The sequence below is a fragment of the Xanthomonas sp. NCPPB 2864 genome (assembly GCF_056675615.1).
Genome location: NZ_JBWWVS010000009.1, coordinates 55,528 through 109,544, shown reverse-complemented (window position 1 = coordinate 109,544; position 54,017 = coordinate 55,528). Strand labels below are relative to the sequence as shown.

The 54,017-nt window shown below is 65.3% G+C and carries 56 protein-coding genes, 3 tRNA genes and 5 pseudogenes (1 of these 64 running past the window's edge); 39 read left to right on the top strand and 25 right to left on the bottom strand.

Annotation, left to right across the window (positions count from 1 at the left end; genetic code table 11):
- Positions 1 to 842 carry the 5' portion of an RluA family pseudouridine synthase gene (locus AC1KVE_RS17395; RefSeq protein WP_046342788.1) on the bottom strand. Its footprint begins 145 nt before the window's first position, so 842 of the gene's 987 nt are visible here — the first part of the coding sequence; it begins with the start codon at positions 840 to 842; the stop codon falls past the left edge of the window.
- Between the two features lie 410 nt (positions 843 to 1,252).
- Between AC1KVE_RS17395 and AC1KVE_RS17390 the strand changes: the two genes are divergently transcribed.
- Complete coding sequence (locus AC1KVE_RS17390) at positions 1,253 to 4,981, top strand: Rne/Rng family ribonuclease (RefSeq protein ID WP_481092824.1); 3,729 nt, start codon at positions 1,253 to 1,255, stop codon at positions 4,979 to 4,981.
- A 583-nt stretch (positions 4,982 to 5,564) separates the two neighbouring features.
- Here the strand turns inward: AC1KVE_RS17390 and AC1KVE_RS17385 are convergent.
- The 3 genes from AC1KVE_RS17385 to AC1KVE_RS17375 form a co-directional block, all read right to left on the bottom strand.
- A complete protein-coding gene (locus AC1KVE_RS17385) occupies positions 5,565 to 6,212 on the bottom strand; it encodes a response regulator (protein ID WP_024938667.1) in 648 nt (215 codons plus the stop codon).
- Between the two features lie 209 nt (positions 6,213 to 6,421).
- On the bottom strand, positions 6,422 to 7,183 hold the full coding sequence (locus AC1KVE_RS17380) for a sulfurtransferase (RefSeq protein ID WP_349783255.1): 762 nt from the start codon (positions 7,181 to 7,183) through the stop codon (positions 6,422 to 6,424).
- A gap of 35 nt (positions 7,184 to 7,218) precedes the next feature.
- Entirely contained in the window at positions 7,219 to 7,584 is a 366-nt protein-coding gene (locus AC1KVE_RS17375) for a DUF6164 family protein (protein ID WP_102256604.1), read from the bottom strand.
- Between the two features lie 61 nt (positions 7,585 to 7,645).
- Here AC1KVE_RS17375 and AC1KVE_RS17370 point away from each other — a divergent pair, with 61 nt between their 5' ends.
- The gene (locus AC1KVE_RS17370; protein WP_211920108.1) at positions 7,646 to 8,077 is read left to right on the top strand and encodes an FKBP-type peptidyl-prolyl cis-trans isomerase; all 432 of its coding nucleotides are present in this window, start codon (positions 7,646 to 7,648) and stop codon (positions 8,075 to 8,077) included.
- 11 nt (positions 8,078 to 8,088) lie between these two features.
- Positions 8,089 to 9,348: a TIGR03862 family flavoprotein gene (locus tag AC1KVE_RS17365; RefSeq protein WP_481092818.1), complete on the top strand. Its 1,260-nt coding sequence runs from the start codon at positions 8,089 to 8,091 to the stop codon at positions 9,346 to 9,348.
- On the opposite strand, the gene AC1KVE_RS17360 is transcribed toward AC1KVE_RS17365, so the two are convergent.
- On the bottom strand, positions 9,332 to 10,624 hold the full coding sequence (locus AC1KVE_RS17360; RefSeq protein WP_481092819.1) for a nucleotide sugar dehydrogenase: 1,293 nt from the start codon (positions 10,622 to 10,624) through the stop codon (positions 9,332 to 9,334). The two genes, AC1KVE_RS17365 and AC1KVE_RS17360, sit on opposite strands and share 17 nt — an antisense overlap.
- A 142-nt stretch (positions 10,625 to 10,766) precedes the next feature.
- On the opposite strand from AC1KVE_RS17360, the gene AC1KVE_RS17355 reads away from it, so the two are divergent.
- Positions 10,767 to 10,850, top strand: a tRNA-Leu gene (locus AC1KVE_RS17355).
- A 527-nt stretch (positions 10,851 to 11,377) separates the two neighbouring features.
- On the opposite strand, the gene AC1KVE_RS17350 is transcribed toward AC1KVE_RS17355, so the two are convergent.
- The 3 genes from AC1KVE_RS17350 to AC1KVE_RS17340 form a co-directional block, all read right to left on the bottom strand.
- A tRNA-Gly gene (locus AC1KVE_RS17350) sits at positions 11,378 to 11,453 on the bottom strand.
- 81 nt (positions 11,454 to 11,534) lie between these two features.
- A tRNA-Cys gene (locus AC1KVE_RS17345) sits at positions 11,535 to 11,608 on the bottom strand.
- A gap of 473 nt (positions 11,609 to 12,081) precedes the next feature.
- Positions 12,082 to 12,582, bottom strand: coding sequence for a DUF305 domain-containing protein (locus AC1KVE_RS17340; RefSeq protein WP_003098996.1), 501 nt, complete (start codon positions 12,580 to 12,582; stop codon positions 12,082 to 12,084).
- A 450-nt stretch (positions 12,583 to 13,032) separates the two neighbouring features.
- Between AC1KVE_RS17340 and AC1KVE_RS17335 the strand changes: the two genes are divergently transcribed.
- The 11 genes from AC1KVE_RS17335 (at position 13,033) to AC1KVE_RS17285 (ending at position 23,343) form a co-directional block, all read left to right on the top strand.
- Positions 13,033 to 13,779, top strand: a complete 747-nt coding sequence (locus tag AC1KVE_RS17335; RefSeq protein WP_003098991.1) for a hypothetical protein — start codon at positions 13,033 to 13,035, stop codon at positions 13,777 to 13,779.
- 118 nt (positions 13,780 to 13,897) lie between these two features.
- Entirely contained in the window at positions 13,898 to 14,110 is a 213-nt protein-coding gene (locus tag AC1KVE_RS17330) for an AlpA family transcriptional regulator (RefSeq protein ID WP_003090093.1), read from the top strand.
- A 42-nt stretch (positions 14,111 to 14,152) separates the two neighbouring features.
- Positions 14,153 to 15,028 carry a ParA family protein gene (locus AC1KVE_RS17325; RefSeq protein WP_003098988.1) on the top strand — a complete coding sequence of 292 codons (876 nt, stop codon included), beginning with the start codon at positions 14,153 to 14,155 and terminating at the stop codon, positions 15,026 to 15,028.
- Positions 15,012 to 15,281, top strand: a complete 270-nt coding sequence (locus AC1KVE_RS17320; RefSeq protein WP_003050422.1) for a hypothetical protein — start codon at positions 15,012 to 15,014, stop codon at positions 15,279 to 15,281. Before AC1KVE_RS17325 ends, AC1KVE_RS17320 begins: the two co-directional genes overlap by 17 nt.
- Complete coding sequence (locus AC1KVE_RS17315) at positions 15,274 to 16,953, top strand: ParB family protein (protein WP_004350508.1); 1,680 nt, start codon at positions 15,274 to 15,276, stop codon at positions 16,951 to 16,953. Before AC1KVE_RS17320 ends, AC1KVE_RS17315 begins: the two co-directional genes overlap by 8 nt.
- A 14-nt stretch (positions 16,954 to 16,967) precedes the next feature.
- Positions 16,968 to 17,528: a DUF2857 domain-containing protein gene (locus AC1KVE_RS17310; RefSeq protein WP_003090097.1), complete on the top strand. Its 561-nt coding sequence runs from the start codon at positions 16,968 to 16,970 to the stop codon at positions 17,526 to 17,528.
- A 3-nt stretch (positions 17,529 to 17,531) separates the two neighbouring features.
- Positions 17,532 to 18,770 carry an STY4528 family pathogenicity island replication protein gene (locus tag AC1KVE_RS17305; RefSeq protein ID WP_003116837.1) on the top strand — a complete coding sequence of 413 codons (1,239 nt, stop codon included), beginning with the start codon at positions 17,532 to 17,534 and terminating at the stop codon, positions 18,768 to 18,770.
- A 429-nt stretch (positions 18,771 to 19,199) separates the two neighbouring features.
- Positions 19,200 to 19,991 carry a PFL_4669 family integrating conjugative element protein gene (locus AC1KVE_RS17300; protein WP_003116836.1) on the top strand — a complete coding sequence of 264 codons (792 nt, stop codon included), beginning with the start codon at positions 19,200 to 19,202 and terminating at the stop codon, positions 19,989 to 19,991.
- Positions 19,988 to 20,515 (top strand): DUF3158 family protein, encoded by a 528-nt coding sequence (locus AC1KVE_RS17295; RefSeq protein WP_003098978.1) that lies wholly within the window; start codon positions 19,988 to 19,990, stop codon positions 20,513 to 20,515. Before AC1KVE_RS17300 ends, AC1KVE_RS17295 begins: the two co-directional genes overlap by 4 nt.
- 73 nt (positions 20,516 to 20,588) lie before the next feature.
- Positions 20,589 to 21,029: a single-stranded DNA-binding protein gene (locus tag AC1KVE_RS17290; protein WP_003098976.1), complete on the top strand. Its 441-nt coding sequence runs from the start codon at positions 20,589 to 20,591 to the stop codon at positions 21,027 to 21,029.
- A 283-nt stretch (positions 21,030 to 21,312) separates the two neighbouring features.
- Positions 21,313 to 23,343 carry a DNA topoisomerase III gene (locus AC1KVE_RS17285; protein ID WP_003116834.1) on the top strand — a complete coding sequence of 677 codons (2,031 nt, stop codon included), beginning with the start codon at positions 21,313 to 21,315 and terminating at the stop codon, positions 23,341 to 23,343.
- A 723-nt stretch (positions 23,344 to 24,066) separates the two neighbouring features.
- Here AC1KVE_RS17285 and AC1KVE_RS17280 read toward each other — a convergent pair.
- Positions 24,067 to 24,702, bottom strand: a complete 636-nt coding sequence (locus AC1KVE_RS17280; RefSeq protein ID WP_003098972.1) for a cation efflux transmembrane domain-containing protein — start codon at positions 24,700 to 24,702, stop codon at positions 24,067 to 24,069.
- Positions 24,703 to 25,086: 384 nt separating this feature from the next.
- On the opposite strand from AC1KVE_RS17280, the gene AC1KVE_RS17275 reads away from it, so the two are divergent.
- On the top strand, positions 25,087 to 25,323 hold the full coding sequence (locus AC1KVE_RS17275) for a sterol desaturase family protein (protein ID WP_003098970.1): 237 nt from the start codon (positions 25,087 to 25,089) through the stop codon (positions 25,321 to 25,323).
- A 12-nt stretch (positions 25,324 to 25,335) separates the two neighbouring features.
- Positions 25,336 to 25,710, top strand: a complete 375-nt coding sequence (locus tag AC1KVE_RS17270; protein ID WP_011516992.1) for a DUF3703 domain-containing protein — start codon at positions 25,336 to 25,338, stop codon at positions 25,708 to 25,710.
- A 67-nt stretch (positions 25,711 to 25,777) separates the two neighbouring features.
- Here the strand turns inward: AC1KVE_RS17270 and cadR are convergent, their stop codons facing one another.
- Positions 25,778 to 26,176 (bottom strand): Cd(II)/Pb(II)-responsive transcriptional regulator, encoded by a 399-nt coding sequence (gene cadR, locus AC1KVE_RS17265; RefSeq protein WP_003098965.1) that lies wholly within the window; start codon positions 26,174 to 26,176, stop codon positions 25,778 to 25,780.
- 91 nt (positions 26,177 to 26,267) lie between these two features.
- On the opposite strand from cadR, the gene AC1KVE_RS17260 reads away from it, so the two are divergent.
- From AC1KVE_RS17260 to AC1KVE_RS17220, 9 genes are all read left to right on the top strand, one after another.
- Entirely contained in the window at positions 26,268 to 29,180 is a 2,913-nt protein-coding gene (locus AC1KVE_RS17260) for a heavy metal translocating P-type ATPase (RefSeq protein ID WP_003098961.1), read from the top strand.
- Between the two features lie 3 nt (positions 29,181 to 29,183).
- On the top strand, positions 29,184 to 29,684 hold the full coding sequence (gene lspA / locus AC1KVE_RS17255) for a signal peptidase II (RefSeq protein WP_003098955.1): 501 nt from the start codon (positions 29,184 to 29,186) through the stop codon (positions 29,682 to 29,684).
- 336 nt (positions 29,685 to 30,020) lie between these two features.
- Entirely contained in the window at positions 30,021 to 30,332 is a 312-nt protein-coding gene (locus AC1KVE_RS17250) for a hypothetical protein (RefSeq protein WP_003108988.1), read from the top strand.
- 337 nt (positions 30,333 to 30,669) lie between these two features.
- Positions 30,670 to 30,882 carry a hypothetical protein gene (locus tag AC1KVE_RS17245; RefSeq protein ID WP_003116833.1) on the top strand — a complete coding sequence of 71 codons (213 nt, stop codon included), beginning with the start codon at positions 30,670 to 30,672 and terminating at the stop codon, positions 30,880 to 30,882.
- 21 nt (positions 30,883 to 30,903) lie between these two features.
- Positions 30,904 to 31,296, top strand: a complete 393-nt coding sequence (locus AC1KVE_RS17240) for a hypothetical protein (protein WP_003116832.1) — start codon at positions 30,904 to 30,906, stop codon at positions 31,294 to 31,296.
- Positions 31,297 to 31,478: 182 nt separating this feature from the next.
- Entirely contained in the window at positions 31,479 to 32,165 is a 687-nt protein-coding gene (locus AC1KVE_RS17235; protein WP_003116830.1) for a hypothetical protein, read from the top strand.
- An 83-nt stretch (positions 32,166 to 32,248) separates the two neighbouring features.
- On the top strand, positions 32,249 to 32,986 hold the full coding sequence (locus AC1KVE_RS17230) for a DUF5983 family protein (RefSeq protein WP_033962840.1): 738 nt from the start codon (positions 32,249 to 32,251) through the stop codon (positions 32,984 to 32,986).
- Positions 32,987 to 33,083: 97 nt separating this feature from the next.
- The gene (locus AC1KVE_RS17225) at positions 33,084 to 33,362 is read left to right on the top strand and encodes a hypothetical protein (RefSeq protein ID WP_003116828.1); all 279 of its coding nucleotides are present in this window, start codon (positions 33,084 to 33,086) and stop codon (positions 33,360 to 33,362) included.
- Between the two features lie 288 nt (positions 33,363 to 33,650).
- Positions 33,651 to 34,475, top strand: a complete 825-nt coding sequence (locus AC1KVE_RS17220; RefSeq protein ID WP_003098941.1) for a hypothetical protein — start codon at positions 33,651 to 33,653, stop codon at positions 34,473 to 34,475.
- Between the two features lie 261 nt (positions 34,476 to 34,736).
- Here AC1KVE_RS17220 and merR (AC1KVE_RS17215) read toward each other — a convergent pair whose 3' ends face one another.
- Positions 34,737 to 35,144: an Hg(II)-responsive transcriptional regulator gene (gene merR / locus AC1KVE_RS17215; protein WP_003098939.1), complete on the bottom strand. Its 408-nt coding sequence runs from the start codon at positions 35,142 to 35,144 to the stop codon at positions 34,737 to 34,739.
- Between the two features lie 71 nt (positions 35,145 to 35,215).
- Between merR (AC1KVE_RS17215) and merT (AC1KVE_RS17210) the strand changes: the two genes are divergently transcribed.
- From merT (AC1KVE_RS17210) to AC1KVE_RS17185, 6 genes and pseudogenes are all read left to right on the top strand, one after another.
- Positions 35,216 to 35,566 carry a mercuric ion transporter MerT gene (gene merT / locus AC1KVE_RS17210; protein ID WP_003116827.1) on the top strand — a complete coding sequence of 117 codons (351 nt, stop codon included), beginning with the start codon at positions 35,216 to 35,218 and terminating at the stop codon, positions 35,564 to 35,566.
- 12 nt (positions 35,567 to 35,578) lie between these two features.
- Positions 35,579 to 35,866 carry a mercury resistance system periplasmic binding protein MerP gene (merP, locus tag AC1KVE_RS17205; protein ID WP_003116826.1) on the top strand — a complete coding sequence of 96 codons (288 nt, stop codon included), beginning with the start codon at positions 35,579 to 35,581 and terminating at the stop codon, positions 35,864 to 35,866.
- A 10-nt stretch (positions 35,867 to 35,876) separates the two neighbouring features.
- Positions 35,877 to 37,565 carry a mercury(II) reductase gene (merA, locus tag AC1KVE_RS17200; protein ID WP_003098932.1) on the top strand — a complete coding sequence of 563 codons (1,689 nt, stop codon included), beginning with the start codon at positions 35,877 to 35,879 and terminating at the stop codon, positions 37,563 to 37,565.
- An 18-nt stretch (positions 37,566 to 37,583) separates the two neighbouring features.
- A complete protein-coding gene (locus tag AC1KVE_RS17195; RefSeq protein ID WP_003098931.1) occupies positions 37,584 to 38,099 on the top strand; it encodes a Tn3 family transposase in 516 nt (171 codons plus the stop codon).
- A pseudogene (locus AC1KVE_RS17190) lies at positions 38,063 to 38,581 on the top strand (Tn3 family transposase); the annotation flags it as partial. The gene AC1KVE_RS17195 and the pseudogene AC1KVE_RS17190, both read left to right, overlap by 37 nt.
- Before the next feature lie 33 nt (positions 38,582 to 38,614).
- Positions 38,615 to 40,405: pseudogene (locus tag AC1KVE_RS17185) on the top strand (Tn3-like element IS1071 family transposase); the annotation flags it as partial.
- 144 nt (positions 40,406 to 40,549) lie between these two features.
- Here the strand turns inward: AC1KVE_RS17185 and AC1KVE_RS17180 are convergent.
- From AC1KVE_RS17180 to merR (AC1KVE_RS17115), 14 genes and pseudogenes are all read right to left on the bottom strand, one after another.
- Positions 40,550 to 40,930, bottom strand: coding sequence for a hypothetical protein (locus tag AC1KVE_RS17180; RefSeq protein WP_011655359.1), 381 nt, complete (start codon positions 40,928 to 40,930; stop codon positions 40,550 to 40,552).
- Between the two features lie 85 nt (positions 40,931 to 41,015).
- On the bottom strand, positions 41,016 to 41,597 hold the full coding sequence (locus AC1KVE_RS17175) for a cupin domain-containing protein (protein ID WP_481093079.1): 582 nt from the start codon (positions 41,595 to 41,597) through the stop codon (positions 41,016 to 41,018).
- A gap of 70 nt (positions 41,598 to 41,667) precedes the next feature.
- Positions 41,668 to 42,099, bottom strand: coding sequence for an OmpA family protein (locus tag AC1KVE_RS17170; protein WP_001665065.1), 432 nt, complete (start codon positions 42,097 to 42,099; stop codon positions 41,668 to 41,670).
- Positions 42,100 to 42,114: 15 nt separating this feature from the next.
- Positions 42,115 to 42,813 carry a TraX family protein gene (locus AC1KVE_RS17165; protein WP_011114053.1) on the bottom strand — a complete coding sequence of 233 codons (699 nt, stop codon included), beginning with the start codon at positions 42,811 to 42,813 and terminating at the stop codon, positions 42,115 to 42,117.
- Positions 42,813 to 43,079 (bottom strand): hypothetical protein, encoded by a 267-nt coding sequence (locus tag AC1KVE_RS17160; RefSeq protein WP_010890140.1) that lies wholly within the window; start codon positions 43,077 to 43,079, stop codon positions 42,813 to 42,815. The genes AC1KVE_RS17165 and AC1KVE_RS17160 overlap by 1 nt, the downstream gene beginning before the upstream one ends.
- 28 nt (positions 43,080 to 43,107) lie before the next feature.
- Entirely contained in the window at positions 43,108 to 43,743 is a 636-nt protein-coding gene (locus tag AC1KVE_RS17155) for a transglycosylase SLT domain-containing protein (RefSeq protein ID WP_011114052.1), read from the bottom strand.
- A gap of 13 nt (positions 43,744 to 43,756) precedes the next feature.
- Entirely contained in the window at positions 43,757 to 44,344 is a 588-nt protein-coding gene (locus AC1KVE_RS17150) for a TrbM/KikA/MpfK family conjugal transfer protein (RefSeq protein ID WP_010890138.1), read from the bottom strand.
- A 17-nt stretch (positions 44,345 to 44,361) separates the two neighbouring features.
- A complete protein-coding gene (trbL, locus tag AC1KVE_RS17145) occupies positions 44,362 to 46,080 on the bottom strand; it encodes a P-type conjugative transfer protein TrbL (RefSeq protein WP_011114051.1) in 1,719 nt (572 codons plus the stop codon).
- 10 nt (positions 46,081 to 46,090) lie between these two features.
- The gene (gene trbK, locus AC1KVE_RS17140; RefSeq protein ID WP_000644148.1) at positions 46,091 to 46,318 is read right to left on the bottom strand and encodes an entry exclusion lipoprotein TrbK; all 228 of its coding nucleotides are present in this window, start codon (positions 46,316 to 46,318) and stop codon (positions 46,091 to 46,093) included.
- 9 nt (positions 46,319 to 46,327) lie between these two features.
- Complete coding sequence (trbJ, locus tag AC1KVE_RS17135) at positions 46,328 to 47,092, bottom strand: P-type conjugative transfer protein TrbJ (protein WP_010890135.1); 765 nt, start codon at positions 47,090 to 47,092, stop codon at positions 46,328 to 46,330.
- 20 nt (positions 47,093 to 47,112) lie between these two features.
- Positions 47,113 to 48,486, bottom strand: a complete 1,374-nt coding sequence (locus AC1KVE_RS17130; RefSeq protein ID WP_481093078.1) for a TrbI/VirB10 family protein — start codon at positions 48,484 to 48,486, stop codon at positions 47,113 to 47,115.
- A 52-nt stretch (positions 48,487 to 48,538) separates the two neighbouring features.
- Entirely contained in the window at positions 48,539 to 49,027 is a 489-nt protein-coding gene (locus AC1KVE_RS17125) for a conjugal transfer protein TrbH (protein ID WP_006122479.1), read from the bottom strand.
- A gap of 2 nt (positions 49,028 to 49,029) precedes the next feature.
- Positions 49,030 to 49,143: pseudogene (locus tag AC1KVE_RS17120) on the bottom strand (P-type conjugative transfer protein TrbG); the annotation flags it as partial.
- A 55-nt stretch (positions 49,144 to 49,198) separates the two neighbouring features.
- On the bottom strand, positions 49,199 to 49,606 hold the full coding sequence (gene merR / locus AC1KVE_RS17115; RefSeq protein ID WP_003098939.1) for an Hg(II)-responsive transcriptional regulator: 408 nt from the start codon (positions 49,604 to 49,606) through the stop codon (positions 49,199 to 49,201).
- 71 nt (positions 49,607 to 49,677) lie between these two features.
- On the opposite strand from merR (AC1KVE_RS17115), the gene merT (AC1KVE_RS17110) reads away from it, so the two are divergent.
- The 7 genes and pseudogenes from merT (AC1KVE_RS17110) (at position 49,678) to AC1KVE_RS17080 (ending at position 53,965) form a co-directional block, all read left to right on the top strand.
- Positions 49,678 to 50,028 (top strand): mercuric ion transporter MerT, encoded by a 351-nt coding sequence (gene merT / locus AC1KVE_RS17110; protein ID WP_003116827.1) that lies wholly within the window; start codon positions 49,678 to 49,680, stop codon positions 50,026 to 50,028.
- 12 nt (positions 50,029 to 50,040) lie between these two features.
- Positions 50,041 to 50,328: a mercury resistance system periplasmic binding protein MerP gene (gene merP, locus AC1KVE_RS17105; protein WP_003116826.1), complete on the top strand. Its 288-nt coding sequence runs from the start codon at positions 50,041 to 50,043 to the stop codon at positions 50,326 to 50,328.
- 10 nt (positions 50,329 to 50,338) lie between these two features.
- Positions 50,339 to 52,027, top strand: coding sequence for a mercury(II) reductase (merA, locus tag AC1KVE_RS17100; RefSeq protein ID WP_003098932.1), 1,689 nt, complete (start codon positions 50,339 to 50,341; stop codon positions 52,025 to 52,027).
- 18 nt (positions 52,028 to 52,045) lie between these two features.
- A complete protein-coding gene (locus AC1KVE_RS17095) occupies positions 52,046 to 52,561 on the top strand; it encodes a Tn3 family transposase (RefSeq protein WP_003098931.1) in 516 nt (171 codons plus the stop codon).
- Positions 52,525 to 53,043 (top strand): annotated as a pseudogene (locus AC1KVE_RS17090) (Tn3 family transposase); the annotation flags it as partial. The gene AC1KVE_RS17095 and the pseudogene AC1KVE_RS17090, both read left to right, overlap by 37 nt.
- A 45-nt stretch (positions 53,044 to 53,088) precedes the next feature.
- Positions 53,089 to 53,373 (top strand): DUF3085 domain-containing protein, encoded by a 285-nt coding sequence (locus AC1KVE_RS17085; RefSeq protein ID WP_031629745.1) that lies wholly within the window; start codon positions 53,089 to 53,091, stop codon positions 53,371 to 53,373.
- Between the two features lie 141 nt (positions 53,374 to 53,514).
- Positions 53,515 to 53,965, top strand: a pseudogene (locus tag AC1KVE_RS17080) (XF1762 family protein).
- Positions 53,966 to 54,017: the final 52 nt, after the last annotated feature.

Genomic DNA, 54,017 nt, shown 5'->3' with positions numbered 1-54,017 from the left:
CGCTTGTTGACCTCCGCTTCGCCGTACTTGTCGTCGCCGGCCACCGGGTGCCCCAGGTGCTGGGCGTGCACGCGGATCTGGTGGGTGCGGCCGGTTTCGATACGGACTTCGCAATAGGAGTGCCCGCCGCGTCGCTCCAGCAGCTTGAAGTGGCTCAGCGAGGGCTTGCCGATCGCATTGACCTGCACATGCCGCTCGCCGCCCTGGCGCAGCCCGATGTGCAGCGGCGCATCGACCGTCATCACCCCGTCGGGCATGCGGCCGACCAGCAAGGTCAGATAGCGCTTGGTGATGCCGCGCCCTTCGACACGGTCGTCCTCGCGCATCAAAGCCTGCAGCTCGGTCAGCGCCGAACGCTTCTTCGCCACGATCAGCAGGCCGGAGGTATCGCGATCGAGCCGGTGCACCAGTTCCAGGGTCTGATTCGGCCGCAGGGCGCGCAGGGTTTCGATGGCGCCGAAGCTGATCCCGCTGCCGCCATGGCTGGCGACCCCGGAGGGCTTGTTGAGCGCCAGCAGCCGTGCGTCCTCGAACACGATGGCCGCTTCCAGCCGCGCCAGGAACGACGCCGGTGGCGCCGCCTTGTCGCCCTCCTCGGTCACGCGCACCGGCGGGATCCGCACTTCCTCGCCACCCTCGAGCTTGCGCTCGGCCTTGGCCCGCCCGCCATTCACGCGCACCTGGCCGCTGCGCACCAGCTTGTAGATCAGGCTGCGTGGCGCGCCCTTGAGCTGGCCGAGCAGGAAATTGTCCAGCCGCTGCCCAGCACGGTCTTCCGGAACTTTGAGAATGCGCACGCCCACACGGTCGGTGGGCGGCTTGGGGGTCTGGGGGTCGGTCATCCGGCTCTTTATTCTGTTACACTCGGCGAGCGAGATAAGGGTTTGATTTCGTTGGAAGTTGATTGGCCAGAAGCCTGCCTTCCGATGATTCCGGCACAGTGCGCGACCACCGCCCCCGGGGCGGCCATGTTAGCGGCTCACCGGCCTGCCCGGCCATCGCCGGCGGTTTTTGACCGTCGCGCTGAACATGTCCCGTGCGCTGCCCCGGTTCGTCCGGACGCGGCTGCCGGCCCTGAAACACCTATAAAACTTAAGACAAGCGCTCCCGCGGCCTGCCGTGGTGTTGCAGCGCTGGAAACCCTGGTCAGGCCTGTCCGCGCGTTGCGCGAAGGGCCGACAAGCTGTTCCAGAGGCGAAACGTCACGGCGTTCCGCGCGGTAGAGCGCGAGAGGAACGCAACAATGAAGCGAATGCTGATCAACGCAACGCAGGCCGAAGAGCTGCGCGTGGCGATTGTGGACGGCCAGACCCTGTACGACATCGACATCGAACAGCCGTCCAAGGAACAAAAGAAATCCAACATCTACAAGGGCCGTATCACCCGGCTCGAGCCCTCGCTGGAGGCGGCGTTCGTGGACTATGGCGCCGAGCGCCATGGCTTCCTGCCGCTGAAGGAAATCTCCCGCGACTATTTCCAGGCTGGTGTCGACCACAACAAGTCGACCATTCGCGAGTTGTTGCGCGAGGGCCAGGAAATCGTGGTGCAGGTCGACAAGGAAGAGCGTGGCAACAAGGGCGCCGCCCTGACCACGTTCATCTCGCTGGCCGGCCGCTACATGGTGCTGATGCCCAATTCGCCCAGCGCCGGTGGCGTCTCACGTCGGATCGAGGGCGAAGACCGCGCTGCGCTGAAGGAAGCGCTGGACAAGCTCGACATCCCCGACGACATGGGCGTGATCATCCGCACCGCCGGTGTCGGCCGTGACGCCGAAGAACTGCAGTGGGATCTGGACTACCTGCTGCAGACCTGGAAGGCGATCGCCGAGGCGGCGCTGAGCAAGCCGGCCGCGTTCCTGATCTACCAGGAATCGCGCCTGATCATCCGCGCCCTGCGCGACTACCTGCGCGCCGACATCGGCGAAATCCTGGTCGATACGCCGGAGCTGTATGCCGATGCCCAGGAGTTCATGCAGCAGGTGATGCCGCAGAGCCTGCGCAAGCTCAAGCACTACACCGACGACATTCCGCTGTTCAACCGCTTCCAGATCGAATCGCAGATCGAAGGCGCCTACGAGCGCAACGTGCGGCTGCCGTCGGGCGGCTCGATCGTGGTCGACCAGACCGAGGCACTGACCGCCGTCGACGTGAACTCCTCGCGCGCCACCAAGGGCAGCGACATCGAAGAAACCGCCTTCCAGACCAATCTGGAAGCGGCCGAGGAAGTGGCCCGCCAGTTGCGCCTGCGCGACCTGGGCGGTCTGGTGGTGATCGACTTCATCGACATGTCCTCGACCAAGCACCAGCGCGAAGTGGAAAACAAGCTGCAGAACGCGCTCAAGTACGACCGCGCACGCGTGCAGCTGGGCCGCATCTCGCGCTTCGGCCTGATGGAAATGAGCCGCCAGCGTCTGCGTCCGAGCCTGGGCGAATCCAGCCAGATCGTGTGCCCGCGCTGCGACGGCCATGGCCGCATGCGCAGCGTCGAGTCGCTGTCGCTGTCGATCATCCGCGTGGCCGAAGAGCACGCCATGAAGGAAAACACCGGACAGGTGCTGGTCCAGGCCCCGGTGGAGATCGCCAACTACCTGCTCAACGAAAAGCGCAGCGCGCTGCGCGAGATCGAGCAGCGCCACGAGTCGCCGATCATCATCGTCGCCGACGAACAGCTGCACACCCCGCACTACGAAGTCACGCGGTTGCGTGAGAACGAGCTGGGCGAAGACAGCGGCAAGCCGAGCTACCAGCGTGGCACCCCGCGCAAGCTGCCGGTGCATGCGCTGACCAAGGCACAGTTGAATATCCCGGCTGCGCCGGCAGTGACCTCGATCAAGCCGAGCCAGCCGGCTCCGCTACGTGAAGAGGCCCCTGCCCCGGTTGCCGCTGCACCTGCACCGGCTCCGGTCGCACCACTGCCGCTTCCCGCGCCGGTCACCGGTGTGGTCGGCTGGCTGAAGCGCATCTTCGGCGGCGTCGAGCCGGTCGCGCCTGCGCCCGAGTCGACCCAGCGTCCGCGTCAGAACGATGCCGGCCGCAGCAGCCGCAACGAGCGTGGCGATCGTGGCGGCCAGCGTCGCGACGGCCGCGATGCCCGCAATGGCGGCAACGGTGGCAATCAGCACCGCGGCAATGGCGGCAACGGCAATGGCGCCAACAAGGAGCGTCGTGACGAGCGTCGCCAGCCGGCCAACGGCCAGGCTGCGCAAAACGGCGGTCAGGCGCAGCAGGTGCAGGTGCCCAAGCCGCCGCGCAACGAGGCACAGCAACAGCCCAAGCAGCCGCAGCAGGCCCAGCAGCAGAAGCAGAAGCCGCAGAACCAGGCACCGCGCCCGCCGCGTGCAGCTGCGCAGCAGCAGGACGGCGCGCCGTCCGAGCGGCAGCAGCGCCCTGCGCGTCAGGAAGAAGGCACTGCCTCGGCGCAGACGCTGACCTCCACCGCTGCAACCGCAACGACTGCCACCGTGGTCGCGGCAATTGCCGACACCGCAGCACCGGCAACGCCGGCAGCGGCAGCTGCGGCCACCCCGGCGCACCCGGTCGAGGTCATCGTGACCGAGTCGCAGGCCGATCGCGGTACCGATGCAAATGCGGAGGGTCAGCCGCCGGAGGCAGCAGGCGATGATGCGGCAAATGGCGAGGGCGGCAGCCGTCGTCGTCGCGGTCGTCGCGGTGGCCGTCGTCGTCGTCGTGGCGCTGGCGCAAACGGTGAAGGCGGTACCGGCGTCGATGGTCTGGAGACGGACGATCTGGACGGCGATGCCGAAGGCGATCTCGATAGCGACAACGAGAGCGACGAAGCCGGTGCGCAGGTCCACACCTCGGCTGCCCCGCGCGCCGGTCAGCCGGAGTTCGACTTCGACGATGACGCGAGCACGCCCGCGGTATCGGTACGCGCCAAGCCGGAATCCAGCGTTCCGGCCGCAGTGAAGCCGCGTCCGGTCCCGAAGGAGCGTGCGGAAGCACCGCTGGCGGCCGACACGACGTCGACCACGGCGCCGGTTTCCAATGCCACGCCGTCGTTCGAGCAGCAGGCTGCAACGCCGTCAATCACCGCAGCCGAGCAGGCACGTGGCGATGCATCGGCGGCCTCCGCGGCACCGGCTGCAACCGCCTCGGCCAGCAACACGGCGTCGGCTGCATCGGCACCGGCTGCGCAGGCTTCTGCCGTTGCATCGACGAGCCCGCAAGCGCCTCAGGCTTCGGTTGTTGCGCAGGAATCGGCGACCTCGCCGGCTCAGGCGCCGGTTGTCGCTTCGGCTCCGTCCGCTGCCTCGACGCAGGTTGACACCTCGGCTCCGGTCGCGACGCCAGCTGCGGCTCCTGCAGCTCAGCCGGTCGAGCGTTCGCCCGAGCCGGCTGTGCAGTCAACGTCGGTGCCGTCAGCATCGTCGGCAGCCGCCGACGCTGCAGCGCCTGCGGTTGCTCGGCAGGAACAGGCAGCACCGGCTGCAACTGCGGCAGCAACGCAAGCGGAGCCGGCGAAAACCGACGCAGCGCCGGCAGCCGTCAGTGTGCCCAAGCCGGTCGCCGCTGCGCCTTCCAGCGCGCAGGCAGACGTCGTGACATCCAGGCCGTCGCATGCCGAGCCGTCAACGGCGGCAAGCCCGGCTGCCGATGTTGCTGCGACGTCCACCGCCACGGTGCCGCAGACCTCGCCGGCTGCCGATGCTGCGCCGGCACGCAAGCCGTACGCTCCGGTGCAGACCACGCTGCTTGACGCATTGGCTCCGGCCGACGCAACAGCAGCAGCGACCGCGACATCGACGCAGGCCGAAACGCCGGTGCCGTACAAGGCGCCTGAGCGGCCTGCAGCGGTCGCACCCGTGCTGTCTGCAGACGCCAACGAGCACACTGTCGACAAGCCGAAGCCGAAGCCGACGGTCGTCGTGTCCGAGGCAGCAGAGCCGGCAGATGCAGCGCGCAATGGCGATGACGCGCAGGAGCAGCAGGACGACACCAACAAGCCGCGTGGCGATCACTGATCGTTTCCCAGCCGGTTGAACCTGCCTGAGTGAATCGAGGCGGGTAGTGTCAAACAAGGCGGCCTTCGGGCCGCCTTGTTTTTGCGTGCGGCAGTGTCATGCCGATGCTAGATGACCAGGCTTTGCAGGGATCGCAACGAAACGGTTGCCGCGCTCGCAGTCGTACTTGTCCCAGGCGTTGTTCCCGCCGCATCAACGAACGACGGGGCGATTGCCGCCAAAATCAGGATTCAGGCAGAAGCCAGCGCCATCGTGGCCCTGCGCCGTAACTGCATCCACGCCAGCAGACCGAAATGTCCGCTGCTGCGCATCGGCAACCGCTCGCCATCGAATGCAGCGGCGTCCAGACCGATTCAATCGCTCTGCTCCAATGGCGCGGCGCACTGCGCTGTAGCGACACGTCGTCATCGGCAGCCGTCGCAAGCGAAGCGCCTCTCGGGCAATGCCGAAGAGCGCGCGCGCGTTCGCTTGCACGCCGGAGTGCAGCTCCCGCGCAAAACTAGCGTATGCCTGTTTTCATCGACGCGTTGTGCAGCAGCATCTGACGGCTGTGTCTGCGAGCGCGAAAATCCGAAGGCGCGGTTTACAAGGTCCGCGCCGGGTCGGTCAGGCCGTACTGATTGGCCAGACGCGCCAGGGCGATGTTGTCCTGGATGCCGACCTTCTCGAACAGGCGCGCCTTGTGCGTGTTGATGGTCTTGGCACTGAGGTTCAGGCGCTTGGCGATGTCTTCCTGGCGCAGGCCCTGGGTCAGCAACAGGGCAACCTCCAGTTCGCGCGGCGACAGCGCATCGAAGGGCGAGCCGCCCCCCTCCAGGTTGGACAGGGCCAGATTCTGCGCAATGGTATTGCCGAGATAGCGCCGGCCCAGTGCGACTTCGCGCACCGCACGCAGCAGCTCCTGCGCATCGCCGCCCTTGCCGACATACCCCGATGCGCCGGCTTCGAGCAGACGCTTGGGCAATGGGCCATCTTCCAGCACCGACACGATGATGACGCGGGTGCCGTAATCGCCCTTGACGATGCGCTCGGTGATTTCCAGGCCGCTGACACCGGGCAGGTGCAGATCGCACAGCACGATCTCGGGCTTGAGCTGACGAATTTGCGGCAAGGCCGCTTCCCCGCTCTCCGCTTCTCCCACCACATCGATGTCCACTTCCTTGGACAGGATCATCTTCATGCCGGTACGCACGAGTGCATGATCGTCGATCAGAAAAACTCTGATGGTCATCCTTGTTGTCCTCGCTGTGCGGCTGGCTGGTGCAGCCTATCTCCGTGAATAATTCAGGGCAAGCTCGATGCGACGTATTACGTTCGAGTCAGAACGCGAAGTACTCTGCCGCCGCGTGTCATGGTAGGCATTGCATGCACTATCGCGGCGTGATCGGATGATGCGAGCGCGCCCAATACGCGAACATCGGGCATTTCACTCGCGCTCGGTCAGATTTTTCCTGCTTCGGTGCTGCGCTCGGCATCCACCAATGGGCGCAATTGCGCATCGAGTGCAACGCGTTCGTCGAACACGAAGCAGCGGCCATCGTAGCCTTCGCCACCGACCTCTTCGAAATAGCCGAGGATGCCGCCCTCGAGCTGCAGCACGTTGTCCATGCCGTCGGCCTGCATCCACAACGCCGCCTTCTCGCAACGAATGCCGCCGGTGCAGAAGCTGACCACGGTGGCGTCGGCCAACGCAGCGCGATGTGCTTCCAGCGCGGCCGGCAGGTCGGTGAACTTGTCGATCGGCAGCGTCAGCGCGCCCTGGAACGTGCCGTACGCCACTTCCTGGGCATTGCGCGTGTCCAGCAGCACCAGCGGGCGGCCGCGATCGTCGCGCCCTGCACGCATCCATTCGCGCAGCGTGGCAGGCGTCACCGCCGGCGCACGGCCCTGCAGCGGCGAGGCATCGTCGCGACGAAAGCTGATGATCTCCGGCTTGACCTTCACCTTGAGCCGCGCAAACGGCTGCAGCGCGCTCAGGCTGTACTTGATGCGCATCTGCGCAAAGCGCACATCGGCCTGCAGCCACACATAGAACGCGTCGATCTGCTCGGCTTCGCCGGCCAGAAACAGGTTGATCCCTTCTTCGGCCACCAGTACCGATCCCTTCAAGGCCTGCTGCCCGGCGTGTGCCAGGACGCTGTCGGCGAGCGACTGCGGGTCCTGAATGGTAACGAATTGGTAGGCAGCGGTATTGGTGATCATGCGGCCATTTTAAGCCGATGCGGCCGCAGGTGCGATCAGCCGCGCAACAGCAGGAACGGCAGCAGGACCAGCGAGGCGACAACCAGCATGCCGACCAACGTGGCGATCACGAACAACGGCCGCTTGCGCAGCAGCGCGCCGAAGGTTTCGGCCGTGCCGGCAGCGAGCGCATCCTGGCGCTGCGCACGCGCCACGGCGCCGCGCTGGGCCTGATACGCATCCATCAGCGCCTTGGCGCGCGGGTAATCGGCATCGTCACTGAGCCAGATGCCGCCGGCGGAGATGCCCCAGTTGCTGGGCCGGGTTTCGTAGATCTGCACCAGATGCTCGCGCATCAGCGCCCGCACCTCGTCGGCTTCGTCATCGGGAACATTGCGCAGATTGAGCAGCAGCTTGGCCATGGGCGCGATGATACCGGGAGCCAGGTGCGATAATGGCGCACTCCCTTTGCTGGACCATCCCATGCGCCTTCTGTTGACGCTTTGTGCTGCCCTGCTGCTCGCGGGCTGTGCGCCTGCCCTGCCGCCGTCCGGCGGCACCATCGCCACGTTCGAGCGGATCGACCGCAACATCGGCACCGGTGCCGAAGCCACACCGGGCGCGTTGGTCACCGTGCACTACACCGGCTGGCTGTACGACGAAAAAGCCGCCGACAAGCATGGCAAGAAGTTCGACAGCTCGCTCGACCGCGCCGAGCCGTTCCAGTTCGTGCTGGGCGGCCATCAGGTGATCCGCGGCTGGGACGAGGGCGTGGCCGGCATGCGTGTGGGCGGCAAGCGCAGCTTGATGATTCCGCCCGAGTACGGCTATGGCGACAACGGCGCTGGCGGTGTGATCCCGCCCGGCGCATCGCTGGTGTTCGATGTGGAATTGCTTGGCGTGCAGCCGCACTGAAGGGCTGAGCAATGACGGATGCGAGCAAGCGGCGGCTGGCCATCATCGGCGGTGGGCCGGCCGGCCTGATGGCGGCAGAGGTGGCATGTGCGGCAGGCCTTGCGGTTGACCTGTACGAAGCCAAGGGTTCGGTCGGGCGCAAGTTCCTGATTGCCGGCAAGGGCGGCCTGAACCTCACCCACTCCGATCCGATGCCGTTGTTTGCGCAGCGCTATCGCGAGCGCAGCGAGGCCGTTGCATCGTGGTTGCAGCAGTTCGATGCGGACGCGCTGCGCGCCTGGGCGCGCGACCTGGGCGTGGAGACCTATGTCGGCAGTTCCGGGCGCGTGTTCCCGATGGATCGCAAGGCCGCGCCGCTGCTGCGTGGCTGGGTACGTCGACTCAAGGAACAAGGCGTTGTGTTTCATGTGCAGCACCGTTGGCTTGGCTGGAGCGATGACGGTGGCTTGCGTTTCCACTCGCCCACCGGTGATGTCGAACGCACCGCAGGTGCGGTGGTGCTGGCGCTTGGTGGCGGCAGCTGGCCGCAGCTCGGCTCCGATGGTCTCTGGCAAGGCGTGCTGCAGGATCGCGGCATTTCGGTGGCGCCGCTGGTGCCGGCCAACTGCGGCTTCGACATCGCCTGGAGCGCGCACTTTGTGCAGCGGCATGCCGGTGCGCCGCTCAAGCCCGTGGTCGCACACTGGCAGGATCGCAGCGGCACACCGCAGCAATTGCAGGGCGAGTGCGTTGCGACGTCCACCGGCATCGAGGGCAGCCTGATCTATGCGCTGGCTGCGGATCTGCGCGCGCAGATCGATGCCGATGGCGTCGCCGAGCTTGGCCTGGACCTACTCCCGGGACGCTCGCTGGAACGCGTCAACGCCGAACTGGAAAAACCGCGCAAGGGACGCAGTTTCAGCGAGCATCTGCGCCGGCAGGTCGGCATCGACGGCGTCAAGGCCGCCTTGCTCTACGAACATCTGGGCAAACAGGCGGGCGACGATCCGGCGCTGGTGGCGCGTACGCTCAAACGCCTGCCGTTACGCCTGTTGCGAGCGCGTCCGCTTGCCGAGGCGATCAGCTCGGCCGGTGGCGTGCAGCTGGAGGCGCTGGATACGCAGCTGATGGCGCGCGCGCAGCCTGGCGTGTTCTGCGCCGGCGAGATGCTCGACTGGGAAGCACCGACCGGCGGCTATCTGCTGACTGCCTGCTTCGCCAGCGGATTACGTGCCGCGCATGGCGCGGTGCAATGGCTGCAGCAGACCGACCGCGCTACAGACGATCGCTGACCGCCTCGCGCGGCCACACTGATTTGACGTCGTAAATCACCGCACCCGGTTTGCCCAGTGCGGCAATACGCTGGGTGTCGTAGTCGCGGTATTGCGCATGCGCGACTGCCAGCACGACGGCGTCGTACGCACCCTCGTCCGCAAGCTCGCACAACTGCACGCCGGCGTGTTGCAGCGCTTCTGCGGGGTCGGCCCACGGGTCGCAGGTGTCGACCTGCACGCCAGCGGCTTGCAGCAGCTGCACCAGCTCCAGCGCGCGGCTGTTGCGCAGGTCCGGGCAGTTCTCCTTGAAGGTGGCGCCCAGCACCAGCACCCTCGCCTGCGCAAGCACCACGCCACGCGTGGCCAGCATGCCGCAGACGCGCTCGGCCACGTGCCGGCCGACGCGGTTGTTGACCTGGCGCGCGGTGTGGATCAGGTCCGGGTGATAGCCCACGCTTTCGGATTTGTGCATCAGGTAATACGGATCCACCCCGATGCAGTGACCACCCACCAGGCCGGGACGGAACGGCAGGAAATTCCACTTGGTTCCGGCGGCTTCCAGCACCTCCAACGTATCGATGCCCAGCTTGTCGAAGATCAAGGCCAGCTCGTTGACCAGTGCGATATTGACGTCGCGCTGGATGTTTTCCACCACCTTGGCGGCCTCGGCCACGCGCATCGACGGTGCCCGCCAGGTGCCGGCAGTGATGATGCTGGCGTACAGCGCGTCGACCGCATCGGCGGCTTCTGCGGTAGAGCCGGAGGTGATCTTGCGGATATCGCGCAGACGCCGCTGGCGATCTCCCGGGTTGACGCGCTCGGGGCTGTAGCCACAGAAGAAGTCGTCATTGAAACGCAGCCCCGATGCGGCTTCGAGCAAGGGCACGCAGACTTCCTCGGTAGTGCCCGGGTAGACGGTGGATTCGTAGATCACCAGGTCGCCGGGTTTGAGCGCAGCGGCGATCAAGGTGGTGGCACTGCGCAGCGGTTCCAGGTCGGGCTGCTCGAAGCTGTCGATCGGTGTCGGCACGGTGACGATAAAGATGCTGCACGCAGCCAGGTCCGCAGCATTCGCGGTGTAGCGCAACCGGGTGGCGGCAGCCAGCTCGGTGTCGTCCAGCTCCAGTGTGGCATCGTGGCCGTCGCGCAGCTGCGCGACCCGCTGCGCATCGATGTCGAAGCCCAACGTATCGCGTTGCTCGCCGAACGCGACGGCCAACGGCAGGCCGACATAGCCCAATCCAATCACCGCGATGCGGGCCTGCTGCGGAGCGAGTAGCGTGGTGCTGGACATGCGGTTCCTTCGATCGTGCGCAGCCGGTTGCTACGCGTCTGCGCGGTGGGAGCATAGCGCAGGCAGCCATCCGGTCATCAGTGCGGCGAGCCGGCGACGCGGCGATTCACAATCGGCGCGCAATCAGGCACGCTATCGCAATGCCCGGGTGGCGAAACTGGTAGACGCAAGGGACTTAAAATCCCTCAGCTGCAAGGCTATGCGGGTTCGATTCCCGCCCCGGGCACGCTCTCGTGGCACTGCAAAGTGCGTAACGCCATCGACGCGTCGACAAACCTTGCCTGCAGCGCTGTCGCATTGAGCAGTCCAGCCTCTGCGTTGCGCTTACAAGTGCATGACGCGCCCTCAGCCCGCTCCCCTGTCTCGGACATCACCGCAACCGTCAGCTCCGCGCAGGCTGAGGTGGAACAGCGCGAGCAGATTGGTGATCACGGCTGCGGTAGACGTGATCAGCGATGCCAGACGAGATGGAGCGGCGCGCCATTGCATAGCATGCAGGCCGCAGTGCCCTTCCGTGCGCCTGGAGAACACCAACCGCAGCATCCACGCAGCGCCACGCACAACGATGCGATCTTGTTTACGACAGAAGTCCTGGCGCAAGCGGAGCACCAGGCGCAATGCACATCTGACATCAAGCACGCCGCGCTACGTCAGCGAGAAGAAGGCCAAGAGTTGCCCTCCTCAAGTACTAGCCCGACCGGCATCGGCCAATAAAAAAACCCCGTATATCGTTCGATATACGGGGTTTGAATTTGGAGCGGGAAACGAGACTCGAACTCGCGACCTCAACCTTGGCAAGGTTGCGCTCTACCAACTGAGCTATTCCCGCGTGGAGCAAAATTGTACAGCTTGTTACTTCGTTGCGCCAGTCCTGTCGTCGTTGCCGACGCATGAAACAACGCATGCAATGTGGAGGCCTGGGCCGGAATTGAACCGGCGTACGCGGATTTGCAGTCCGCTGCATAACCACTCTACCACCAGGCCGAAACATCAAACCCAAGGCATCCTGCCTTGAAACAACGAGACCTCCGGCAAGGGGCCTTGTCTACATCTGGAGCGGGAAACGAGTCATGCACTAGAGCGCTAAGTCTCTGTTTCCCAATCACTTTCTCCACTGTGGTGATCAGCGAAGAACTCAATTATAGCCTTGTTTTTCGCCCTCGGCAACAAAGTTCATCCAACCACTTCCACCAGCGTCCAAGGATGATCCATCCACCCGTCGTTACGCCTGATGCGTCCAGCTGCTGAGCGGGTTCGCTATCGAACTCCAACTTGCGACGATCATGACTTGCGCTCGCTCCGCAGGCAGCGCGGGGTGGTGTCGCGTGGACTACCTGGCACCTGGACGGCTGTAGGACACAACCGCCGGCATCGGAACACCGCAAGTACTCATCTTTACATCGCTGCGGCTAACTTCGCCGGAGCGCAACGCGGCGCCAGTGTAGTGGCAGCCAGCCTCAACGAAGGCGTGCAGCAATCCGGTTCATCTGCTCGATCTCCGCGCGCTGGCCATCGGAAATCGCTTGGCATAGGTTGACGAGTTCCGGATCTGAGAGCTGCGCCTCGCGGCACATGAGGATCGCTCCCGAATGGTGCGGGACCATAGACGCGATGAACTGTCGATCGCCGATTCCGGTTTGAGCACGGGTAGCGGCAAAAGAACCGAGTGTGAGAACGGCAAACAAGCCGTACAGCACGAGATTGAGCCGCCGGTTTGGAAACATGCCGGGCATTGTCGCTAGCATGAAGATGCCCATTGGCGCCCACATAGTGACCGCCATGTAGAGCATGTTGAGATTGTTTCTGAAGTCCCTGGCGCCGTCGATCATGCTGAACATTACGAAGTACATGACGACGAGGCCCAACACCATGTTCACCCAGAACTTGGCGTATGGTCGGCCGTGCTTACCCATCTGACCGGATGTGTGATGTTGATGTTCATGGGAATGTTCAGCCATCTCCGTCTCCTATGTGCTGGGGCAACCTGGCAGGGTCACTGGTACTGCGGCAGATACTTTGTCGATATATCAGCATGTGGAGCGATGCATCACTAACCGCTGATTTCCAGTCCCCAACTGGACGTAGGGGCGTCGAACGCTTCAACTCGCTGGTCTTGAACCGTCTGGATATCAGACCATACCAAATCGGTCTTGATGGGCTTTGCGCCACCTATGACGCTGGTACCGTGAGCGCCAATATCGAGCTTGCGTCCTCATCGCTCGATGGGCCGGCAACTGATCGATTCTTGCATATCAAGCAAGACAAGGCCACCTGCGGCGGACGCCAATGGCCTCCTCCGCCTTCGCTTAGGGCATCGCCTCAAGCGTCCGTCGCAGGCCATAACGACACAACAGCCCTTGGGCAAGAAAGGAGCCGGTGATGTAGCGCACCCGAAAGGAGACGAAGACATGCACAAGGACATTTCAACATCAAAGGTGTTCTATCGTCCCATCGAGGCGGCCATCCGATGGGCTGGGTTGCTGCGGTATCTCCCGATGATCCTGGCCACGATCGCGTCACCGCGTGTCCTGCCTCGGTCGCTGAACTGCCCTCGATGGAATGAGTGCCGGCTGCACTCGGAACGTATCTATGACGGCATCCTCAACGGAGAGCTGCCCTACGGCAAGAACGGGATCACGCTCAATGATCCGAACCTGCTCAATTCTCTGGATCTGACTGTTCGCCATGTCGATCTAAAACGCTGGATGCGCACCCACTATCCCGAGCACCGGCCAGGATTTCTGTTCAGCCGTGGCGAACGCATGGCGCATCCTTTCATCACCATGGAAACAGGACAGGCGATCCTCGTGGAGCGGCTGGCCCTTCAGGCCGCGCTTGAACAAGCCCGACGTGAGATGCGAGAACTGCAGGAGCAGCACGACACGCTACTCAAGCAATCCTCGGTGCTGTTGGCATCCAAGCAATGCGAGATCAGCGAACGGGCGGAAACGACCTATCTCAACATCATTGGAGGGATGTTGACGCTGATGCTGAGCCAGTCGCCTTCAGGCGTGCCCTATTCCAGCTTCAAAACGCAGGAGGCCCTTGTCTCTGCATTGGTCGCCCACTACGGCGGCACCATGGGCATCACTGAGCGCACCTTAAACGGAAAGTTCGCCAACGCTAAGAGGTACGTTCGTAGCGCAAGCGCATGAGGTTATCCAGCTTGTATGTGCAATCGCGGAGATTGCATTTGCAATGTCTTTCCGCAGCCAGGTCTATTGAATAGAGGTCACGCCAACAAACGCCACCGAGCGTTCAGGAGTGACCGCCATGTCGCAGACCCCTGTACTCCCGCCGAACGAGCGCCGCATCCTGCGGCTCGATGAAGTCGAAGCGAAGTCCGGCTTCAAACGCGCCCACATCTACAACCTGATGAAGAAGCGCCAGTTCCCTCAGGCGCTGCGCCTGGGCGTGCGCGCTGTCGGCTGGGATTCGATCGAAATCGACCAGTGGATCGCCGAGCGCCTCAACCACCGGACCTGACCCGCTCTCCCGCGGACTTCCCATTCCCAGCCGGAGAGCGCCATGCAGGTCGTGTCCATCATTTCAACGAAGGGCGGCGTCGGCAAGACCACGACGGCCGCCAACCTGGGCGGGCTCGCCGCGGACGCGGGCCTGCGCGTGCTGCTGCTCGATCTCGACGTGCAGCCCACCTTGTCCTCCTACTACGAACTGACCCAGCGCGCGCCGGGCGGCATCTATGAGCTGTTGGCCTTCAACGAGCGCGACCTTGGCCAGCTCGTGTCCCGCACGATCATCGCGGGCCTGGACCTGGTGCTGTCCGACGACCACCGGGGCGAGCTGAACACGTTGTTGCTGCATGCGCCGGATGGCCGCCTGCGGTTGCGGCATCTGCTGCCAGCACTTGCTCCCCTCTACGACCTGGTGCTGATCGACACCCAGGGCGCGCGTTCCGTGCTGCTGGAGATGGCGGTGCTCGCCTCCGATCTCGCGCTGTCGCCCGTCACGCCGGAGATCCTCGCGGCACGCGAGCTGCGGCGCGGCACCATGCAGTTGCTCGAAGACATTGCGCCGTACCGGCACCTGGGCATCGAACCGCCGCCGCTGCACTTGCTCATCAACCGCGTCCACCCGGTGTCCGCCAACGCACGGCTGATCCAGCAGGCCTTGCGCGACCTGTTCCAGGACAGCGCCGGCATCCGCGTGCTCGCCACCGACGTGCCGGCCATAGAAGCGTATCCACGTGCCGCAACGCGCGGCCTGCCGGTGCATCGGGTCGAGCACCGCCAGCCGCCCGGCAGAGTCGCCCCTGCCGCGCTCGACACGATGCGCGCGCTCGCCAGCGAGTTGTTCCCGCAATGGCAGGACCGACTGGCTCAAGTATCCGGCCGCCCGCAGCGACCTCTTGATCCTGGGAGGCCCCATGGCGAACGCACATGAGCTGGCCCGCGGCCACAAGCGGCTGCGCGCCCTGATCGAGTTCGCGGTCGGTGAGGGCTGGCACGTCAAGCGCACGCCGGGCGGGCACCTCAAGTTCACCAAGGCCGGCTGCGCGGCGATCTACACGAGTTCGACAGCGAGTGACCACCGGGCCGAATTGAACGCCCGTGCGCAGATCCGCCGCGCCGAGCGAGAGGCCCGCATGGCGCCGGCCGGCGGTCGTGGGGACTGCGAGGGGTGCGGCCATGGCTGACATGACCTCGCAGGACATGGCAGGCAAGCTGCTCGCGGCCGGCTTCGAGCGCAGCGGCCCAGCGGCTACGGCCTTGAGCGACCCGATCGCGGACACGCCCATGGTCGTGACGCTGGACCAGTTGCGGCCCTACGACCATGACCCGCGCATGAAGCGCAACCCGGCTTACGAGGAAATCAAGGCATCCATCCGCGAGCGCGGCCTGGACGCGGCGCCGGCCATCACGCGCAGGCCCGGCGAGGACCACTACATCATCCGCAACGGCGGCAACACGCGACTGGCGATCCTGCGCGAACTCTGGTCGGAGACCAAGGAAGAACGCTTCTTCCGCATATCGTGCCTGTTCCGACCATGGCCGGAGCGCGGTGAAATCGTCGCGCTGACCGGGCATCTTGCCGAGAACGAACTGCGCGGCGGCCTCACGTTCATCGAGCGCGCGCTCGGCGTCGAGAAAGCACGGGAGTTCTACGAGCAGGAGAGCGGCGCCGCCCTGAGCCAGTCGGAACTGGCCCGCCGCCTGGCGGCCGATGGCTTCCCCGTCCAGCGGTCGCACATCACCCGCATGGCCGACGCGGTGCGCTACCTGCTGCCCGCCATTCCCACTGTGCTCTATGGCGGCCTGGGGCGCCACCAGGTCGAGCGGCTGTCGGTCATGCGCACGGCCTGCAAACGCACCTGGGAGCACTACGCCAAGGACCGTTCGCTGCCGCTGGACTTCGACAGTTTCTTTCAGGAGGTGCTGGCGCAGTTCGACACGCAGGGCGACGAGTTCGCGCCGCAGCGCGTGCAAGACGAGCTGATCGGCCAGATGTCCGAGCTGCTGGGCATCGGCTACGACGTGCTGGCGCTGGACCTGACCGAATCGGAAAGCCGCCACCGGGCGCTGGTCAGTGACCCGACGCCACCTGCGGCGCAGCCGGCGTTGCCTTCGCCCACCGCCGGCACGCCGACTCCGCCGGGCGCAGCATCGTCCATCGCCACGCCTGCAGCGGCGGCCGGTCCTCCACCCGCCAGCCCTCCGGCGTCCGAGCCCACCTTGCGCCACGACGACACGGCGGTTGGCGAAGCGGCCACGGGAAGCCAGCCGGCCGCACCGGGCGATCTGCTTCGCGAGCACATCGTCTCGCCAGCACCGACGACAGAACGGCTCCAATCGATCCAGCGCATGGTCGCCGACCAGTTGGGCGATGCGCTGCCGCCCGACTTCTCGGCGAGCGTGCTGCAGTCCATCCCGGTGCAAGCCGGCGGACTCTATCCGATCTCCGACGTCTGGTACATCGACGCCGGCCTGGACACGCCCGATCGGCTGCGCATCCACATCGCGCAGTTCGCGCGCGAGATCGCCGGGGAGGCAGGCCTGGACGAGTGCATCGAGGATCGCGCCGATGGCATCGGGTTTGCGTGCCGCGCCCGCGGCCAAGCCCCGTCGCCGCTCGGCCGCGCGGTGCTGACGCTGCTCACTTCCCTGACGGGTCAGCCCGTCGCCGAAGCGGGCCTGGACGGCGCGCAGCTCGCCGCCGACCTGCCGACCCTGTTGCACGGCCAGAGCCAAGGCCATGGCAGCGGCGCAAGGCGCTTGAGCGACACGGCGTTGGTCAAGCTCTTTCGGCTGCTGCGCCTCGCCCGGCGTCTGCTGGACCTGGAAGCCGGCACCACGGCGCCCGGGACGTGAGCGAGGGAGGCCGCATGTCCACATCGCATCCGCTCAACCAGGCCGTGATTGCCCAGGCGCTGTATGACCTTCGCAACGGCCAACTGCGCCGCTGCAAGGCCATGGGCTTCGGCGAGGCCGAGCTGGATGCGCTCAAGCACCCCGCGCTGATCAGCGTGCTGGCCAACGCCAGCGTCTCGTGGTGCTCGGTCACGGTCAACCGCGAAGTGCTGCAGCGCCTGCTCAACCAGGCACAGGACGTGGAGAAGGAAATCGCCACGGTCGATCGCATGCTGCGGCTGGGGGCCAGCACGGAGATGGTCAGCCGCTTCTATGGCCTGACCCATCAGGAAGTCGCCCTGCGGCGGGAGATCCTCGGCCTGCCCAAGCGCAAGGGGCGCCACCCCGTCCTGGACGAGACCCAGGACACCGAACTGTGGCGGCAATGGAAAGCCGTGACCAGCAGCAGGAACGTCGATCTGGAGGACGAGACCTCGATTCTCGATGCGGCCATGGACCTGGCCGAGGGCATGTCGCTGCCGCTCTCGGTGGTCTGGGCCGCGATCAGGAACTGGGTCGATCAGGGATTGGGCTAGGCCATGGCCGTGGACGACACCGCCCCACGAGCCCAGCGCCCTGGCCCCATCGCACTCGCCGACCTGTTCGACGCTGCGCTGAAGGACCTCGCGCCCAAGTCCAGCTCTGGCGCTCCCGCGTCCCTGCCTGCTCCAACGCCCACGCCTCCTACGTCCGGCGACGCCTTCCTGTTCAGTGGCAATCGGCACGAGAGCGTGCCGCGGCGGCTGTTCCTCGACCGCCGCCTGACACCGCTGGAGCGCAACGCCTGGCAGGTGTTCCGATTGATGCTCAACGACGATGGCGTCACGGCATTTCCCACCTATGAGCAGTTGCGCCCCTGGCTGGCGTCGATGCCCTGCGCAGGCCAGGCCTCCCATGAGACCGTGGCGCGGGCGCTGACGCTGCTGCGCCTGACGCGCTGGCTGAGCCTCGTGCGACGACGGCGCGACCCCAAGACCGGTCGCATCCTCGGCAACCTCTACGTCCTGCACGACGAACCGCTGACGCCGTTCGAGGCGATGCAACTCGACGCCGACTACCTGGCCCTGGTCAGCCAGTCGCTGGGGCATTCGGCCAAGGCCGTCCAGGTGGTGGGACTCAACACCCTCCAGGAGATCGCGGACGACCCGATGCTGTCCGGACGCACCTTGCCGTCGCGGCTGCAAGTGCTCGCCGAGCGCCTGGCCGACCAGGGCATCACCGCCTCCGAAAGTTATCCACAGGAGGATGCGGTCCACGATTCCGAAGAAGGGCCCGCGAGCCTTCTTCGGAATGGCGATCGCCCATCTTCGGAATCCGAAGCAGGGCCGAAACCCGCGCCAGACGGCGCTCTTCGGAATTCGAAGCAGGACCGTACAGTACGTAGTAGTCGTATTGATGAAGTACGTACTACCGCGCAGGCGCGTGCGCTGGGCGACCTGCAATGGCCCAAGCGCTTCGCGGAACTGAAGGCGGAACAGCAGGCCGGAGCCAAGATGGCGTTGCAGCAGGTGGACGCTGCCCTGCGGCAGGCCGTGCTGGACGAATGGGCCGCACGGTGCGGCAAGCATGGCATCCGCAACCCCGCCGGTTATCTGTTCGGCATCATCCAGCGCGCCATGCGCGGCGAGTTCAATGCCTGGGCCAAGCAGACCGGCCCGGCACCGCCAACACCATCGGCGGCGCGAGCGCCACCAACCGAGCCGCCGCGCAACGTCGTGCCGCCCGAGGTGGCCCGGCAGCACATCGAGCGCCTGCGCGATCTGCTGCGCAAATCCTGAGCACAGGGCTTGTCAAAGCCGTGAAGTAGATCTCCATGGCGGTCGGCAGAAACGGTCCCCTGGGGACGGCTGTGCGGTGAAGCGCCGGGCGACGGCGCGACATGCTGCGCAAAACCTGAGTAGAGCGCATGCAAGACCATGAAGCAGACCTCCATGGCGCTCAACGGAACGGTCCCCTGGGGACGGCTGCGCGGCGAAGGATCGTGTCGAACGGCAGCGCGACGTGCGGTGCAGCACGCATACCGTCAACAACCGAGGACGGGAACGCCGATGTGAGTGCCCATCTGCGGAGCGGTCCCCAGGGGACCGTTGCGCGCTGCGCCGCCAGCGCGCACAGAACCGGGGGTCGGCTCATTTCGGTTTGTTGACTGACTGCCTTCCGCTGCATGCGGATGCTGGCGGCTCCCTGTCCACCAGCGAGCGATCACCATGGCAACCAGCAACGAACCATTGCAACTCAACCTCGGCTCCCTGCGCAGCGCGATGTCGCTGACGCTGCACACCCACCACGCCTCGCGCATCTGGCATGGCCGCGCCGCCGCCGAGGGGCGACCCGGCATCGTCGGCCTGAACGGCTACATCGCCGTGATGAACAAGATGAAGCGCGGCTCGGAGCAGGACGACCCGTACAGCGACTGGTGGATGTTGCGCATCGAGGAAAAGCTCGACCAGACCAGGACCACGTTGCAATCGCTGCGCGAGCAGGTTGACCAGGCACTGGCCGGCGTGCCTGCGGCGTTGAGCCTGGGTGAGAACCTCAACGTGCAGCCGGTGAAGCTCCCCTTGTTCGTGAACGCGCAGCTCGGCTTTGCCGCCGTCTATCTGCTGGCCGACTACGACGACATCGCCCGCAAGCTGATCCTCGCCCACCACACCGCGCTGATCGATCGCTCGACGTTGGAGCGCTGGCTCAACGAAGGTGCCCACGCGCTGCGCAGCCTGTTCAGCCTGGCCCAGCAATACCGCTACTCGGGCTGCACCCGCGACGACTTCGCGGCCAAGAACGCCGCAGCTCGGGCAGCATTGGAGAAGTTCGGCGAACTGCCGCAGGACGTGCTCGAAGGCATGCGCCGCTCGAAGTTTGCGCCGCCCGTCGTGCGCCGTGGTCTGCAACAGCGTGGTGATAGCGCTGCCGCAGCCGCATCTCCCACCGACGAAGGCGCTGCCGCCGATTCGGCCGAGGCCAAGTCCACAGCCGCCGGCGAGGACGAACCGGCATGAGCGACCCGAACCGCGAACCGCGCTACTTCCGTCGTCTGGAACAGCCAGCCTTCATGCGGCTGGAACACGCGGCCTCTCTAAAAGGCCTTTTAAAGCCTTTTAAAGGTAAAGGGGACTTCGAGGCCTGGGCCAGCCAGTGCTTCGCCATGCGCGACGAGTTGATTGCCCTGGCGCAGCGACAGGTGCTGCCACAGGCGTGCGGGCATCCCTTCCACCTGCTTCCCGTCGAGCTGGCCCAGCAGACCACTGGCGCAGGCACGACCTTTCTTCGCTGGCGCAAGCACGATCGATCGGCCATGGGCGTGGCGTTGTGGCAGGAGCTGATGGCGAGCCCCAGCACGCCGGTCAACCTGCTGCACGACCTGCACGAGATCGAACTGCAGCGCGTCATGCTGAACATGCAGATCAGCCTGCTGCACACCCTGGGCAGGCAAGCACAGGAATGCGCCAGCAAGGCCGCGCAGGCGGACAACACCTACCTGCGCCGGCTCGCGTCCGTTCCTGCCGCAGTGCGCGATCGGTGATTGCGCCTGCCATCCGAGCACGCGCCCGAGCCCAACGAGGCACGGGTATTTCAACCACCACGGAGATTCCAACATGAGCACACAATTCATCGGCGAGGGCAACATCGGATCGCCTCCCGAGTACCGCGAATTCCCCAATGGCAACGACGATCCTCGCCGGTTGCTCCGGCTGAACGTGTACTTCGACAACCCCGTCCCCACCAAGGGCGGCGAGTTCGAGGACCGCGGCGGCTTCTGGGCGCCGGTGGAACTCTGGCACCACGACGCCGACCGCTGGCAGCAGCTCTACCAGAAGGGCATGCGGGTGCTGGTCGTCGGCCGCATGGAGCGCGACCCCTGGACGGACAACGAAGATCAGCCGCGTGAGACTTGGCAGGTCAACGCGCGCAGTGTCGGCATCCTGCCGTACCGCATCGAGTCTGTGGCCCTCAGCCCGAAGCCACAGGAGGCAGAGCCGAAGCCCCAGGCCACCCAGGAATCGACGGCGCCGAAAGAGACCAAGCGCAGGAAGTGATCGGGCATGGAGGGCGGCTGCCGCAGTGCTTCGCCGCCCTCCATGCGCTGCGAATTATCCCCAGGGGATAGCTCCACCAACGTCCACCGAGTTCCACGCGCGCTCCCGGAAATCGCGGCTCTCGGCCCGCACACTTCCGGCCACGCACCTTCCCCGCACTCGCCATTTCATCGGCGTGAAAGCGGTCGCTGCCGCATGCGGCTTGTTTGCTGCTGCCAGGGGCTGCGCTCGGCATCCTCGATCCCAGCAACTCCATGAACAACAGGAATCGGGATGGACGGATATGCGGCTGTTCTTGTGCGAGAAGCCCTCCCAGGGCAAAGACATTGGCCGGATTCTCGGCGCCACGCAGCGCGGTGAAGGCTGCCTCAACGGTTCCGGCGTCACGGTCACCTGGTGCATCGGCCATCTCGTGGAGGCGGCGCCGCCCGAGGCCTACGACGAGCAGCTCAAACGATGGTCCGTTGAGCAGTTGCCCATCATTCCCCAGCACTGGCGGGTCGAGGTCAAACCGAAGACCGCCACGCAATTCAAGGTCGTCAAGGCGCTCTTGGCGAAGGCGACTCACCTGGTTATCGCCACCGATGCCGACCGCGAGGGCGAATTGATCGCCCGCGAGATCGTGGAGCTTTGCGGCTACCGCGGCCCCATCGAACGCCTGTGGCTGTCGGCGCTCAACGATGCGTCCATTCGGGCGGCACTGGGCAAGCTGCGGCCTTCGGCCGAGACGCTTTCGATGTACCACTCGGCGCTGGCGCGCTCCCGTGCGGATTGGCTCGTGGGCATGAACCTGAGCCGGCTGTTCACGGTGCTGGGGCGACAGGCGGGTTACGACGGCGTGCTGTCGGTCGGCCGCGTACAGACCCCGACGCTCAAGCTCGTTGTGGACCGCGACCGCGAGATCGCGCGCTTCGTGTCCGTACCATACTGGGCCATCGCCGTGTCCCTGTTCGCAGGCGGTTCGACTTTCGCCGCGCAATGGGTTCCACCCGATGCGTGCACCGACGACGCAGGCCGCTGCCTGCGGCAGCCGGTCGCACAGCAGACCATGCAGCAGATCCGCGCTGCGGGCAGTGCCCACGTCGTGTCGGTGGAGACTGAGCGTGTCCGCGAAGGCCCGCCGCTGCCGTTCGACCTGGGCACCTTGCAGGAAGTGTGTTCCAAGCAGCTTGGGCTGGACGTGCAGGAAACCTTGGAGATTGCCCAAGCCCTGTACGAGACGCACAAGGCCACGACGTACCCCCGCTCGGACTCCGGCTACCTGCCCGAGAGCATGTTTGCCGAAGTGCCCACCGTTCTCGACAGCCTGCTCAAGACCGATCCCTCGCTGCGCTCGATCATGGGCCAGCTCGACCGCTCGCAGCGCTCGCGCGCCTGGAACGATGGCAAGGTCACGGCGCACCACGGCATCATCCCGACGCTCGAACCGGCGAAGCTCTCCGCCATGAGCGAGAAGGAACTGGCCGTGTACAGGCTCATCCGGTCGCATTACCTGGCGCAGTTCCTCCCTCACCACGAGTTCGACCGCACTGTGGCCAAGTTTTCGTGCGGGGGGCAGAACCTGGCGGCCACGGGCAAGCAGGTTGTCATCCCGGGTTGGCGCCAGGTGCTCGCCGAGCCGCAGGCCGAAGACGGTGATGGCGAGGGCGATACTGCGGTCCGCGCCCAGGTGCTGCCCGCGCTGCCGAAACTGTATGAGGGCCTGGCATGCCAGGTGGCCGACGTCGATCTCAAGGCACTCAAGACGCTGCCGCCCAAACCGTACACGCAAGGCGAGTTGGTCAAGTCCATGAAAGGCGTCGCCAAGCTGGTGTCCGATCCCCGCCTGAAGCAGAAGCTCAAGGATACGGTTGGCATCGGCACCGAAGCGACGCGGGCCAACATCATCGGCGGCCTGATCGCTCGCGGCTACCTCGTGAAGAAGGGGCGCGCCATCCGCGCCTCGGATGCGGCTTTCACTTTGATCGATGCCGTGCCTGCGGCGATTGCCGACCCTGGCACCACCGCCGTCTGGGAACAGGCGCTCGACATGATCGAGGCCGGACAGCTCACCCTGGACGTGTTCATCGGCAAGCAGGCCGCGTGGATTTCGCAGTTGATTGCGCAGTACGGCAGCGCCTCCCTGTCCATCAAGGTTCCCCAAGGGCCGGCATGCCCGCAGTGCGGCGCACCCACGCGCCAGCGCAGCGGCAAGAGCGGCCCGTTCTGGTCGTGCAGCCGCTACCCGGACTGCAAAGGCACGCTGCCAGTCGAATCCGGCAGCTCCAAGCGCGGCGCCTCGCGCCCGCGCCGTAGCGGCCGCAAAGGCTCCTGACCGCCCCCGTTCCCCGTGAGCCGTGCCCGCCTTCGGCGGCGTGGCCCCTGTCCCGCACTCCGCCGCATGCCCTGCGGGACGCCCAGCGCGCAACGCCTTCTTGATCCGTGTGCGCGTCCCGCCCAGCCGTCCCCGGCCGCGGGACCTGAAGGTAGCTTCTCTGCGAGCCGCACCACGCGCGTTCTGTTGATCTGCGTTTCTTCCGCCCTCTGCGAAGGGTCTCCCGGTGGCTTGCCAGGCTGCACGAGCCACCGGGAGACCCTTCGTGGTCAGCGGTAATCGGTGCCGGTGCCCGCCGGTGCAAAAACGGGCTCCCTTTGTGCGCGGATGTGCGCCAGACGATGCCGGCCCCAGCCACGACATGGGCCGGGTGTGATTGCTTGATGAGCAGACGGTTCTAGCGACGACCGGGCCTGCCAATCAGCCCACGGGTGGTTCCTCTTTTCTCCCGAGCCGAAGGCCGTTGGGCCTTCGGCGCCATTCTCCTGCCCATCAACGTCCCGGCCCGGCCATTGGCCTGGGCCACACGAACAGGAGAGACGACATGCACCCTCAACCTTGCGCACCGCTGCTGTACGGCAGACGGAGGTCGAGAACGGCATGCCCGCCTATCGCGCGGCCATCGCCAATGGTACGCTCGGCTGCAGCCGAGGCCGTAGCCCAAAGGCTGGACTACCTCTTTTGCAGAGGTAAACCTCGGGATGAACTGGGCGAAAACATGCCTTATGTGCCCGCCTTACGGCGAGCTGTTTCCGATGCTTCGCGCAGGATTTCCCGCCCCCCATTCGCTGCGATTGCGGCCACGATGACGCCCAGCACCAGATCCGGGATGTTCGACCCGAACCCCATCACCAGCACCCCGGACAGCACAATCGCACCATTGACGATGGAGTCGTTGCTGGTAAAGATCGCTGACGCCTTGAAGTTCACATCTTCCCCGCGATGGCGGCGCAGTAGTCTGAGGCACACTAGGTTCAAAGCCGCGTTCAGCGCGGCCATGGCCATCATGGCTGGGCCGACAGGCTCTTCCCCTCCAGCGAAGCGGCGTAGGACTTCCAACAGCAGCAGCGCGGCCAGGCCGATTAGCAAGAAACCCGACAAGCGGGCCGCGCCCACCTTGACCGTTGCCGCACGACCGACGGCATACAGGCTAACCGCATAGACCGACGCATCGGCGAGGTTGTCCAACCCGGCGCCCATCAGCGCCGTAGAGCCAGCCCAGATGCCAAGGGCAATGCCGGCGGCGGACTGCGTCAGGTTGATCAGCAACACAGTCAGAAGAATCTTTCGGTCCTTCGCATCGCTCGCATCTAGGCGGCCCAACTCGTCGTTTTCGTGATTTCTGTGGTTTTCAGCCATGCATTGTTCCTTCCAAATCGATGGATGCTGAAGCCTGTAGCGGCTGGAGAGTCAAGGCGCAGATGCAACGAACTTGCCACAGGGTCTTCCCGGACGCCCTTGACTCTACCGTAGCTAGAAGGTTTTCCAATCCAGTCAGAGCTTTAGGACAGAACAGATGAGCACCAATGCGCCCCCTTCATTGCGACTGTCATCCGGTATGGCTGCTATCCACTGATCCGTGGCGCCACTGCGGTTGTGCTCTTCGGCGAGCTCGCGACCGGCCGGCCGTCTTTTCCGACGGAGCTACTCACAGTGATCGTCGCGCTCGCTTGTGCCGCCTTGCTAGAGGGCGGGCGGCCTTTCCACTCCCCGTTGAGCCAGTAGCGGCGTTCCAAGCTGTGGTTGGCCGTCGGCGCATGGCTCGGCTTCTTGGTCGTGCATCTGGCCTTCCAGCACTCCAATCTGGGATACCGGGTCGGGCCGTTGGGATTGTTGATCGGGGTGGCTGAAGCCCATCGCTGGCATCACAAGCGTGAGCACGAAGACGCCCAAGTCAACTACGGCGATTTCTGGATGCCCGGGGGCCACTTGTTCAGCGCTTTCCGGTCGCAAAAGCACACGCTGGGCGCCAAAGAGTGACACTCAAGAAAGATGGACTTTCCAATGGACTACGGCCCGCAGCTTGTCTATCCCTTCCGGAGCCGGCCAGCAGCGGCAAACGCTTGCGCTGCTGGCTATACGATCTTGCCCACGTCGCATTCTTGCGCGAGTCGGGCCTTGCGGCTTCTTGCGAAGCGATCGCGAGTTGCGTGGCGTGCCCATGAGTCGGGCCGCGTCGTGGCGCACTGCTACCTTGGCCTGCACCTGCACCTGCGCAGCCACGCCGCGATGCTCGGTCTGGCCTGGAGAACCCGTAAGGTGGCGGAGATTGCGGCGCGCAGGTCGTCCGGCTCGCGCTGGCTCCTGTGGGCCACGCCCTCGGTCGCACGCCGTCTCAAAACGTCAGAATCGCGCGCTTTCGCATGATGGAGCGCGGCACGTGGCTCTCAGAACTGGACCCGATCACTTCCAGCACCGATGACACGCTCGAGCTTCAGGCGGGCTCGGCCAAGCTGTTGAGAATGCCGCACTCGCGCGAGGTTCGGGCGCTATCGCAGGAGCGTCGCAGATCCATTAACTCGCGCTCCAAGGCGCGCAATTCCTTCATCTTGGTCCGCACTTGCGCGATATGAGCGTCGACCAGCGCGTTCACCTCGCCGCAGCCCAACTCTGGCCGATCCCGTAAGTTCAGCAGTTGACGGATCTCATCCAGCGTCATGTCCTTCGCCCGGCAGCGGCGGATGAACAGCAAGCGCTGCAAATGGACTTCGTCATAGAGCCTGAAGTTGCCCTCGCTACGTGCAGGCTCGGGCAGCAAGCCTTCTGACTCGTAAAAGCGCACGGTCTGCACCAAGCAATCTGCCTTCTTGCCCAGTTCACCGATCCGCATCATGGTTGCTTCCTATAAAAAACTTGACTCTATATCTACTAGAGGTTTTCTAATGATGGCATCCGGGGAAAACCTTGTCAATGAAGAGCGATCTATGAACAAAGAACCTTCCAGCCCATGCGCCTGCTCCGGCGGCAATGGCCAACAGACGGCGTGCGCCAGTGAGCAGGCCAGCACTGAAACCACCGTTTTCCACGTGAGCAACATGGATTGCCGCAATGAGGAAGCACTGGTGCGGCGAACGCTGGAGGGCATGCCCGGTGTCGAGCGGCTCCTGTTCGATCTTCCGCAGCGTTTGTTGACCATTTCGCACCGCGAAGTCTCGGCCGATGCCTTGGAGCAAGCGCTGAATTCGGTGGGCATGAAGGCTCAGGCTGTCCGAGACGCCGCCGTGTCGACCACCTACCGCATCGAGAACATGGACTGCCCGAGCGAGGAGAAACTCATCCGCTCGCACCTCGGGGCAGTCGAGGGAATTCAGGACCTCGACTTCGACCTCGCTGAGCGCACCCTGTCGGTGAAACACCTCGCTCAGGCACGCGCGCAGATGGAGCAGGTCCTGGCCTCGATCGGCATGCGCGCCAAGGAGCAGACCTTCGGCCACACGGGGCCGATCGAAGCCGCGGCTGTGATCCCATCCTCGGCCCTGCAGCAGCAACCAACCGCTGCCGTTTCCGCGCCGCCGATCGGCGAGCGGGTGACGTACCGGATCGAGAACATGGATTGCCCGACGGAAGAAGCGCTGATCCGCGACCGGCTGGGCAAGCTGCCGGGTGTGACCGCGCTCGACTTCAATCTGATGCAGCGTGTGCTGGGAGTCCAGCACACGCTGGCGACCTCAGCGCCGATCGAGAAGGCGCTTGCTTCCATTGGAATGCAGGCTGCGCGGCAGGACATGCAGACAGCCACCACGGTACTTCGCATCGCGAAGATGGACTGTCCGACCGAGGAAAGTCTGATCCGCGGCAAGCTGCAAGGCATGCCGGGCGTGCAGGGAATGGATTTCAACCTGATGCAGCGCACGCTCACGGTTCGGCACACACCCGACGCGATCAAGCCGGCAGTCGAAGCCATCGAATCGCTGGGCATGGAAGCCGAGGTCCAGAGGACTGATGAGCCGCGCGATGCCCCGGTGGCCGCGCACAAGACCAATTGGTGGCCGATGGCGGTTTCGGGCGTTGCGGCGGTGGCCGCCGAAGGCGTGTACTGGGTCAACGACGGCAATCATTGGGCCGTGATCGTGCTGGCACTGGTTTCGATCTTCACCGGCGGCCTCAGCACCTACAAGAAGGGCTGGATCGCGCTGAAGAACCTCAACCTGAACATGAACGCCCTGATGGCCATCGCGGTCACCGGCGGCATGGCGATCGGCCACTGGCCGGAGGCCGCCATGGTCATGTTCCTGTTCGCGTTGGCGGAAGTGATCGAGGCGAAGTCGCTGGACCGCGCCCGCAACGCCATTCGGGGGCTGATGGACTTGGCGCCCGAGACCGCGACCGTGCGGCAGGCCGATGGCTCATGGACAGAGCTGCCGGCCAAGGAGGTCGCAAAGGGCGCGGTGGTCCGCGTGCGTCCTGGCGAGCGCATCGCACTGGACGGCCTGATCACCTCGGGTCGATCGGCCATCAACCAGGCGCCCATCACCGGCGAGAGCCTGCCCGTCGAGAAGGCCGAAGGTGACCAGGTCTTCGCCGGAACCATCAATGAGACCGGCTCTTTCGAATACAAGGTGACCGCAGGCGCCAGCGACTCGACGCTCGCGCGCATCATCCATGCCGTGGAGTCCGCGCAGGGCAGCCGTGCGCCCACGCAGCGCTTCGTCGACCAGTTCGCCCGCGTCTACACGCCGGCGGTGTTCGCGGTGTCCGTGCTGGTTGCCGTCGTGCCGCCGCTCGCCTTCGGCGGCGCATGGTTTGACTGGGTCTACAAGGCCCTGGTACTGCTGGTGATCGCCTGCCCCTGCGCTCTGGTCATCTCCACGCCGGTCACCATCGTCAGCGGCTTGGCCGCTGCCGCCCGACGCGGCATCCTGATCAAGGGTGGCGTCTACCTGGAGGGCGGGCGCAAGCTCAAGGCGTTGGCCCTGGACAAGACCGGCACACTCACACATGGCAAGCCCGAGCAGACCGACTTCGTGCCGCTGATCGGCGAGGCGCAGGAAGTTGCCGCCTGGGCCGCAAGCCTCGCGGCACGCTCGGACCATCCTGTGTCTCAGGCCATCGCCCGCAAGGCGAACCGTGACGGCATCGCGCTGCACGAGGTCGACGACTTCGCGGCGCTGCCTGGCCGCGGCGTGCGCGGCCGCGTCGCCGGGCGCATGTTGCACATGGGCAACCACAGGCTCGCCCAGGAGCTGGGCCTGAGCGAAGCGACGCTCCAGGCTCGGCTGGAGACCCTGGAGCGCCAAGGCAAGACAGCGATCCTGCTGATGGACGATGCGACCGTGCTCGGCATTTTTGCAGTGGCCGACACCGTGAAGGAAACCAGCCGTGAGGCGGTGGCCGACCTGCAGGCGCTGGGTGTGCGCACGCTGATGCTGACGGGGGACAACCAGCACACGGCCGCGGCCATCGCTGCCCAGGTCGGAATCTCTGAAGCCCGTGGTGACCAACTGCCCGAAGACAAGCTCAAGACCATCGAAAGCCTGGTCGGCGGCGAGGGCCAGGTGGGCATGGTGGGCGACGGCATCAACGATTCGCCCGCGCTCGCCCGTGCCGACATCGGCTTCGCCATGGGCGCGGCCGGCACCGACACCGCGATCGAAACAGCCGACGTCGCCCTGATGGACGACGACCTGCGCAAGATCCCCGCCTTCATCCGGCTGTCGCGTAGCACTGCGGCGATCCTCACGCAGAACATCGTTCTGGCCCTTGGCATCAAGGCGGTGTTCCTTGCGTTGACGTTCACAGGGCATGCCACCATGTGGATGGCTGTGTTCGCTGACATGGGGGCAAGTCTTTTGGTTGTCGTCAATGGGCTGCGCCTCCTGAAGTTCAAGGCGGCATGAACAATGGATGAACCATCTCTTCGCAAGACGCAGTGGTACTCACTCGCGATCGTTATATTCGCCGGCGATCAGGCAGCTAAGAGCTACATTGACGCGACAACTCCCTTGGGTTGGTCGCACGAGGTGGCGTCATTCTTCAACCTAGTTCACGCTCTCAATCCCGGCGCGGCGTTCAGCTTCCTTGCTGGCGCGGGCGGCTGGCAGCGGTGGTTTTTTCTGGCGATCGCGTTCGCAATATCGGCATGGCTCGCATGGCTGCTCTCCCGGCCGCTGCGCAAAACGGAAGGCCTTTCGTACAGCCTCATTCTGGGCGGCGCATTGGGCAACGCGTTCGACCGCGCCACGCGCGGGCACGTTATCGACTACATCGACTTTCACCTGCACGGCTGGCACTGGCCCGCCTTCAACATCGCTGACATGGCCATCGTGGGCGGGGCGATCGCGCTGGTGGCCCAGTCGTTCATGAGCGTGGAGAACCCGGCCGCCACAAAGGAGTCCCAGTGACATTGGGACGATCCGGAAATTCGCAATGCACACGGTGCAGGACACCAATCTGAAGAGAACGGCCCCCAGCATGAGCGGCCGCGGCTTGGCCCTCATGCTAGCGCCCACCGCCGCTTTTGCTGCAACGCCCTGTTGCGATGGCGGCGATTGCTGCAACGACGTCGCAATGCCTTGCTGTGAATAAACAGCACGCAAGCCAGTTGACCTGGCAATTATGAAAGTCCATCACGGCGATGCTGGCCTTTTTCGTTCCAATGAGCCGTCACGGAGAGGTGATGATGAAGCTATGCCGGGATCCTGCAAGCTTTAGGACGGTCTTCTTTACCGCATAGCGATATGCTGATGTCACCCGTTCGCCTCGCCTGGCAAGTACAAGTAGTTCGTCGCGGTTTTCTGGCCGTGTCCGCCCGCTTCGCTGGCCCTTTTGCCCCAAACAAGCGCAATCATGCCTGCGTTACCACCAAAGTTCGCCCCCGCCAGTTGCTGTTCCTAAAGGGCATCAAGCTCAACGCCATCGCCGACCGGCCAGCGTATTTCGCATCGCTGCGTGCCCGTCGGGGCCAGCCCATCGTCATCCTCGCAGAGCTGGGACCGGACGAGGCATTCGCCCTGTGGAAGCAGCATGTACTGGGCGACAGGCCTCGCTGACCCAGTTTCGCCTCATCCTCCTGACAGCCCCGCACTTATTGCGGGGCTTTCTTTTTTCCGCGTTCGCCAATCGGGGCTGTTGCAAATGCCGATTTCCGGCTGACGCGGCTCGCCTCGCGCATGAAGCTGCCCGCATGTGTCGCTGATTCGTCAGCACCATGCCAGCAGCCAGAGTTTCCAGGCTGCCGCGGATTCTTTCCGCGCTACCCGCCAGTCCGCCATCGCATCGAGTCTGCGGACGCGCGTCACCCGTGACGCCGATGCTTTTTTCTCAACCGCGTGCGGGAGCTGCCATCCCGTGAGGGACGAGGCCCCGCTTTTTCCAAGGAGCCCGTCCATGTCCCAGCAAGCCTCTTTCGGCCAGTTGGCCTTGATCCATTGCGGCAAGTTCCTGCCGCTCGAAATCCTGCATAGCGCCGCCGGCCACTACATCGGCACGCGCGATACAGAAGGTCCCGTTTCGCGGGAATCCTGCCAGTACTTCCGCAGCTATGCCGCGGCTCAACGTGCCCTCGAAAGAGGCGGCTGGTCCCAGCTCGCCACACCCTGATCCAACTGGAGGAACCACGTCATGAACCAGCTTTTGCCCCAGGAAGTCGTCGATCAGATCATGCGGGAAGAGCAGCATTTCGCCGCCGCGCCCCAAGCCTTCTTCGAGGTCTGGAAGCGCGGCGTCGAGATCGCAGGCCCGCAATGGTTTGGCGACGGCACGCGCGAAGGCCTGAACCAGGCAAAGAGCAAGTGGGATCTGCGTCCCGACATGCTGCGTGCCAACGACGCACTCGGCGTCCTGAGCAGCGGGGAACGCATGTTCCTGTCCGCCATGTTCAGCTTCTACAACGCGCGCGAGGGCGGTGCCATGCTCAAGCGCTGCCACTTCCAAGGACTGTCGGACTTCGATGGTCTCGATCTGCAACGTCGCCAGGTGATCGCCGACCTGCTGCTGAACTACAGCGGTTGGTGAGCCGGTCCCTGGCACACCTTCATCACTGCGTTCACGGGACCCCATGAGGGACATGCGCCTCGTTCGAGGCCATGTCCCTCGCGTTTTCTCCCCGCCCAGCGCCATCCGGCATCAGGCGGTTTCCCCTGCGGATGCCATCGTCCGCAAGGGCTGGCTCCGTTCATTCATCGAAAGGAGCCTTCATGGCCAACAACTACTACGAAGCCACCGGCGTTCTCGTGCTCGACCGTGTGACGCCCGTCATCCAGGCGCTGTTCGGCGCCTTCGCGCTGGACGAGAGCCACCCCGGCAACGGGCAGGCCTACATCGCCCAGATCGCCGAGACCACCAATCCGCAATGGCCGGACGTGCTCGATGGCCTGGAAGACCTGGCCACGCAACTCGGTATTCCGATGCCGGACGACGAAGGGCTGTCGATCCCGCCGCTGCTCGAACTGCTCGCCGTGCACTTCCGTGCCGATGAGGACGAAGAGCTGGGGAACTTGATCGACCGTCATTCGTTCGAGGACACCGCCGATCTCGACGCATTGTTTCTGATCGCCACCCGGTTCGATGACGGGCACCACCTGACCGCCATCCAGTTCGAGGGCTGCTGGTACTGCAGCAAGCCGCGGCTGTTCGAGTTCGGCGGCAACGGCTGCTACCTGAGCCGCGAGGTCCGCTTCATCAGCTCCTCCTCCCAGGCCCTCCAGCTCGGCGACCAATTGCGCAAGACCATTGTGGCCGCCGACATCGAAGAGGCTTCGGCCCTGATCGCGCTGGAGACCATCAATCTGCTGGCGGGCGTCAGCGACGAGCCATTCCGCATGAATTTGCGCCGGCGCGTCGCCGAGCGATTGGCCCAAACGCCAACGATCAGCGTCACCTGACGCTGTTTCCTTTCTTTCCACCCACCGGGGTCAATTCCCGGTGGCGGGGATTTGCTCCATCATTATTCTGTTGGAGAAATCCCATGTCCCAGAATCCCAATCCCTTTCTACGCGGCTACTGGAATCTGAAAATCGTCCGCACGCTGTCCATCAGCTACGAGGACGGAAGCCCGCATGTTTGGCGAAACATCCACCCGAGCCAGCAGCACCTCTGCGACGCGGCGCTGGTTTCTTCTCCTTGCATCATCACCAGCGACTTCGCGGTGGTCAGGACTGGCACCGAACCTGTCGGCGCCGCACTGATCGCCGAATGCGACGCGGCTGAAGGGGGCAGCGGCGAAGGCATGGTGGGTGCCGTGGTGTACGCGATCCACGGCGACGACTTCGACGGCCGCCCCGTCCACATTGGCGACACCTATTCGGCCGAGGCCGCACGGGAAGTCGTGCAGCGGTTGAGCTTCGAGACCGGCTACTACAGCCGGTGCTGGGAAATCAGCAGCGCGCACATCAGCCGCGAAACCGGCCAGTACCTGGCCAACCTGGCTGACCTCGCGACGCCGGAGGCCTTTTTGTTCATCGCGTTCCGGATTCCCTACAGCCCGGCGATCGGCGTCAAGCTGATCTCCACGCCCTGGACGGACCAGCACCTGCAGGACGTCGAGGGGATCGCCGCCGAGCAGCTTCGGCAGGAGCACCGCAGCAAGGGCATGCCGGACGAGCTGGCACAGATCCTTGGACTGGCCGGCCAGGCCGACGTGCGCATCCTCATCCTCGATGCCGACGCACCCGTGTTGCCGGGCCTATCGCTGGCCGGCGAATAGCTGCCACACACATCCCCGGCCTTCCTTGTCCTCACCGCATGCCGGCCCGGTCTCCCGCCAGAGAGCCGGGCCGGCGCACTTTCACAGGAGCGATCCCATGTTCCCCGACCTCATCACACCCGCATCCGACTTCGAGCACCAACTCGGAGCCTGCGTCAACGCCATGAGCCAGGAAGATGCCATCGGCCAGATCCTGGTATTCGAGCGCATGAGCGGCACGCTGCACATGCGCCATATCGCCAGCGCCGACCTGGTGGACACCGACGTGGACGACTACGAAATGGTCGTCTTCGACGGTGGCAACACAAGCGGCGACACGTGGAAACACGTGTTCTTTCCGCGTCAGCGCGAGCACTACTTCGTGTACCAAGCCTGATTCCTCCAGCCCCTTTCGAGGGGCTTTTTCTTGCCCGCAGCACAGGAAAACGGTTGTGGTGCGGTGCCGTTTCCTGCGGGCAGGCAGACCGCCCCAGGGCCATGCTTGCCCCATGTTCGTCGGCGTTGCCGGCACATGCCCAGGCAGTCGAGACCTTCGAGGCTGCAAGCGCGGGAAACCGTGCTGGTCGTTTCTTCCTACGGACCTACCGCGTCCATCCACGCCACCCACAAGGGACCTCTCCCTTGCGGGCGGGGAATCCCTTGTTTTTCCTCAAGGAGTTTCCCCATGGATCGTTCCCTCATCAAATCCATGATGCCTTCGCTGGTCGCAGGCCATGTGCCCCGCAACGTGCGGTCGTTCAAGTACCGCGTGTTCGATGATCAGCCGCTGTCCTCAACGCTGGGCTTCGCCATCGACCCCCAACCCTTCGACGGCAAGGTGGTCGCCGCGACCGACGATGCCATCGTCGTCAAGCTCAAGCCTTCCGAGTTCGCGGTGCTCGATCCCAGCCTGGTGACCACGGTTCCTGCCGAAGGCGCCAAGGTGCATGTCCAACCCTATGCCCGTCGTCGCTTCGACGGACTGCGCGCGGACACGCCGGAGGTCATCACCGAGGAGACTTCGGACGGCACGCCGTACACCATCACGAGGCACATCCTCGGCTCGGCGCCGGCCAAGCTGCCCATTCCCACGCCGCAGTGCATGGAGTTGGGCCAGCTCATCGAGCAGTTGGAGGAGATGCCGGCCCCCGATCGCTTCCGGCGCATCACCCACATGCTGGTGGATGCCGGTGCCCGCGACTTCACCTGGGTCGATCCCACGCCCTCCAAGATCATCGAGACCCCGCCGGCGATCAGCTTCACGGTCTCGACCGCGAAGTTCGAGGGCCGGGTGACGATCCTCTACGACCGCGGCGGAGACACCTACGTGGTGGAACTGCACCGTCAGAACGGTGAATCGGTCGAACTGGTCGATCGGCACGACGAGGTGTATTTCGACATGCTCGGCGAAGTGCTGGAGAGGCTCATCGACGACGGGCGCTGGCGCCAGATCGACGTGAGCATCCTCGACGCGAAAGCGGCCCGCAAGCGCCAGGCCGTCCCGGCATGACGCCCCGCAGCGAAACCGGGCGGTCCTGCGGCTGACCCGAGGCATCCGCCACGGCGTTCCAGCCGTTCCGGCCGCGTGCACTACAGGCCCTTCATCCCATCGGATGGAGGCCTTTCTCATTCTTCCACACAGGAGATTTCATCCATGTCACTGCGATTCAAAGGCGCTGACCTGCGCCCCGTGCTGACCGAAGCCATCGCCAATCAGGGGTCGTCTCAGAAAACGGAAAAAAATCGTACGCTAAGAGCCGAAGTGGGCCCTTTAGCAGCAATGCAAAGCTGCGATCAACGGGCAGGAAACATTGCCATGGTGCGCGTTGCACTCTCTCACTAGCGTCGACAGGGCCTCTTCCATCCGCGTGAGGTCCGCCATGCGTGCGCGCACATCGGCCAGCCGGTGAGCAGCCAGTTCGGCCGCCTCGCTGCAATGGGTGCCGTCCTCCAGTTTCAGGAGCTGGCCGACTTCATCCAGGCTGAATCCCAGGCGCTGGGCTGACTTCACGAACTTCACCCGCGCCACGTCCGCCTGCCCGTAGCGGCGGATGCGACCGTAGGGCCGCTCCGGCTGGGGTAGCAAGCCCTTGAGCTGATAGAAGCGGATCGTCTCCACGTTGACCCGGGCTGCCTTGGCGAAGGCCCCGATGGTCAGATTCTCTTGAGCGTTCTCCATGGCGCTTGACTCCGTAGTTGACTACGGAAGTAACGTTACAGCATCAAGCGAAGTCCCGGAAGGAGAACCTTATGTCGGAACCCAAGAACGGCTGCGGCGCACTGGCGACCGGCGGCGTCGCGGCCGTCCTCGCCTCGGCCTGCTGCCTCGGCCCCCTTGTCCTGGTCGCGCTCGGCTTCTCTGGCGCGTGGATCGGCAACCTGACCGTGCTGGAGCCGTATCGGCCGATCTTCATCGGCGCAGCGCTCATCGCGCTGTTCTTCGCCTGGCGCAGCATCTTCCGACCAGCCCATGCCTGCAAGCCCGGCGACGTTTGCGCCGTGCCCCAAGTGCGGACTGCCTACAAGGTGATCTTCTGGATCGTGGCCGCCCTGGTTCTGGTTGCCCTCGCGTTTCCCTACGTCCTGCCGCTGTTCTACTGAAAGGAGATCACCATGAAGAAACTCACCACCCTCACCACCCTCATCGCCCTGGCCGCCGCTCTAAGCGCGCCCGCCTGGGCTGCCACCAAGACCGTCACCCTGTCGGTGCCCGGCATGACCTGCGCCGCGTGCCCGATCACGGTCAAGACGGCTCTGTCCAAGGTCGCCGGCGTCGAGAAGGCCGAAGTCAGCTTCGAGAAGCGGGAGGCCGTCGTCACCTTCGACGAGGCCAAGACCAATGCCGACGCCTTGACCAAGGCCACCGCAAACGCGGGTTACCCGTCCAGCGTCAAGCAGTGAGGGCGTAATCATGGCCGAGGCGATCACCCTCCACATCGAAGGCATGACCTGCACGTCGTGCGCCGAGCACGTCCAGCAGGCTTTGACGAACGTGCCCGGCGTGCGCGCGGCCTCGGTGTCCTATCCGCAGCGGCAGGCCGAAATCGAGGCGGATGCAGGCGTGAGCGTGGCCCCGCTGGTTGCCGCAGTGGCCACGCTCGGCTATCGCGCACGGCTTACCGACACGCCGAACAAGCCTGCCGGCCTGCTAGACAAGGCGCTGGGCTGGCTCGGTGGCGAAACGAAGCATGTTGGCGGTGAACAAGCGCTGCACGTGGCTGTGATAGGCAGCGGCGGCGCGGCGATGGCGGCTGCCTTGAAGGCCGTGGAGCAAGGCGCCCGCGTCACGCTGATCGAGCGCGGCACCATCGGCGGCACCTGCGTCAATGTCGGCTGCGTGCCGTCCAAGATCATGATCCGCGCCGCGCACATCGTCCACCTGCGCCGCGAAAGCCCGTTCGATGCTGGCCTGCCGGCCGCAGCGCCCGCTGTACTGCGCGAGCGGCTGCTGGCCCAGCAACAAGGCCGCGTCGAGGAGCTGCGCCATGCCAAGTACGAAGGCATCCTGGCAAGCACTCCGGCCATCACCGTGCTGCGCGGCGAGGCCCGGTTCAGGGACACGCGCACGCTGACCGTGGCGACCGCTGACGGCGGCACGCACGAGGTGAACTTCGACCGCTGCCTGATTGCCACCGGCGCGAGCCCGGCGCTTCCGCCAATCCCGGGCCTTGCGGACACACCCCACTGGACCTCCACCGAGGCGCTGGAAAGCAGCTCGCTCCCCGAGCGGCTGGCCGTGATTGGTTCCTCCGTGGTGGCGGTCGAGTTGGCGCAAGCCTTCGCCCGGCTGGGCAGCCAGGTCACGATCCTGGCGCGCAGCACGCTGTTCTTCCGAGAAGACCCGGCCATCGGGGAAGCCGTAACAGACGCCTTCCGCGCCGAGGGCATCGAGGTGCTGGACCACACCCAGGCGAGCCACGTTGCCTATGCGGGCGGGGAATTCGTGCTCACCACCGGGCAGGGGGAAGTGCGCGCCGACAAGCTGCTGGTCGCCACCGGTCGCGCGCCGAACACGCGCAGCCTGAACCTTGAAGCGGCAGGCGTCGAAGTCAATGCGCAGGGAGCCATCGTCATCGACCGCGCCATGCGCACGAGCGCACCGCACATCTTTGCTGCCGGCGACTGCACCGACCAGCCGCAGTTCGTCTATGTGGCGGCGGCGGCCGGCACGCGCGCCGCGATCAACATGACCGGCGGCGACGCGGCGCTGGACCTGACGGCGATGCCGGCGGTGGTGTTCACCGATCCGCAGGTGGCGACCGTGGGCTACAGCGAGGCGGAAGCGCACCACGACGGCATCGAGACCGACAGCCGGCTGCTGACGCTCGACAACGTGCCGAGGGCGCTCGCCAACTTCGACACGCGCGGCTTCATCAAGCTGGTGGCGGAAGCTGGCTCAGGGCGGCTGATCGGCGTACAGGCGGTCGCGCCGGAAGCGGGCGAACTGATCCAGACGGCCGCGCTGGCGATCCGCCACCGGATGACCGTGCAGGAGCTGGCCGACCAGTTGTTCCCCTACCTGACCATGGTCGAGGGACTGAAGCTCGCGGCGCAGACCTTCAACAAGGACGTGAAGCAACTGTCCTGTTGCGCCGGATGAGGAAAAGGGAGGTGTTCGATGAACGCCTACAGCCGCGCCAACCGCCGCATCTACGCGGCCTTGTCCGATCCCCTGTCGGCCACCCACCGGCACCGCCTCGACGATCTGCTCAAGCGCCACGACAACGGCAAGACGACCTGGCTGGCCTGGCTGCGCCAGTCGCCCGTCAAGCCGAACTCGCGCCACATACTCGAACACATCGAGCGCCTCAAAGCCTGGCAGGCGCTCGACCTGCCTTCCGGCATCGAGCGGTCGGTGCACCAGAACCGCCTGCTCAAGATCGCCCGCGAAGGCGGCCAGATGACGCCCGCCGATCTGGCCAAGTTCGAGGCACAGCGCCGCTACGCGACCCTGGTGCGCTCGCCATCGAGGGCATGGCCACCGTCACCGACGAAATCATCGACCTGCACGACCGCATCCTGGGCAAGCTGTTCAACGCTGCCAAGCACAAGCATCAGCAGCAGTTCCAGGCGTCCGGCAAGGCGATCAACGCCAAGGTGCGGCTGGCCACCTCGATCAAGCAGGGCACGGTGACGGCCTCGCTGATGCTCAGGAAACTCGGCAGCTACCCGCGCCAGAACGGCCTGGCCGTGGCGCTGCGCGAGCTGGGCCGCATCGAGCGAACGCTGTTCATCCTGGACTGGCTGCAAAGCGTCGAGCTGCGCCGCCGCGTGCATGCCGGACTGAACAAGGGCGAAGCCCGCAACGCGCTAGCCCGCGCCGTGTTCTTCAACCGGCTGGGCGAAATCCGCGACCGCAGTTTCGAGCAGCAGCGCTACCGGGCCAGCGGCCTCAACCTGGTGACGGCGGCCATAGTGTTGTGGAACACGGTCTATCTGGAACGGGCCTCAAACGCCTTACGCGGTCACGGCCAGACTGTCGATGACGCCCTGTTGCAGTACCTGTCGCCGCTGGGCTGGGAGCACATCAACCTGACCGGCGATTACCTCTGGCGCAGCAGCGCCAAGATCGGCGCGGGCAAGTTCAGGCCGCTACGACCGCTGCAACCGGCTTAGCGTACGATTTTTTCCGTTTTCTGAGACGTCCCCGAGATGAAGGCATTTTTCACCTTCGATGGTGCCGAGCGCGACGCAATCAATGCACGCCGAGGTGATTCCCACAAGCTTGGTCTGGCGCTCCATATTGGTTTCCTGCGCATGAGTGGGCGTTTGCTCGGTGCCTTTCGGGTAATTCCAGTAGCCTTGTGGCGCCACCTTGGCAACGAGCTTGGCATTGCAGCACCAGAAGTCGCCTCGCTGAGAGCCATGTATGAACGCGGGCGCACGCTATTCGATCACCAACAAGTAGCCTGCACGGTCCTTGGATTCCAGTGGATGAGCGAGCACCAGCGCCGCTCACTGGTACGTGAACTGCGCGACGAAGTGGCGCGCTGCGCCGACCGCGATCAGCTACTCGTGCGGGCGCGTCAATGGCTGTACAAGAACAAGCTGGTGATCGTGCACGAGCGGGCAATTCGGACACTGATTGCGGCGGCACTTGCCCAGCTTGAAGTTGAAACAGGCACCGCCATCGCCGCCAGCGTTGATCCAGCAACACTTGATCGCTGGCGAGCCTCAGTTTCAGAGCTGCGCCCAGATGGACAAACCCAGCAGAGTTGGCTATGGGCTGCACCGGCGAAACACTCAACCCGCCAAATCAGCGAGGTACTGGAGCGCATCGACCTGCTTTACACGCTGGACGTTCATAAGCACCTGGCAGACATCCCCGATCTCATCTTGCGCCGCTACGCGCGCCGACTTGTCTCCAGGCCGCCCTCAGCCGGAGCCAAGATCAAAGAGCCAGCGCGCACCGTGGAGGTCGCATGCTTTCTTCGGTATTGCCTGTTCACCACCACAGACCAGTTGATCCTTATGGTGCAGCGCCGGATCGCCGATCTGTGGCGTCAGGCTGCCGCCGATGTCCCCGCTACCGTCAATTGGGCCGCAATGTACAAAACGCTGCTCGGCGAACTTGTTGCCTTGAGCGCGCAAGGTGCGGTGCCAGATGCTGAGTTGCGTGCCCGTCTTGAAGCCTTGATCACCGAAACCCAGAAACGCAAACCACCGAGCAGGGCCTCCCTGGTCCGCGAGGGATTGATTGATGGAATTCGCCCCGTGCGGTCGTTGCTCGTCGCCATTGCAAAGCTGCCCTGGCAGGCCACCGGCGAGCATCCTGCCATCGAGTACCTTGCCAAGCTGCAAGCTTTATATCTCAAAGGATCCAGAAAGCTGCCAGTTGAAGTGGTGGCACCAAGTCTGGGAATGATCTGGCAGGTTTCGATCTCCAGCCCAGACCGGGAACGGGCGTTTCAGGCGTTGGAGGTGGCCACCCTGTTTGCCCTGCGCCGCGCGGTGCGCAATGGCTCGGTCTGGATTGAGCACAGCCTGAGCTTTCGGGGTCGTGCGCGCTTGTTCTTCACGGACGAGCGTTGGCAGGCAGAGTCCAAGAAACACTATGCCCGTCTATCGTTACCCAGCAAGGCTGCCACTTTCTTGAAGCCTTTGCTGGCCAGAGTAACTGCCGGTGTCGATGCGGTGGCCGCTGCAGCCCGCAGTGGCGTACTGCGCGTGGATGATGAACTCCATTTGTCGCCATTGCCCGCAGAGGACGAAGACCCAGAAGTGACCAAGCTGCGCGCGGCTTTGGATCACCGCATCGGTGAGGTTCAATTGCCGGAAGTGATTCTGGCCGTTGACGCCCAGGTGCGCTTTAGCTGGATCATGCTCGGACGTGAGCCGCGCTCTACCGACGAGCTGCTGATGGTCTATGCCGGCATCATGGCCCACGGCACCAGTCTGACTGCGGTCGAATGCGCGCGCATGATTCCGCAGCAGAAGGCGGCGCGGCAGTGCTGCCTCAACTTCGGGTGTCACGTCTGTGCTCCTTGAAGAAGCGGCGCCGTCGGTCTGTGCCGGCGGCGCCGCCTTGAGAGGTCGTCCGGCGCACCCACGATCAGCGGGTGCACCTGCTGCTTAGCGCTGACTTCAGCTCAGTTCGCCGCCGAAGCGCTGCACGCCCTTGCCGGTGGCAAAGTTGTGCAGTCCGAAGCTCGGGAAGGTGCCGCGCAGGCCTTCGAACTTGCCGGTGGAATCGACCACCTTGTGCATGACGGTGAGCGAGACCTCGTCGATGCCCGGCACCTGGATGCCTGTGGCGGTGTCGACCGTCGAGATGCGGCTGCCGTCGCGGCTCATGAATTCATGAACCATCGTGAAGCTCGCGCGGCCGTCGACGAACTTGATTTCACTGGTGGCCTTGGCCCAGATCGGGCCGTCGAAGTCACCGTCGCCGGTGGCCAGGAAGGTTTCGATATGCGGCAGGTATTGCACGGCGGCGAAAGCGCCGATGCTGAGGGGCTTGGACATGATGCACTCCTAGGTTGGTGTTGGCCTGATGAATAGGCCGCGGGGACGGACGCTGCCGACGCTCGTCACGCCGGCAGCACCGGGATCACTTGCTGTTGCTCAGGCGGAAGCTGATCACCTTGGCAGCGTCCGTCTTGGAAGCGTTGACGACCTGCGTGTCGGGTGCGCTCTTGGGCTGATAGAACGTTTGACCCGTCAGATAGACGATCGGCGCTTCACCGCGCACTTTGACGCTGACCGCACCCTTGTCGTCGTATTCGTGGCGGTATAGCTTGCCGCCGCGCCGGCTGTCCATCACGTAGGGCGGATCGGCGTAGACGAACTCGGAGCCGGTGAACTGGTGGGACTCCAGCCAGGCCACGGCGTCGCCGTGGTGCAGCTCCAGGCCGGGCACGTCGAGCTGCTGCCAGACCTCGATCACCTCGGGATCAACGTCGATGCCGACGCTGCGGGCAGCGGGCCGCTTGCGCTCCAGGATGTTGCCGCCGCCCAGGTGCGTTTCGATGTACGTGTCGTGAGGCGGGATGTTGTTGATGATCGTCTGGTAGACGCCGGCACCGCCCTTGCCGCCGGGGTATCTCATGGCCTTCTTCCTGGAGTAAATCGGGACTTGGCCAGCATCGTCAGAAATGGCGATGCTGTCAAGGGAAGCCGGCCGGGCCTGCATCGTCAGAGCCGACGATGCGAAGCTGCTGGAGCGTCCTGCAGCACCGCCAGGAATGGCGATGCCGGATCGCTCAGTAGGTGGGGATGTAGACCACCTCAATGTCCACGCGCTGGTTCTCGCGCCGGCCCTCGGCCGTCGAGTTGTCTGCCACGAAATCGGCGGCCGATGCGAAGTTCACCATGATCTTGAGCGGCGAGACGCCGCGCGCCACCAAGTACGACCTGGCCGAGAGCGCACGGCGTAGTGCAAGGGCCTCATCGGCCGCGCTGGGCCGTAGTGTGCTGGTGCGCCCGCTGATGTAGATGATCGCCGCATTCCTAGCGTCGGCCAGCAGCTCCAGGGCCTCTGGCGTCGGCTGGAATGTCGCGCTGCTGTCGGGGAAGGACACCGATACGCCGGACTTGATCGGCGTGCCGAAGTTGCCGGCGTCGCCGGCGGCCAGTGCGCTTTGCGCGCTGACCAGGAACGCCAGAGAGAGGGCCAGAAGAACGGGTTTTCGCATGGGGCAGGACTCCAATCAGAAGAACAGGTAGCCGGCCTTGCTCATGGGGATGCGGATCAACCAGAGCGAGGCCAGGTGCAGCGGGTAATAGGCGTAGAAGGCCCAGCGCAGGCGCGGCACGCGCACATCCACCCGCGAGGCCAGGAAGAGCACCGGCAGGGCTGCCAAGGCCCACAGGTTGCGATTGACGAACCACAGGGCCGCGCAGGCCAGCACCGCGACCGCCGCGGCGGCCCAGCTCGGCCGGCGCGTGTACGACCACACCGCCAGGCCGAAAGCCACGGCCGGCCACCAATATTCGACCGAGCTGCCGCCGACCAGGAACACCACGCCGGCGGCCGCCAGGTGCAGCTTGCCGCCACGTTCGACCAGGTAAGCCGTGGCCGTGACGACCAGCAGCGTGAACATCACGTTGAGCGGCCACCAACCGGCGTACAGGCCGCCGAGGGCCACGAAGGGCACGGAGGCCAGCGCGCCGAACATCGCCAGGCGCGACATGGTGCGGCCGTACACGCCGCGTTCGAGCGTGCCCGGCCGGGCCAGGTTGTAGGCCAGGACGAACACGAAAAGGGGGAGCGCCACGCGGCCGGCCTCGAACAGCACCGGCAGCGTCGCGTTGAACAGGTACTTGTTGACGTGATCGCCGGTCATGAGAACCAGTGCGAGCCACTTCAACGCTTCGACGGTTCCATCAGGAATCCGCAGGGCCTTCATCAGCGCCGGCCCCCGCGAATCGCGTAGGCGCGCAGCACCAGGAAGATGATGTAGAGCGCTGGCAGTGAGAGCACGAAGGCGATGGGCTTGCCGATCCACGCCGGCAGCGCCCACAGCAGAAGGCCCAAGGCGAAGATCGGGCCGAGGCCCAGCAGAAGCAAATCGAGCTGGTTCTTGGCCTGTCCTTCCGCCCACTTGCAATAGGCTTGAAGCAACCGGCCGACGCCCAGCGTGTACCGCATCATGAAGGCGTGGAATTTGTCCATGTTTAGCCGCTAAATCGGAAGAGCCGGCCTACTCGGCCGACCCCTCGCGTGAAGTGTTGAAAGACACCGTGCGGGGCACGTAGCCGGCCACCGACACGCTGCGAGCTGCTGCGGCCGCTGGGGCGGCCTGCTGGGGTGCTGGTGCCGGCCTGGCCGCCGGCGTCGCCCGCTGGGCCACCGTCGCGGGCTGGCTGGGCGTCGAGGGCGTGGCCCCGGCCTTCGTCACGTCAAGCGTGACGAACCGAGCTTCGAGCCAATCGGCCCACTTCGACGCCTTGCGCATCAAGTCGGCCCGGTACACCGCGTTGTACTGCGGCGTGCGCGAGTGGTAGTTCGCCGCCTTCGTCCAGAGGTCGCCCTTGTCGTTGCGGATGTGCATCCGCAGCCGCCAGGCGGCCAGGTCGAACGAGTAGCAGCCGGCAGCCGCCACATCGTTCGCCGTGATGCCGTATCGGGCCAGGTCGCCCAGGTACGCGGTGTTGAACTGCATCGGGCCAACGTCATGCGTGCCATTCGAGTTGCGCACCCACTGGCCCGGCTTGCCGCCCTCTTTCTCGGCGACGGCCAACACGATGTTGACCGGCACCTCGTACTTGACGGCGGCCGAGATCGAGCAGACGACGCGCTCCTGGAGCTGCGGCGGCAGATCGGCGAAGAACGGCATGCCCTCCCCTCCCTCAGTTCAGCCAGGACTGACGGCGGCGCTCTTCGTCCTCGCGCCGGATGCGTTCGTTGTACTCGGCCAAGGCGCGGTCATAGTCGCGCGCTTCGACCCAATACCCGCCCCGCTCTGGCGTCCCGACATAGCGCGGCAGCGTGCCGCTGCTGGCGAAGTCGGTGTAGGCGTGGCCGGTGTAGGCCCCGCAGTAGTCAGGCAACTGGTTGCTGATGTACGTGCGCCCATCGTCGTAGCCGCCCGTCCACATCACCAACGTCGAGTTCAGCGACTGCGCGTCGCAACGGCCAGCGCCGCGCGAGATCGCCGACACGAGCGACTGCATTTCCGGCGTCTGGCTCGCCACCGGGCAAAGCTGGAGGAAGTTCAGGCGGGCGCGGATCGTGTCCGACAGCTTGCGCTTCGTGATGTTGAAGTACCGCGACAGCGACGGCGTGCATTCGCTCGGGCGCGTGCCCGACGACAGGCACAGGATCGCCTCGCAGGCCAGGCGCGTGTCGCCGGTCAGCACGTCTTGCGCGCTGGCCGTGCCGGCGGTCGATCCGAGGGCTGCCACGAGGGCGGCCAGGGCAAACAGTTTCTTCTTCATGGTTGGACTCTCCTTGGTTACGCAGTTGTGCCGTCGCGGCCTTGCTCGCGGTTGGCGAACGCAGCTACTTCGGACTCGGGATCGGCATCGGCGGGGCCGCCTGCCAGGCTGTTGTCGCCGAAGCTCGGCGCGGGCTGCTGGTCGGGCACGTCGATGTTCTCGGCCGTGCCGCTTCCTTGCGCCTTGATCGCGGCGGCGATCTTTCCGCCAGTGGTGTCGGCGATCCGCTCGGCTGCGGCTTCGCGCAGGCTCGCGGCTTTGGCCTTGGCAACATCGGCGGTTCCCTTCGCCAAGTTCGCGCCGGCGTCGGCGGCGATGCGGCCGGCCGTGCCGAGGGCCGATGCGGCCGATGCGAGCAAGCCGGGGCCGGTGCTGCCCGGTGCGGCCTGCTGCCCTTGCCCTGCCCCGCCGGCGGGCTTGGGTTCGTTCTTGGCGGCCTTGTCGGCACTGCTGCCGGTGCTGGCCGTCGAGCTGCTGCCCTGGCCGCCGGCGTCGGCTTTGCCGCCGCCCTTATCGCCGCCCTTCGAGCTGCCCGAGCTGCTGCCGGTCGAGGGGCTGCCGCCACCCGACGAAGAGCCACCGCCGGAGCTGCCGCTAAAGCCCGCAGCCTGAGCGAAGGGCGTGCTGCCGGTGCCGGCGTCGCCGCCGCCGCCCGCACCGCCGCCCGAGCTGCCGCCGCCCGAGAAGGCCGACATAACGTCCGTGCCTGCCGACACGTTCTCATTGGCCTTCGAGAAGGCGGCCATGACGGCAGAGGCACCACCGGCGGCCGAGGCTGCGCCGGCGGCCAGAGCGGCGCCGCCGGTCGCGGCCGCTGCTGCTGCCATGCCTGCGGCACCCAACGCAGCGCCTGCACCGAACTGGCCGATGCCGGCACCGCCCACGCTCGCGCCGGTGATGATCCCGGCGATGAGCGGCGGAATCTTGTTGACCAACGCCAAGAGGATGATGACGACGATCAGCATCACGCCCATTTCCTTGAGGCTGATGCCGGCGCTCATGCGCGAGTAGTAGTCATCGAGGAAGGTCTTGCCGATGCCCACCAGGAGCACCATTGCGAAGAGCTGCGCGGCCACGCCCAGGACGACCTTGTAGTAGTTGATCGCCATGTCGGAAGTCCAGCGCGAACCACCGAAGCCGAGGAAGAACACGCCGCCGTAGGCGAGCACCCAGCCCGACGCGAGCAGCAGAAGCATATTCACACCGACCAGGGCCAGGATGACCAGGATCGCCACGGCCATGAGGATGCCGGCCATGCTGTCCACCGGCGACCACACCGAGGACTGATCCATCACCTTGTCGAAGATCGCAAAGCCCACGTCCACGATGCCCGAGGGCGACAGAGCATTGCCCAGGCCCGTCGCGTTGCCGGCGAGCTGCCGCAACGACGCATAGATGGACGAGGCGAAGTTAGGGCCGTTGGTCAGCGCCCACCAGAAGAAGCCGGTAAAGATCGTGAAGCGGACGAACTCCGCGAAGAACTCGCCAATGTCGGCCTTGCGCAAGGCCATCATGCCGAACGTCCAGACCATCGAGATCACAACCAGCGTCCAGAAGAGCCAGGTTGCGGCCGTGGTGATGACACCGGCCCAGCCGCTCGCGGCGGCCTGGTAGCGATCCAGCACGCTATCGAACACGCCGGCGTTGTCGATGGCCGCGTGGGCATCGACCGCGAAGAACGCCAGCCAGACGAACAGCGGCAGGGCGAGGGTTTTTAGATTGGCTGGCATTCTCATCGTCAGCACCTCACCATTCGCGTTTCGGGCTGGGCTTGAAATCCCCACCACGACGCAAGCACAGCGACGAAAAAGCCTGCTGGACGCCCTTGTCCTCGATCTTGGCGATGTTCTCGGGCTTGCAGTTCTCGTCGTTCACTTCCGGCATGGGGGCCGTGGCCGGCTTGTTGTCGCAGCCGGCGACCAAGGCCGCCACGAGGGCGGCCGAGGCCAAGGACAGAGCCTTGATTGCTTTCATGAATCCCCCTTACCAGGTGCGCGCCGGGCTGGCCCGGTAGCTGCCCTGGCGCAGTTGTGCGGCCGCTGCCGCCTGCTGGGCTTCCTTGTCGGCGTCGGCCTGCATCTTGGTTGCCATCGCGTTCTGCTGCGCGATCAGCAGGCCACGAATCTGCAAGAGCTGGTTGGCCTGCTGGCTGGCGAGCTGGTTGGCGTAGCCGATGGCCTGCATTTGGCCCTGCGCGCCCTGCGCTGCCGATTGAAGACGCTGCAACGTCGCTGCATCGGCCGTGAGATTCGTTTGCTGCCTATCGAGGCCCTTGAACAAGGCATCGTTGGCCTTCTTCTGCGACTCGCTCGCGAGCTGGGCCACATTCCGAAGTGCTGCGCGTTCCGCGTCGGAGCACCCTGCCGCCGTAAAGCACGGCGAGTTCTTGTAGTAGTTCACGTCCTGGAACTTGCCGATGTAGCTGTCCAGGCTGCCGAGTTGGGTCTTGTAGTAATCCAGCGTGTTGACCGCGTTCATCAACCCGTTGATGGTCGATTGCGCCTGATCCCAGATATACGCGGCCGGGGCCATCGTGTTCTGGAGTTGGTTTTGATACTGCTGGAGCTGGGTGCTGTACTGCTCAATTTGCTTGAGCGTCTGGGCCACCGATTCGATGGCCGTCATGATGTTCTGCGACAGGTTGGTGCCGTCGATGACGGGGATGCCAGCCTGCACAGGTGTGACCGCCAGCGTGCTCGAAACAGCAATGACGAGGGCCAATTTAGCGGCTAAAAACTTCGGCTTCATGGTGCTTTTCTCCTATGGCGTTAGTAATCGAAGGAACGGTACGGCTTGGAAAACGTCATGTCCTTCGTGACCACGACGTTGAAGCGATACCCCGGCCGAATTTCCAGCGTCGGCGAAATGCTCAGGTTCTTGGCGATGAGTTGCGCCGTAACCTGGCCGAGCTGCTGGCCGAGGGCTTCGCTTAGGGCACTGCTGGCGCTCGGTGCGCCATAGGTGTTTGTGGCCTGGTTCTGGCGTTGGCTGTAGGTGATGCCTGCTGTCACGCCGGACATGAGGAAGGCCGAGCCGAACAGGCGCACATAGTGGTTGTTCACCTGGTCGTGGAAGCCCGCGTATCCCGCGCTGTCCGCGCCTGGCATCGCGCCAATGTCCATCGCCTTGCCATCGGGGAACACGATGCGTTGCCACGCAACCAGCACGCGCGCTTGGCCGTAGGCCACGTCGCTCGAATACGAGCCGACGAGGCGCGATCCCTGCGGGATCAACAGGTGCTTGCCGGTCGGTGTGTCGTACACGTCCTGCGCGACCTGGGCCATGATTTGGCCCGGCAGATCGGAGTTGATGCCCGAAATGAGCGTGGCCGGCACGACGAAGCCCGCGCGCAGCTCGAACGGTGTGCGCGGCGCTTCCGGCTGCGAATCCAGCTTCCAGCGGTCGCCCTGCCCACCTTGGCCGAACTGCGCCATGCTGTTGCGCCCGCCGCCGCTGGTCGAGGTTTGCAGGAGCTGCGGCGCACCGCCCGCGCCCATGCCGCCGGCGGCCGGAGCCGCGCCGCCACCACCGACGCCCATGCCGCGAATCTGCGCCAGGCGTGCTTGATAGGCGGCGGTCGGATCGTTGCTGCGCTGCGCGTCGATTTGCTGCTGCACCGCTGCGATGCGGTTCAGCATTTCATCGCGCGTCTGCGGCGTGCCGGTGTAGGTGCTCGGGCCACCCGGCGCGGAGCCGTTGCTACGCGGGGCATCCACGCGCACGGTGGTCTTGGCCTTCACGGCTTCGCCGAACATCTGCATCTTCGCCATGCGGATGCGCTGGGCCTCGTCGTCGTTCACCGGCTGGCCCGGGTTGCCGGGGTTGGCCGGCGGGGCCGGCGGCGCGTCCGGGTTGGACGGCCGCGCGATCTCCAGCGGAGCCGACGCCGGGCCGGTCGGCATGTCGGGCACCTTGAGCGGGCTTGCCGGCTCGATCAAGCCGCCGGTCTTGTCGCCTGCGATCTCCTTGGCGAACATCGACGTGTTGCCGGCCTTCTCCTTGGGGCCGTCCGCCGGCGCGTTCTGCTTGGCCGCGCGATCCGCCGCGACCAGGGCCATGACCAGCACGAACGACAGCAGGACGCCGCCGAGGATGTACATGGGCATGTTGTTGACGCGACGGACGCCCGCCTTCTTGGACACTTCGCCAGGCGAAGCGTCAGGTGCCATCTGATCGGCGTTTTCTGTCATGGCGTCACTCCTTGCGCACCCAGTACCCGGCCGGCGCGAACGTGCCGTTTTGCGCCAGGTAAGGGCGGGTGATGGATTGATTGCCGACCATCAAGGTCAGGCGGTACAGGTTCGAGTCGCCAGCCTGGTCGAGCACGTAGCGCAACGGCAGGCCGCCCGACGCGGCCGTGGTGGCCGGTGCGCTCGCCTGCGATGCCGCCGAGGCCGGGGCCTGCGTGGAAGCGCCGGCCGGGGCGTACTCCAGGAGGGCATAGCCCTTGTCGCGCAGCGACTTGACGAGCGCCTGGCCGAACGGATCGGGCGTCGGCTGTTGCAGCTCCAGGCGCGTGCGCGCCGGCGCGTACAGCGTGGCGAGCTGCTGCACCGCGTCGGTGGCGAGCTTCTGCTGATCGAGCGCGGCCGACTGGACGAAGTTGCCGTACTGGCTGGTGGTTGCGCAGCCGCCGAGGCCCAGGGCGAGGGCGAGCAGCGCGAGAGAGACGATCTTGCGCATGGTCACTTCCTCCGGCTGATGGTCACGCGGTCTTGGCTACTGCCAACACCGGCAATCAGGATCGCGCGGTCAAACACCGTGTCCACGATGTAGCGATTGCCCTGCACGCGGTAATTGGGGTCGTCTCAGAAAACGGAAAAAAATCGTACGCTAAGAGCCGAAGTGGGCCCTTTAGCAGCAATGCAAAGCTGCGATCAACGGGCAGGAAACATTGCCATGGTGCGCGTTGCACTCTCTCACTAGCGTCGACAGGGCCTCTTCCATCCGCGTGAGGTCCGCCATGCGTGCGCGCACATCGGCCAGCCGGTGAGCAGCCAGTTCGGCCGCCTCGCTGCAATGGGTGCCGTCCTCCAGTTTCAGGAGCTGGCCGACTTCATCCAGGCTGAATCCCAGGCGCTGGGCTGACTTCACGAACTTCACCCGCGCCACGTCCGCCTGCCCGTAGCGGCGGATGCGACCGTAGGGCCGCTCCGGCTGGGGTAGCAAGCCCTTGAGCTGATAGAAGCGGATCGTCTCCACGTTGACCCGGGCTGCCTTGGCGAAGGCCCCGATGGTCAGATTCTCTTGAGCGTTCTCCATGGCGCTTGACTCCGTAGTTGACTACGGAAGTAACGTTACAGCATCAAGCGAAGTCCCGGAAGGAGAACCTTATGTCGGAACCCAAGAACGGCTGCGGCGCACTGGCGACCGGCGGCGTCGCGGCCGTCCTCGCCTCGGCCTGCTGCCTCGGCCCCCTTGTCCTGGTCGCGCTCGGCTTCTCTGGCGCGTGGATCGGCAACCTGACCGTGCTGGAGCCGTATCGGCCGATCTTCATCGGCGCAGCGCTCATCGCGCTGTTCTTCGCCTGGCGCAGCATCTTCCGACCAGCCCATGCCTGCAAGCCCGGCGACGTTTGCGCCGTGCCCCAAGTGCGGACTGCCTACAAGGTGATCTTCTGGATCGTGGCCGCCCTGGTTCTGGTTGCCCTCGCGTTTCCCTACGTCCTGCCGCTGTTCTACTGAAAGGAGATCACCATGAAGAAACTCACCACCCTCACCACCCTCATCGCCCTGGCCGCCGCTCTAAGCGCGCCCGCCTGGGCTGCCACCAAGACCGTCACCCTGTCGGTGCCCGGCATGACCTGCGCCGCGTGCCCGATCACGGTCAAGACGGCTCTGTCCAAGGTCGCCGGCGTCGAGAAGGCCGAAGTCAGCTTCGAGAAGCGGGAGGCCGTCGTCACCTTCGACGAGGCCAAGACCAATGCCGACGCCTTGACCAAGGCCACCGCAAACGCGGGTTACCCGTCCAGCGTCAAGCAGTGAGGGCGTAATCATGGCCGAGGCGATCACCCTCCACATCGAAGGCATGACCTGCACGTCGTGCGCCGAGCACGTCCAGCAGGCTTTGACGAACGTGCCCGGCGTGCGCGCGGCCTCGGTGTCCTATCCGCAGCGGCAGGCCGAAATCGAGGCGGATGCAGGCGTGAGCGTGGCCCCGCTGGTTGCCGCAGTGGCCACGCTCGGCTATCGCGCACGGCTTACCGACACGCCGAACAAGCCTGCCGGCCTGCTAGACAAGGCGCTGGGCTGGCTCGGTGGCGAAACGAAGCATGTTGGCGGTGAACAAGCGCTGCACGTGGCTGTGATAGGCAGCGGCGGCGCGGCGATGGCGGCTGCCTTGAAGGCCGTGGAGCAAGGCGCCCGCGTCACGCTGATCGAGCGCGGCACCATCGGCGGCACCTGCGTCAATGTCGGCTGCGTGCCGTCCAAGATCATGATCCGCGCCGCGCACATCGTCCACCTGCGCCGCGAAAGCCCGTTCGATGCTGGCCTGCCGGCCGCAGCGCCCGCTGTACTGCGCGAGCGGCTGCTGGCCCAGCAACAAGGCCGCGTCGAGGAGCTGCGCCATGCCAAGTACGAAGGCATCCTGGCAAGCACTCCGGCCATCACCGTGCTGCGCGGCGAGGCCCGGTTCAGGGACACGCGCACGCTGACCGTGGCGACCGCTGACGGCGGCACGCACGAGGTGAACTTCGACCGCTGCCTGATTGCCACCGGCGCGAGCCCGGCGCTTCCGCCAATCCCGGGCCTTGCGGACACACCCCACTGGACCTCCACCGAGGCGCTGGAAAGCAGCTCGCTCCCCGAGCGGCTGGCCGTGATTGGTTCCTCCGTGGTGGCGGTCGAGTTGGCGCAAGCCTTCGCCCGGCTGGGCAGCCAGGTCACGATCCTGGCGCGCAGCACGCTGTTCTTCCGAGAAGACCCGGCCATCGGGGAAGCCGTAACAGACGCCTTCCGCGCCGAGGGCATCGAGGTGCTGGACCACACCCAGGCGAGCCACGTTGCCTATGCGGGCGGGGAATTCGTGCTCACCACCGGGCAGGGGGAAGTGCGCGCCGACAAGCTGCTGGTCGCCACCGGTCGCGCGCCGAACACGCGCAGCCTGAACCTTGAAGCGGCAGGCGTCGAAGTCAATGCGCAGGGAGCCATCGTCATCGACCGCGCCATGCGCACGAGCGCACCGCACATCTTTGCTGCCGGCGACTGCACCGACCAGCCGCAGTTCGTCTATGTGGCGGCGGCGGCCGGCACGCGCGCCGCGATCAACATGACCGGCGGCGACGCGGCGCTGGACCTGACGGCGATGCCGGCGGTGGTGTTCACCGATCCGCAGGTGGCGACCGTGGGCTACAGCGAGGCGGAAGCGCACCACGACGGCATCGAGACCGACAGCCGGCTGCTGACGCTCGACAACGTGCCGAGGGCGCTCGCCAACTTCGACACGCGCGGCTTCATCAAGCTGGTGGCGGAAGCTGGCTCAGGGCGGCTGATCGGCGTACAGGCGGTCGCGCCGGAAGCGGGCGAACTGATCCAGACGGCCGCGCTGGCGATCCGCCACCGGATGACCGTGCAGGAGCTGGCCGACCAGTTGTTCCCCTACCTGACCATGGTCGAGGGACTGAAGCTCGCGGCGCAGACCTTCAACAAGGACGTGAAGCAACTGTCCTGTTGCGCCGGATGAGGAAAAGGGAGGTGTTCGATGAACGCCTACAGCCGCGCCAACCGCCGCATCTACGCGGCCTTGTCCGATCCCCTGTCGGCCACCCACCGGCACCGCCTCGACGATCTGCTCAAGCGCCACGACAACGGCAAGACGACCTGGCTGGCCTGGCTGCGCCAGTCGCCCGTCAAGCCGAACTCGCGCCACATACTCGAACACATCGAGCGCCTCAAAGCCTGGCAGGCGCTCGACCTGCCTTCCGGCATCGAGCGGTCGGTGCACCAGAACCGCCTGCTCAAGATCGCCCGCGAAGGCGGCCAGATGACGCCCGCCGATCTGGCCAAGTTCGAGGCACAGCGCCGCTACGCGACCCTGGTGCGCTCGCCATCGAGGGCATGGCCACCGTCACCGACGAAATCATCGACCTGCACGACCGCATCCTGGGCAAGCTGTTCAACGCTGCCAAGCACAAGCATCAGCAGCAGTTCCAGGCGTCCGGCAAGGCGATCAACGCCAAGGTGCGGCTGGCCACCTCGATCAAGCAGGGCACGGTGACGGCCTCGCTGATGCTCAGGAAACTCGGCAGCTACCCGCGCCAGAACGGCCTGGCCGTGGCGCTGCGCGAGCTGGGCCGCATCGAGCGAACGCTGTTCATCCTGGACTGGCTGCAAAGCGTCGAGCTGCGCCGCCGCGTGCATGCCGGACTGAACAAGGGCGAAGCCCGCAACGCGCTAGCCCGCGCCGTGTTCTTCAACCGGCTGGGCGAAATCCGCGACCGCAGTTTCGAGCAGCAGCGCTACCGGGCCAGCGGCCTCAACCTGGTGACGGCGGCCATAGTGTTGTGGAACACGGTCTATCTGGAACGGGCCTCAAACGCCTTACGCGGTCACGGCCAGACTGTCGATGACGCCCTGTTGCAGTACCTGTCGCCGCTGGGCTGGGAGCACATCAACCTGACCGGCGATTACCTCTGGCGCAGCAGCGCCAAGATCGGCGCGGGCAAGTTCAGGCCGCTACGACCGCTGCAACCGGCTTAGCGTACGATTTTTTCCGTTTTCTGAGACGTCCCCAATCAGTGCCGCATTGTCCTGGTCAAGGATCAGGGCGTGTACTTCCTCGCCGAGCGTGGGGAGCGTCGCCCGGATGGGCGCCAGGCACTGCTCGCCTACGCCGTCGGATGCAACCCGGACACCGACCCGTTCGATGACTGGTGGCACCTCGCCGGCCGCGAGCTGGGCGGCGATGACTTCGCGGAGTATTTCGACCCGAAGGACGGCCTGTTCACGCGCCTCCAGCACTCGGCGGACGATCTCGTGCTTTCCGCCACCGCCACGCACCTGTCCTTAGCAGTGGTGCCTCCCGCCTGACGCGGCAACCGCCTCGCAGCCCCCGCATCGGGGGCCTTCTTTTGTTCGCACCGCCGCCATCGCCGCGCGTGCGCGTTTGTCTCCAGCCGCCGAGGCACGCCCCGCCGGCCACAACGCCGGCATGCCACCGGAGACAACCGCATGAACACGCCATCGACCTCGCCGAGGCTGCACCTCCTACCGGTGTCGCTGCGCACGGCCAATGCATTCGTTCTGTCGCACCATCGCCACCACCGCCCGGTCCAGGGCGCGAAGTTCGCCCTGGCCGTCACGCTGAGCGACAGCGACCTGATCCACGGCGTGGCCATTGTCGGCCGCCCGGTCGCGCGGCACCTGGACGCTGGAAGTCACGCGGCTGTGCACCGACGGCACACCCAGCGCCTGCAGCAAGCTCTACGGCGCGGCCTGGCAGGCGGCAAGGGCGCTGGGCTACATACGCCTGCTCACCTACACCATGCCCGACGAAGGTGGCGCCAGCCTGCGCGCCGCCGGCTGGCGGCTGATCGGCGCGCGCGGTGGCGGCGCCTGGAGCCGTCCCGGCCGTCCGCGCGCCGATACCCCCGAGCACCTGCGCGGCGCCAAGTGCCTGTGACAGGCGCCGGGTGGCGCGGACAAAGGGAAGCGCCCGGGTGCCGATTGATTGC

Bases quoted from the DNA above. Each gene is read 5' to 3' on its own strand.
- AC1KVE_RS17390 (WP_481092824.1), top strand. From the start codon at position 1,253: ATGCTGATCAACGCAACGCAGGCCGAAGAGCTGCGCGTGGCGATTGTG.
- AC1KVE_RS17385 (WP_024938667.1), bottom strand. From the start codon at position 6,212: ATGACCATCAGAGTTTTTCTGATCGACGATCATGCACTCGTGCGTACC.
- AC1KVE_RS17380 (WP_349783255.1), bottom strand. From the start codon at position 7,183: ATGATCACCAATACCGCTGCCTACCAATTCGTTACCATTCAGGACCCG.
- AC1KVE_RS17375 (WP_102256604.1), bottom strand. From the start codon at position 7,584: ATGGCCAAGCTGCTGCTCAATCTGCGCAATGTTCCCGATGACGAAGCC.
- AC1KVE_RS17370 (WP_211920108.1), top strand. From the start codon at position 7,646: ATGCGCCTTCTGTTGACGCTTTGTGCTGCCCTGCTGCTCGCGGGCTGT.
- AC1KVE_RS17365 (WP_481092818.1), top strand. From the start codon at position 8,089: ATGACGGATGCGAGCAAGCGGCGGCTGGCCATCATCGGCGGTGGGCCG.
- AC1KVE_RS17360 (WP_481092819.1), bottom strand. From the start codon at position 10,624: ATGTCCAGCACCACGCTACTCGCTCCGCAGCAGGCCCGCATCGCGGTG.
- AC1KVE_RS17340 (WP_003098996.1), bottom strand. From the start codon at position 12,582: ATGGCTGAACATTCCCATGAACATCAACATCACACATCCGGTCAGATG.
- AC1KVE_RS17335 (WP_003098991.1), top strand. From the start codon at position 13,033: ATGCACAAGGACATTTCAACATCAAAGGTGTTCTATCGTCCCATCGAG.
- AC1KVE_RS17330 (WP_003090093.1), top strand. From the start codon at position 13,898: ATGTCGCAGACCCCTGTACTCCCGCCGAACGAGCGCCGCATCCTGCGG.
- AC1KVE_RS17325 (WP_003098988.1), top strand. From the start codon at position 14,153: ATGCAGGTCGTGTCCATCATTTCAACGAAGGGCGGCGTCGGCAAGACC.
- AC1KVE_RS17320 (WP_003050422.1), top strand. From the start codon at position 15,012: ATGGCGAACGCACATGAGCTGGCCCGCGGCCACAAGCGGCTGCGCGCC.
- AC1KVE_RS17315 (WP_004350508.1), top strand. From the start codon at position 15,274: ATGGCTGACATGACCTCGCAGGACATGGCAGGCAAGCTGCTCGCGGCC.
- AC1KVE_RS17310 (WP_003090097.1), top strand. From the start codon at position 16,968: ATGTCCACATCGCATCCGCTCAACCAGGCCGTGATTGCCCAGGCGCTG.
- AC1KVE_RS17305 (WP_003116837.1), top strand. From the start codon at position 17,532: ATGGCCGTGGACGACACCGCCCCACGAGCCCAGCGCCCTGGCCCCATC.
- AC1KVE_RS17300 (WP_003116836.1), top strand. From the start codon at position 19,200: ATGGCAACCAGCAACGAACCATTGCAACTCAACCTCGGCTCCCTGCGC.
- AC1KVE_RS17295 (WP_003098978.1), top strand. From the start codon at position 19,988: ATGAGCGACCCGAACCGCGAACCGCGCTACTTCCGTCGTCTGGAACAG.
- AC1KVE_RS17290 (WP_003098976.1), top strand. From the start codon at position 20,589: ATGAGCACACAATTCATCGGCGAGGGCAACATCGGATCGCCTCCCGAG.
- AC1KVE_RS17285 (WP_003116834.1), top strand. From the start codon at position 21,313: ATGCGGCTGTTCTTGTGCGAGAAGCCCTCCCAGGGCAAAGACATTGGC.
- AC1KVE_RS17280 (WP_003098972.1), bottom strand. From the start codon at position 24,702: ATGGCTGAAAACCACAGAAATCACGAAAACGACGAGTTGGGCCGCCTA.
- AC1KVE_RS17270 (WP_011516992.1), top strand. From the start codon at position 25,336: ATGGACTTTCCAATGGACTACGGCCCGCAGCTTGTCTATCCCTTCCGG.
- cadR (WP_003098965.1), bottom strand. From the start codon at position 26,176: ATGATGCGGATCGGTGAACTGGGCAAGAAGGCAGATTGCTTGGTGCAG.
- AC1KVE_RS17260 (WP_003098961.1), top strand. From the start codon at position 26,268: ATGAACAAAGAACCTTCCAGCCCATGCGCCTGCTCCGGCGGCAATGGC.
- lspA (WP_003098955.1), top strand. From the start codon at position 29,184: ATGGATGAACCATCTCTTCGCAAGACGCAGTGGTACTCACTCGCGATC.
- AC1KVE_RS17250 (WP_003108988.1), top strand. From the start codon at position 30,021: ATGCTGATGTCACCCGTTCGCCTCGCCTGGCAAGTACAAGTAGTTCGT.
- AC1KVE_RS17245 (WP_003116833.1), top strand. From the start codon at position 30,670: ATGTCCCAGCAAGCCTCTTTCGGCCAGTTGGCCTTGATCCATTGCGGC.
- AC1KVE_RS17240 (WP_003116832.1), top strand. From the start codon at position 30,904: ATGAACCAGCTTTTGCCCCAGGAAGTCGTCGATCAGATCATGCGGGAA.
- AC1KVE_RS17235 (WP_003116830.1), top strand. From the start codon at position 31,479: ATGGCCAACAACTACTACGAAGCCACCGGCGTTCTCGTGCTCGACCGT.
- AC1KVE_RS17230 (WP_033962840.1), top strand. From the start codon at position 32,249: ATGTCCCAGAATCCCAATCCCTTTCTACGCGGCTACTGGAATCTGAAA.
- AC1KVE_RS17225 (WP_003116828.1), top strand. From the start codon at position 33,084: ATGTTCCCCGACCTCATCACACCCGCATCCGACTTCGAGCACCAACTC.
- AC1KVE_RS17220 (WP_003098941.1), top strand. From the start codon at position 33,651: ATGGATCGTTCCCTCATCAAATCCATGATGCCTTCGCTGGTCGCAGGC.
- merR (WP_003098939.1), bottom strand. From the start codon at position 35,144: ATGGAGAACGCTCAAGAGAATCTGACCATCGGGGCCTTCGCCAAGGCA.
- merT (WP_003116827.1), top strand. From the start codon at position 35,216: ATGTCGGAACCCAAGAACGGCTGCGGCGCACTGGCGACCGGCGGCGTC.
- merP (WP_003116826.1), top strand. From the start codon at position 35,579: ATGAAGAAACTCACCACCCTCACCACCCTCATCGCCCTGGCCGCCGCT.
- merA (WP_003098932.1), top strand. From the start codon at position 35,877: ATGGCCGAGGCGATCACCCTCCACATCGAAGGCATGACCTGCACGTCG.
- AC1KVE_RS17195 (WP_003098931.1), top strand. From the start codon at position 37,584: ATGAACGCCTACAGCCGCGCCAACCGCCGCATCTACGCGGCCTTGTCC.
- AC1KVE_RS17180 (WP_011655359.1), bottom strand. From the start codon at position 40,930: ATGTCCAAGCCCCTCAGCATCGGCGCTTTCGCCGCCGTGCAATACCTG.
- AC1KVE_RS17175 (WP_481093079.1), bottom strand. From the start codon at position 41,597: ATGCAGGCCCGGCCGGCTTCCCTTGACAGCATCGCCATTTCTGACGAT.
- AC1KVE_RS17170 (WP_001665065.1), bottom strand. From the start codon at position 42,099: ATGCGAAAACCCGTTCTTCTGGCCCTCTCTCTGGCGTTCCTGGTCAGC.
- AC1KVE_RS17165 (WP_011114053.1), bottom strand. From the start codon at position 42,813: ATGAAGGCCCTGCGGATTCCTGATGGAACCGTCGAAGCGTTGAAGTGG.
- AC1KVE_RS17160 (WP_010890140.1), bottom strand. From the start codon at position 43,079: ATGGACAAATTCCACGCCTTCATGATGCGGTACACGCTGGGCGTCGGC.
- AC1KVE_RS17155 (WP_011114052.1), bottom strand. From the start codon at position 43,743: ATGCCGTTCTTCGCCGATCTGCCGCCGCAGCTCCAGGAGCGCGTCGTC.
- AC1KVE_RS17150 (WP_010890138.1), bottom strand. From the start codon at position 44,344: ATGAAGAAGAAACTGTTTGCCCTGGCCGCCCTCGTGGCAGCCCTCGGA.
- trbL (WP_011114051.1), bottom strand. From the start codon at position 46,080: ATGAGAATGCCAGCCAATCTAAAAACCCTCGCCCTGCCGCTGTTCGTC.
- trbK (WP_000644148.1), bottom strand. From the start codon at position 46,318: ATGAAAGCAATCAAGGCTCTGTCCTTGGCCTCGGCCGCCCTCGTGGCG.
- trbJ (WP_010890135.1), bottom strand. From the start codon at position 47,092: ATGAAGCCGAAGTTTTTAGCCGCTAAATTGGCCCTCGTCATTGCTGTT.
- AC1KVE_RS17125 (WP_006122479.1), bottom strand. From the start codon at position 49,027: ATGCGCAAGATCGTCTCTCTCGCGCTGCTCGCCCTCGCCCTGGGCCTC.
- merR (WP_003098939.1), bottom strand. From the start codon at position 49,606: ATGGAGAACGCTCAAGAGAATCTGACCATCGGGGCCTTCGCCAAGGCA.
- merT (WP_003116827.1), top strand. From the start codon at position 49,678: ATGTCGGAACCCAAGAACGGCTGCGGCGCACTGGCGACCGGCGGCGTC.
- merP (WP_003116826.1), top strand. From the start codon at position 50,041: ATGAAGAAACTCACCACCCTCACCACCCTCATCGCCCTGGCCGCCGCT.
- merA (WP_003098932.1), top strand. From the start codon at position 50,339: ATGGCCGAGGCGATCACCCTCCACATCGAAGGCATGACCTGCACGTCG.
- AC1KVE_RS17095 (WP_003098931.1), top strand. From the start codon at position 52,046: ATGAACGCCTACAGCCGCGCCAACCGCCGCATCTACGCGGCCTTGTCC.